Below are 54,165 nucleotides of genomic sequence, written 5' to 3'. Positions count from 1 at the left end.
TCGAGAACGCCTCCTTCATGCCGTGGCTTCTGGCCGCCGCGCTGCTGCACTCGGCCATCGTGGTCGAGAAGCGCGAGGCGCTGAAGTCGTGGACCATCCTTCTGTCGATCATGGCCTTCGGTTTCTCGCTGATCGGCACCTTCATCGTGCGTTCGGGCGTGATCACCTCGGTGCATAGCTTCGCCTCCGACCCGCAGCGCGGCATCTTCATCCTCGGCATTCTCGCGCTCTTCGTGGGCGGGGCGCTGACGCTCTATGCGTTCCGCGCCACCTCGATGCAGGCCAAGGGCGTGTTTTCGATGCTGTCGCGGGAAACCGCGCTGGTGATCAACAACATCCTGCTGGCGGTCGCGGCGCTCGTGGTCTTCGTGGGCACGGTCTGGCCGCTGGTCGCGGAGATGTTCTTCGGCCGCAAGCTGTCGGTCGGCGCGCCGTTCTTCGATCAGGCCTTCACCCCGTTCATGGTGATCCTCGCCCTGATCCTGCCGATCGGCGCGATGATGCCTTGGAAACGCGCGCGTCTCGGTCGCGTGGTGAAGCCGCTGATCCCGGCCTTCGTGCTGGCGCTGGCTCTGGGCGGGCTCGCCTGGGCGGTCGAGAGCGGCAATTCGCTGCTCGCGCTCGTCGCGGTGTTCCTGGGCAGCTGGCTGGTCTTCGGGGCCATGACCGAGCTGTGGCAGCGTTCGGCGCGTAATTTCGGACGCCTGACCCGTCTGCCGCGTGCCGACTGGGGCAAGGCTACGGCCCATGCGGGCCTCGGCATTACCTTCATCGGCATCGGTCTTCTGACCGCGGGCCAGATCGAGGATATCCGCGTCGCCAAGATCGGCGAGCCCTTCACCGTCGACGGTTACCAGATCACCTTGAGCGAAGTGCACAAGGAGAAGGGGCCGAACTATATCACGCAGATGGCGACGATGCTGGTCGAGAAGGACGGCAAGAAGATCGCGACGATGCATCCCGAGAAGCGCACCTACCCGGTGCAGCGGATGCCGACGACCGAGGCTGCGATCCACACTACGCCGATGCGCGACATCTACCTCGTGATCGGCGATCCGCAGGATCAGGGCGGCTACGCGGTGCGCACCTATATCAAGCCCTTCGCGGACTGGATCTGGGCGGGCGCGATCATCATGGCGTTGGGCGGGCTGCTGAGCCTGTCGGATCGCCGCTACCGTGTTGCAGCCGGGGCGCGCAAATCGCGTGCTTCCTCGGCGCAAGCGTCTCCGGCGGAGTAAACGATGCTCAGGAAAACCTTCTTTGCCTTGGCGTTGATGCTTTCGGCGCTCCTCTCGATCGGGCCTGCGCTTGCGGTGCAGCCCGACGAGATCCTGAAGGACCCGGCGCTGGAGGCACGGGCGCGCGAAATCTCCAAGGTGCTGCGCTGCCCGGTTTGTCAGGGCGAGAATATCGACGACTCCAATGCCGAGGTGTCGCGCGATTTGCGGCTGCTGGTGCGCGAGCGTTTGCAGGCGGGTGACACCAATAGCCAGGTGATCGACTACATCACCGCCCGCTACGGCGAATATGTCCTGTTCGAGCCGGAGAAGCGCGGGGCGAACCTGCTGCTGTGGTATCTCGGCCCGGGGGCTTTGATCGTCGCATTGATCGGCGGGTTCTTCTATGTCCGCTCGCGCCGTGCCGCGTCCGAGGGTCCGGCTCAGCCCGATCTCTCCGACGACGAGCGTAAGCGGTTGAATGAGCTGATGGGGGAGTAGGGGGCGGGGCACCGTTCTCTAGGTTCGGCCCGAGGCCACCCGACGATCATGCAGCGCGGCTGCGCCCGGAGCGCGGCGAAGCCGCAGGGCGCGCGCCGGCCCGTCCCGACGGGCTGGCGCATTGGACAGCTATCCGAGACGTTCGAGCGGTGGCAGGGCTTGGCAGGCATAAAGCGCCTGCGTCTCGAGGTCTTGAGGCGCCACCCCACGGTCCGCCGCGCGCCCTGCTACTGTGACCGTAGTGTCGATGACGCAGCCGCTCTTCAGGCCTCTAAAAATGAAAGAAGCGGCGGGAAAGCCCGCCGCTTCTTTATTCTCACCCTGATGTCTCAGGTTCAGCGCTTACTCGATCCCGCCGAGGCACATGTATTTCAGCTCGGTGAAATCCTCGATCCCGTATTTCGAGCCTTCGCGGCCGACACCGGATTGCTTGATGCCGCCGAACGGTGCGACCTCGGTCGAGATCAGGCCGGTGTTCACGCCGACGATCCCGGTCTCCATCGCTTCGGCCACACGCCAGACGCGGGCGAGGTCGTTGGCGTAGAAATAGCCTGCCAGCCCGAATTCGGTCGCGTTGGCCATCTCGATCGCCTCGGCCTCGGTCTCGAAGCGGATCAGCGGGGCGAGCGGCCCGAAGGTCTCCTCGCGCGCGACCCGCATCTGCTGCGTCACGCCGGTCAGGAGCGTCGGCTCGAAGAAGGTGCGCCCGAGGTTCGAGCGATGCCCGCCCGCAGCGACCTGCGCGCCCTTTTCGGTCGCGTCCGAGATATGCGCCTCGACCTTGGCCAGCGCGTCCGCGTTGATCAGCGGCCCGGTGGTCACGCCCGGCTCGAAGCCGTTGCCCGGCTGCAGGGTCGCAAGACGCGCGGCCAGCTTCTCGGCGAAGGCGTCATAGACGCCGGCCTGCACGTAGATCCGGTTCGCGCAGACGCAGGTCTGCCCGTTATTGCGGAACTTCGCGATCATCGCGCCTTCGACTGCCGCGTCGAGATCGGCATCGTCGAAGACGAGGAACGGGGCGTTGCCGCCGAGTTCGAGGCTGATCTTCTTCACCGTCTCCGCCCCTTGGCGCATCAGGATCTTGCCCACGCGGGTCGAGCCCGTGAAGGTGATCTTGGCGACCTTGGGGTTGGCGCAAAGCTCTTCGCCCATGCCCGCCGCATCGACGCCGGGGATGATGTTGAAGACACCCGCCGGGATGCCCGCGCGCTCGGCCAGAACGGCCATCGCGAGGGCCGAGAGCGGCGTCAGCTCGGAGGGGCGTCCGACGAAGGTGCAGCCCGCGGCCAGCGCCGGGGCCAGCTTGCGCGCGATCATCGCGTTGGGGAAGTTCCACGGCGTGATCGAGCCCACCACGCCCACAGGCTGACGGATCACGAGGATGCGCTTGTCGCGCTGGTGGCCGGGGATCACGTCGCCATAGACGCGCTTGGCCTCTTCGGCGAACCATTCGAGGAAGCTTGCGCCATAGGCGATCTCGCCCTTGGCCTCGGCGAGCGGCTTGCCCATCTCGGCGGTCAGGATCGCGGCGAGGTCGTCCTGATTTTCCATCATCAGGTCGTGGAAGCGGCGCAGGTAGCCCGCGCGCTCCTTGCCGGTGAGCGCGGCCCAGTCCGGTTTCGCGGCATGGGCGGCCTCGATCGCGGCGCGCGTGGCGTCCACGTCGAGATCGGCCACCTCGGCGACGGTTTCACCGGTCGCAGGATCCTGCACGGCGAAACGCTTCGCGCCCTCGATCCATTCGCCGTTCACATAGGCGCGGGTCTCCAGCAGGCTCGGGTCGTTCAGCTTGAGCATATCAGCCCTCCTTCGCGGCGGTCATCGCCTCTTCGAGGATGTCGAGCGCCTTGGCCATCTGCTCGTCGGGGATGGTGATCGGCGCGAGGAAGCGGATCACGTTGCCATAGACGCCGCAGGTCAGCAGCAGCAGACCGCGGTTGAGCGCTTCGACACGGATGCGCTGGGTGAGGGCCGCGTCGGGCTTGCCGTCCGACATCAGCTCGACCGCGACCATGAAGCCGGGGCCGCGGATCTCGGCGATCTCCGGCATGTTGGCGCGGATCGCTTCCAGACGCTGCTTGAGACGCGAGCCGAGCTCGTTGGCGCGGGCGCAGAGGTCTTCCTCCTCGATCACGTCGAGCACCGCGTTCCCGGCTGCGATACCCAGCGGGTTGCCGCCATAGGTGCCGCCCAGACCGCCCGGGTTCGCCGCGTCCATGATTTCGGCTTTCCCGGTCACCGCCGCGATCGGAAGACCGCCGCCCAGACCTTTCGCCATCGTGGTGACGTCGGCCGCCACGTCGTAGGCGTCCATGGCGAAGAGCGTGCCGGTGCGCGCGAAGCCGGTCTGCACCTCGTCGGCGATCATCACGATGCCATGCTCGTCACAGAAAGCGCGCAGGCGTTTGACGAAATCATGCGGGGCGGGGTTGAAGCCGCCTTCGCCCTGCACCGGTTCGAAGATCACCGCGGCGAGGCGCGTGGGGTCGAGATCGGTTTTGAACAGGCTCTCCATCGCGGCGAAGCTGTCCTCGGTCGACACGCCATGAAGCGCGTTCGGGAAGGGGACGTGGAACACGTCGGGCATCATCGCACCGAAGCCCGCCTTGTAGGGCGCGACCTTGCCGGTGAGCGTCATCGTCATGAAGGTCCGGCCGTGGAAGCCGCCGCTGAATGCGATGACCGCGTTGCGGCCCGTATAGGCGCGGGCGATCTTGATCGCGTTCTCGACCGACTCGGCACCGGTGGTGACGAAGATCGACTTCTTGTCGAAATTGCCCGGCACCTTTTCGTTGAGCCGCTCGGCGAGGCGCACATAGGGCTCGTAGGGCATCACCTGATGGCAGGTATGGGTGAAGGCGTCGAGCTGGGCTTTCACCGCCTCGATGACTTTCGGGTGGCGGTGGCCGGTGTTCACCACCGCGATCCCGGCGGCGAAATCGATCAGCTCGCGGCCATCGGCATCGGTGACGGTGGCGTTCTCTGCGGAGACGGCGAAGTTCTGGGTCTGCACACCCACGCCCCGGGCAAGGGCGGCGGCGCGGCGGGTCTCGAGGTCGGCATTGCTGGACATGGGCACTCCTCAGGGGCTGGAGAATCACGGAATGATGTGACGCTAGTGTTTAACGGATAACTGTGCAATGTTTAGTTTGTTAAACGCATGGTGAAAGCGCGCGTGCTGGAAATCCGCCCGGCCGCACTCTAGAACAGGCACAGGACAGGAGGCTTGCGGTGAGCGAATTCGACGTGGGCGGACGGCTTCGGGCGATCCGCGAGGACAAGGGATTGTCGCAGCGCGAGCTGGCGCAGCGGTCGGGCGTGACCAACGGGCTGGTTTCGCTGATCGAGCGTAACAAGACCTCTCCCTCGATCACCTCGCTGCGCAAGATCCTCGAAATCCTCGAGACGACGCTGGCGGAGTTCTTCGACAGCGATACGCCCGCCGAGCCCGGCAAGTTCGTCTTCCGGCATTCCGAGCTTACCGAGATCAACCCGGGCCGGATCTACCGCTCGGGCGGTGCGGCACTCGATGCGCTTTCGCTCAAGCGGGCGGGCAAGTCGGGGCAGACCAACATTCTGCTGCTCTACGAGACCTATGAGCCCGGTGCCGATACCGGGGCGGAGGCCTATGCCCACGAGGGCGAGGAGGGCGGTTTCGTCATCGAGGGCGAGTTGCTGCTGACGGTGGGCGAGACCACCGAGCTTCTGCGCGCGGGCGATGCCTACCTGTTCGACAGCCGCCTGCCGCATCGTTTTCGCAACGTGGCCGAGGCGCGCTGCGTGGTGGTCTCGGCGGCGACGCCGCCCACCTTCTGAGGCGCGTGCTCAGTAATAGGTGCGCTCGGCCAGATCGCTCTCGGCCATCATCGCATCGCAGGCCGCAAGAAACGCGGCTTCCGCGCTAGACTGTTTCCGCTGCGGGTTGGTGAGCAGGTAGATATTCACCATCGGCAGCCCGTCATAGGGTGGCAACTGGCGCAGCCGGCCCGACTCGACATCGCGATGCGCGACATGCAGCGGCAGCGCACCGATCCCGACACCGGCCACGATCATCCGGCGCAGCTCGTGCAGGTTCGACGACACCCCACGCCAGCTCGGCGCGAGCTTGGCCCGTGCGCGCAGCAGCGAGACCGGATGCAGCGGGCCGTGCTCGGTCTCGGTCTGGAACGACACCGACTCCTCGCCCTCGAGCTCGGGCAGCGTGATTTCCTCGCGCTCGAAAAGCGGATGGCGCGTGCCGCAGAACAGGCCGAAATATTCGCGGTAGAGCACCTGCGCGCGGAGGTTCTCGGGCGTCTTGTGAAGCAGGCAAATCCCCAGACTCGCCCGATTCTGCTGCACCCGACTCACCACTTCCTCGCTCTCGGCCACCGAGATCGAGAAGGTCACCTTGGAATGCTCGGTCGCGAAATCATGCAGCACCGCGTCGTAGTGATCGGAGATGACATGCGAGGTGGTGGTGATCGCGATATGGCCGCGCAGCTCTTCCGCGCCGGTCTCCAGCAGGGAGGGGATCTGCGACACCGCACCGAAGATCTGGGCGCATTCCTGATAGAGCAGGTTGCCCGCCCTAGTGACCTTGAATTCGTTGGGTTTTCGGATGATAAGCTCGTGGCCGGTGCGTTCCTCCAGCCGCTTGAGGGCAGCCGAAATCGTGGGCTGTTTGAGCCCCAGAAGATAGGCCGCGCGCGAGATGCCCCGCTGCTCCACCACCACCATGAAAGTGCGCAGCAGGTTCCAGTCGAGATGCCAGGGAAACCGTTGTTCGTAGGGCTTGACCATAATTTCAATCTATATTGAAGATTTCCATTATTTATTTGCGCAATACTCTGCGCCATGCAAGCGTTTCGTTCAACGAGGCTCCGGACGGGGCCCTCGCCGTGGCGGGACGTGCCGGTAAACAAGGCAGCCCGCAGTCATGACCAACAGGAGAGATCCATGACCAACCGCAGAACCGTTCTCAAAACCATCCTCGGGGCTGGCTCGCTCGCCGCGACCGGCATCTCGCTGCCCAGCCTTGCCGCGGCTGACGAGCTGGAGAGCCTCAAGGACAAGGGCGTGATCCGGATCGCCATGTCGGGCGCCTACCCGCCCTTCAATTTCATCAACGAAGAAAACCAGGTGGTCGGCTTCGACCCGGCGATCGGCGAAGAGATCGCCAAGCGCATGGGCCTCAAGACCGAGATCATCACCACCGCATGGGACGGGATCATCGGCGGTCTGCTGGCCAACAAATACGACGCGATCGTCGGCTCGATGTCGATCACGCCCGAGCGCGCCAAAGTCGTTGATTTCGTCGGCCCGTACTACCGGATGCGCCGCGGTATCTTCGTCGCGAAGGACAGCAAGATCACCTCGCTCGACGACCTGAAAACGGCGACCGTCGGCGTGACGCTGGGCGAGACGCACGAGCAATGGGCCCGCGATCAGGGCTACAACGTGCGCACCTACAAGGGTCTGCCCGAACTGATGCTGGAGCTCGAGAACAACCGCGTGGACGCGATCGTCAACGACGACATCCCCGTGCTGCTCGCGATCAAGAAGAAAGACTCGGGTATCAAGCAGCTCAAGGTCGACCTCGGCGGCACCGCCGATCAGGCTGGCATCGCGATCCGTCAGGGCAATCCCGAACTGCACAAGGCGATGCAGGACGCGCTCGACTCCATGATGGCGGACGGCACCTACGAGAAGATCGCGATGAAGTGGATCGGCTCGGACATCCGCTGATCCGACCCGCACACTCGCTGCACTCAGGCACGCGCGCCCTGTGACGACGCGCCCCCGCCGCACCTCCCCGCGGCGTGAGGGGCCTCGGCGCGCGTGCCATTTCCGGACCATCGAAGGAAGGGCCCATCTATGGATGTCGCACTGATCCTCAAGATCTACCCGTATTTCCTGCAGGCTGCCTGGGTCACCATCGAGCTGTCGGTGCTGACAACGATCCTCGGGTTGATCTGCGGGGCGCTGGGGGCCTCGGCACGCCTCTCGCGTTTCTCCGTCCTGCGCTTCATCGGGGCGGCCTATGTCAGCTTCTTTCGTGGCACGCCCGCGCTGATTCAGCTGTTCCTGCTCTATTTCGGCGGCCCGCAGATCGGCATCCAGCTCGATGCCTTCCAGGCCGGTGTGATCGGGCTGGGCGTCAATATCGGGGCCTACATGACCGAGACGATGCGCGGGGCTATCATCGCGGTCGACCGAGGCCAGACCGAGGCCGCGCGCACGCTGGGCCTGTCGAAGGCGCAGGCCTTCCGCAAGGTGACGCTGCCGCAGGCGCTGCGCCTGATGATCCGTCCGCTCGGCGTCAACATCAACGCGCAGATCAAGGGCACGGCGCTCGTCTCCGCGATCTCGGTGGTGGAGCTGACCTACACCGCGCAGCGCTACATCGGTTCGACCTACAAGCCGTTCGAGATGTTCCTGCTCGCGGGGGTTCTCTACCTCGTCATCATCACCGCGGTGGGCAAGGGCGTCTCGTTCCTCGACCGCAAGGTGCGTATCCAATGATCCGCGCATCCGCCCCCCTTTCCCGCCCGCATGAGAAGGAGTGAGCCATGGGTCTCGATTTCTCCGTCATCCCGCCTTTCTACGGCACGCTCGCGCTGGGTGTCCTGTGGACCATCGCCATCACCGCCGCCTCGGCTCTGCTGAGCTTCTTCGGGGGTATCCTGCTCGCGGTGATCGCGCTCTACGCGCCTGCCATCATCCGCCTGCCGGTGCGCTTCATCGCCTGGCTCTTCATGGGCACGCCGCTGCTGCTGCAACTCTTCCTGATCTATTTCGGGCTGGTGCAGATCGGCATCGACCTTCCGGCCTTCGTGGCAGGTGTGATCGGCCTTGGCTTCCACTTCGCCGTCTATAACTCCGAGCTGATCCAGACCGCGATGCTCGCGGTGGACAAAGGTCAGATGGAGGCCGCACGGACGCTGGGCCTGTCGCGCAAGCAGGCGCTCATCAAGGTGGTCGTGCCGCAAGCGGTGCGCGACGTGCTGCCGCCCATCGGCAACAACATGATCGCGCTTCTCAAGGACTCGGCGCTGGTCTCGGTGATCGGGGTGTCGGAACTGACGCTCTCGGCGCAGCGCGCCATCGGCCAGACCTACCGCGCCTTCGAGTTCTACGCGGCCGCTGCCGTCCTCTACTACATCATCAATCTCGGCATGGAGGCGGTGATCCGCTGGTTCGAGAACCGCAACCGCCTCTATCGCTGATCCGGGAGATATCGACATGACAGAGACAAAATCCTTCGTCGAAATCCGTCACGCCCAGAAATCCTACGGCACGCTGGAAGTGCTCAAGGACATCTCGCTCAACGTGGAACGCGGCCAGATCGTCGCCATCATCGGCCCCTCGGGCTCGGGGAAATCCACGCTGCTGCGCGCGATCAACGATCTCGATCCGCTCACCGGCGGCGAGGTCTGGCTCGACGGGGTGCAGGTCAACAAGAACCTGCCGCACAATCAATATGAGAAGCACATCAACGCGATGCGTCAGGAAATCGGGATGGTGTTCCAGCACTTCAATCTCTTCCCGCATCTGAGCGTTCGCGACAACGTCACGATGGCGCCGAAGCTGCTCAAGAAGATCTCCGATAAGGAGGCCGACAAGCTTGCCGAAGAGCAGCTCGATCACGTCGGCATGCTGGAGCGCATCGACTATTACCCGGCGCAGCTTTCGGGCGGTCAGAAGCAGCGTGTGGCCATTGCCCGTGCGCTCGCGATGAAGCCGAAACTGATGCTGTTCGACGAAGCCACCTCGGCGCTCGATCCCGAGCTGGTGGAAGAGGTGAACCTGGTCATGAAGAAGCTCGCGCAAGAGCACATGACCATGATCATCGTCACCCACGAGATGGATTTCGCCGCCTCGGTCTGCGATCGCGTGCTGTTCATGGACAAGGGCGTCGTGGTCGAAGAGGGCCCGCCCGAGCAGGTCTTCAAGAACCCGACCCAGGAACGGACTCGGAATTTCCTGCGCAAACATCTCGAAGGTGCAAAATGACGACTGAAAAGTCTCACCTGTTCTACCAGTCGCGCCAGCCGCGGCCTTTCCTCGAACGCTCCGAGGGAATCTACCACTACGACGAGAACGGGAAACGCTACATCGACGGTTCCTCGGGTGCTATGGTCTCCAATATCGGCCATTCCAATCCGCGCGTGCTGGAGAAGATGAAGGCGCAGATGGACCGTTCGACCTTCGGCTACCGGCTGCATTTCCGCACGCACCCGTCCGAGGATCTCGCCGCACGGGTCGCCGCGCGGATGCCCGAAGGGCTCGACAAGGTGTTCTTCGTCTCCGGCGGCTCCGAGGCGGTCGAGACCGCGATCAAGCTCGCACGGCAATATGCGGTCACGCAGGGTGAGGAGAGCCGTTACAAGGTGATCTCGCGGCTGCCCTCCTATCACGGTGCGACGATGGGTTCGCTGAGCGTCACCGGCAGCCCGCTCTTCACCGGGAAATTCGCGCCGATGTTCACGGAGATGCCGAAAGTTCCGGCGCCGACCTGCTACCTCGACCGCGACAATCTCACCGAGGAAGAGCGCGGCATCAAATATGCCGAGATGCTGCGCGAGAAGATCGAGGCGGAGGGCCCCGAGACGGTGCTCGCCTTCCTGATGGAGCCGGTGGGCGGGGCCTCGACCGGCGCGCTCGTGGCGCCCGACAGCTATTACACCCGCGTGGCCGAGATCTGCCGCGAATACGGCATCCTGCTGATTTACGATGAGGTGATGACCGGGGCCGGGCGCACCGGCAAGTTCCTCGCCGCCGAGCATTGGGGGATCACCCCCGACATCGTCGCGCTCTCGAAAGGGTTCGGGGCGGGCTACGCGCCGCTGGGCGCGGTGGTCGCGCGCAACGACATGGTCGAGGCGCTGCTCGACGCGGGCGGCTTCCTGCACGGCTTCACCTATGCGGGCAACCCGCTGGCCTGCGCGGCCGGTCTCGCAGTGCTCGATGAGATGGAAGAGCAGGACCTGATCGGCAATGCTGCGCGGATGGGCGATGTTCTCAAGGCTCGGCTGACCGGGCTGATGGACCGCTATCCCTTCATCGGCGACGTGCGCGGCAAGGGCTTGCTGCTGGCCTTCGAGCTGGTCTCGGATCGCGACACGATGGAGGTCCTGCCGAAAGAGTGGAACGCCCATACCGAGCTGGTCGAACTGGCCTATGAGCGCGGTCTCATCATCTATTCGCGGCGCACGCGGGGCGGCTACGAGGGTGACCATTTCCTCGTCTGCCCGCCGCTGATCGTGACCGAGGCGCAGATCGACGAGATCATGGCGATCCTCACCGACGCGCTCGATGCCTTCGCGGCCAATCACGACCTGCCGGTGGTCGAGGAGGTCAGCGCATGAAGCTGCCCGACAAATCCATCGCGATGGAAGAGGTGGTCGCGCAGATTCCCGATGGCGCCACGGTGCTGGTGGGCGGCTTCGGCGTGCCCGGCACCCCCTTCGCGCTGCTGCGCGAGCTGGCCCGTCAGGGGCAGCGCGATCTCGTGCTGGTCAAGAACGACGCCAACGAGGCGGGCATGGGCATCGACCACCTGATCGCGGGCGGTCAGGTGCGCAAGCTGATCGTCACCCATCTCGGGCTCAACGCCAACGCCATCGCGGCGATGAACGAGGGCCGGATGGAGGTCGAGTTCTGCGCGCAGGGCATCCTCGCCGAGCGTATCCGTGCCGGTGGCGCGGGGCTTGGCGCGATCCTGACCGATATCGGCATCGACACCGAATTGGCGCAGGGCAAGCAGGTGATCGAGATGAATGGCCGCCCGATGCTGGTCGAACCGGCTCTGCGTGGCGATGTGGCGCTGGTCCATGCCGCGCGCGCCGATTGCTTCGGCAACCTCGCCTATGCCGCCACCGCGCGCAATTTCAACCCGCTCATGGCGATGGCCGCGACCCGCGTGATCGCCGAGACCGAAGAGCTTCTGCCGCTCGGCGGGATCGACCCGGACGCTGCCGAGAGCCCCGGCGCCTTCATCGACCACGTCGTGAAACTCGACGAGATTTCCGAGGAGTATGGCATTGTCAGACGCTAGATCCCGCATGGTGGCCCGTGCCGCGCGCGAAATCGCGCCCGGCATGGTCGTGAACCTGGGCATCGGCCTGCCCACCAAGGTGGTCAACCATCTGCCAGCCGACTTCCCCGTCTGCCTGCATTCGGAAAACGGGCTGACCGGGATCGGGCCGACGCTGCCGCTCGAGCGCGCCGACCGCAATCTGATCGACGCGGGCGGGGCCTATGTCTCGACCATCCCCGGCTCGGCCTTTTTCGACAGCGCGGTGAGCTTCGCGCTGGTGCGCTCCGGGCGGCTCGACCTGACGCTGCTGGGCGCCTTCGAGGTCGCGCAGAACGGCGATCTGGCGAACTGGAAGATCCCGGGCAAGTTCTCGCCCGGCGCGGGCGGCGCGATCGAACTGGCGCAGAAGGCGCGCCGCGTCGTCGTGATGACCACCCATTGTGACCGCAAGGGCAACCCGAAGCTGCTCGAGACCTGCTCGCTGCCGCTCACCGCGAAGGCGCGGGTGGCGCGGATCTATACCGACATGGCGGTCGTGGACGTGACCGCGCAGGGCTTCGCGCTGGTCGAACTGGCCGAGGGCATCTCCGAGGCGGAGATCCGCGAGGCGACCGGCGCGCCCCTTGCGCTGCCGCAAGGCGACATTCCCAGATTCTGAGGCACCACATGGATACCGAGCTGAAAACCCGCATCCTCTCGGCGGTCGACGCTGCATTCGACGACGAGACCGCGTTTCTTTCCGAGCTGACCTCGCACCCGTCCACCCGTGGGCAGGAGCAGAGCGCGCAGGACTTCATGGCCGCTGCTCTCGATGAGCGCGGCTACGAGGTGGACCGCTGGCAGATCGACGTCGACAAGATCCGCGACATGCCGGGTTTCTCGCCGGTGATGGGCGATTACGAGGATGCGGTGAATGTGGTGGGCACCCATCGCAGCCAATCGCAAAAGGGCCGCTCGCTCATCCTCAACGGTCACATCGACGTGGTGCCCGCGGGCCCTCTGGACATGTGGGACGCGCCGCCCTTCGAGCCGCATGTCGCCGATGGCTGGCTTTACGGGCGCGGCGCGGGCGACATGAAAGCGGGGCTGGTGTCGAACCTCTTCGCGCTGGATGCGCTGCGCAAGGCAGGCTTCGCCCCCGGCGCGGATGTGTTCTTCCAATCCGTCGTGGAAGAGGAATGCACCGGCAACGGCGCGCTGGCTTGCCTTGAGCGCGGCTACCGCGCCGACGCCGCGCTGATCCCCGAACCGTTCGAGGAAAAGCTGGTGGGCGCGCAGCTCGGCGTGGTCTGGGCGCAGGTCCACCTGAAAGGCCTGCCCACGCATGTGGCCTATGCCGGCACCGGCGCCAATGCGATCGAGGCCGCGATCCCGCTGATCGAGGCGCTGCACGGGCTGGAAGAACGCTGGAACGAACCGGGCTGCCGGCATTCCGACTACGGTCATGTGCATCACCCGATCAACCTCAATATCGGCAAGATCCAGGGTGGCGACTGGGCGTCCTCCGTTCCGGCCTGGTGCATCTTCGACATGCGCATCGCGATCTATCCGGGCCAGGATATCGCCGCCGCGCGCGCCGAGATCACTGAGACCATCATGGATGCCGCACGCTCCAACGCCTTCCTGAAGAACTCGCTGCCCGAGATCGTCTGGCACGGCTTCATGGCCGAGGGCTACGCGCTTTCCGACGACCACTCCGCCACCGCGAAGGCCGCGATCGGTGCCCTCGAAGGGGCGCATCGCAGCGTCAACGAGAGCGATCTCGACCGTGTGGCGATCACCGCGACCACCGATGCCCGCTTCTTCGGGCTCTATGCCGACACGCCCGCGCTGGTCTACGGGCCGCGCGCCGAGGCGATCCACGGCTTCAACGAGCGCGTCGAGCTGGAAAGCATCCGTCGCATCACCCAGAGCACCGCCCTGTTCATCGCGGACTGGTGCGGGCTCGAAACCATCTGAGGATTCCCATGCGCGACGCTGTCATCGTCTCCACCGCCCGCACGCCGATCGGCAAGGCCTATCGCGGGGCGTTCAACAATCTCGAAGGCCCGGCGCTGGCCGCCCATGCCGTGCGCGCGGCCGTTTCCCGTGCCGGACTTGAGGGCGGCGAGATCGCGGATGCGATCTTCGGCTCCGCCCTTACGCAGGGCTCCACCGGCGTCAACGTCGCGCGTCATATCGCGCAGGCGTCGGGCCTGCCCGATAGCGTGGCGGGCGTCACGCTGGACCGGCAATGCGCCTCGGGGCTCAATGCGATCGCGGCGGCGGCCCATGGCGTGATGACGGGCGAGATGGATGTGGCGCTTGCGGGCGGGCTCGACTCGATCTCGCTGGTGCAGAACGAGCATTGGAACGGCTATCGCTATCGCAGCCCCGGTGTGCCCGACGCCTATTACATGTCGATGATCGAGACGGCGGAGGTCGTGGCCGAGCGCTATGGCGTGACCCGCGAGGCGCAGGACATCTACGCGCTGCAAAGTCAGGCCCGCACCGTCGCGGCGCAGGAGGCAGGCCGCTTTGACGCCGAGATCGTGCCGGTCGAGGCGGTGAAGCTGGTGAAGGACAAGGCCACGGGCGACGTCTCGGAGCAGTCGGTGCGGCTCGAGCGCGACGAGTGCAACCGTCCGCAGACCACGCTGGAGGGGCTTCAAGGGCTCAAGCCGGTGCTGGGCCCCGACAAATGCGTGACCGCAGGCAATGCGAGCCAGCTGTCTGACGGCGCCTCCGCTTGCGTGGTGATGTCCGACGAGGAAGCCGCGCGGCGCGGGCTGGAGCCGCTGGGCGCGTTCCGGGGCATGGCGGTTGCGGGCTGTGCGCCCGACGAGATGGGCATCGGCCCGGTCTTCGCGATCCCGCGCCTGCTGGAGCGCGCGGGGCTCTCCATCGAGGATATCGACCTGTGGGAGATCAATGAGGCCTTCGCCTCGCAGCTTCTCTATTGCCGCGACCGGCTGGGCATCCCGGACGACAAGCTCAACGTCAATGGCGGCGCGATCTCGATCGGCCACCCCTATGGTATGTCGGGTACGCGCATGGCGGGCCATATCCTGCTGGAAGGCAAGCGCCGTGGCGCGCGCTACGGCGTCGTGTCGATGTGCATCGGCGGCGGGCAGGGGGCTGCGGGCCTGTTCGAGATCTTCTGAAGAAAACGAGCCGGGCGCCCTTCGTGACGCCCCGTTCCGCTTTCCCTTCGCGTGACCCGCGTTATCGTGGGCGCGCGACAAAGAGGGAGGCGCGTTTTCCAGATGGTGTTCAAGGTTATCCGGTACGAGGTCGAAGAGCAGGTCGCGGTGATCACGCTCAATCGGCCCGATGTGATGAACGCGCTCAACGCGCAGATGCGCGCGGAAATCCTCGAGGCGGTGAAACGCGCCGAGGGTGAGGCACGGGTGATCGTGCTGACCGGCGCGGGGCGGGCCTTCTGCTCGGGGCAGGATCTGGGCGACGGGGTCGCGGCGGCCGGGCTCGATCTGGAGCGGGTGCTGCGCGACGAATACGAGCCGATGCTCAAGGCGATCTACGAGAGCCCGCTGCCGGTGGTCTCCGCGGTGAACGGGCCTGCGGCAGGGGCGGGGGCGAACCTCGCGCTGGCCGCCGATGTGGTCATCGCCTCGGAAGCGGCGAGCTTTATTCAGGCCTTCACGCGGATCGGGCTGATGCCGGATGCGGGCGGCACCTATTGGCTGCCGCGTCAGGTGGGCTTTGCCCGCGCGATGGGCATGGCGCTGTTCGCCGACAAGATCTCGGCCCGGCAGGCGGCTGACTGGGGCATGATCTGGGAAGCGATTGCCGAGGTCGATTTCGACCATCACTGGCGCGCCCGCGCGGCGCATCTGGCCAATGGCCCGACGGCGGCCTATCGCGCCGTGAAGCGCTCGCTGCGCGAGGGCTACAGCAATGATCTGTCGACCCAGCTGGAACTGGAAGCGGAGCTGCAGGGCAGCCTCGGCCAGAGCCATGATTTCCGCGAAGGCGTGACCGCGTTCCTCGAGAAGCGCGCGCCGAAATTCGAGGGGCGCTGAGCGCCTCGCGGCCTTGCCAAGTCGCCGCGCCCGCGCTAGCCAGAGCGCGCTGCGGGCGTGGCGAAATGGTAGACGCACGGGACTTAAAATCCCTTGGGCATTGCCCGTGCCGGTTCGAGTCCGGCCGCCCGTAGCCTTCCTGCGAAAATGTGAGCTATCGTGAGGCTGTCCGGGCATGGGCGTGCCACCGCTTTGCCAATCGAGGCTTGCCCGCTGACCTCCCGCCCCCTAAACCCTTGAACCAAGCAAGGGAGAATTCATGGCTCGCAGACCGACGGGACCGGCCGATGACCGGCCGAAGACGAAGAAGATCGGCGCGCTCAAGGGGCTCGGCCCCTTCATCGCACCTTACAAGGGACTTGCCTTCGGGGCGTTGCTGGCGCTGATCGCCACCGCTTCGATCTCGCTGATCCTGCCGCTCGCGGTGCGCCGCGTGGTGGACGGGTTCCAGCAAGGCGCGGCGCTGCTCGATCAGTATTTCTTCGCCGCTCTGGTCATCGCGGGGCTGCTCGCGCTCGGGACGGGCCTGCGCTACTACCTTGTCACGCGCTTCGGCGAACGGGTCGTGGCCGATATCCGCAAGGCGGTGTTCGACCGGGTGATCTCGATGAGCCCGGCTTTCTTCGAACGGATCCTGACCGGCGAGATCATCTCGCGCATCACGACCGACACGACGCTGATCCTCTCGGTGATCGGCTCGTCTGTCTCGGTGGCGCTGCGCAACGTGCTGATCCTGATCGGCGGCCTGATCATGCTGCTCTTTACCTCGGCCAAGCTGACCGGGCTGGTGCTGCTGGTGGTGCCGGTGGTCGTGGTGCCGATCGTGGTTCTGGGCCGTCGCCTGCGGGTGCTGGGCCGCGAGAACCAGGACTGGATCGCGAACTCGTCGGGCTCGGCCTCGGAGTCGCTTCTGGCCGCGCAGACCGTGCAGGCCTTCACCCATGAGGCGATCACCCGCGAGAAATTCTCCGACGTCACCGAGAAAGCTTACCAGTCCGCCAAGAAGCGGATCGGCACGCGTGCAGTGATGACCGTGATCGTGATCTTCCTCGTCTTCGCAGGCGTCGTGGGCGTGCTGTGGATCGGTGCGCGGGATGTGCGCGGTGGCGAGATGAGCGTGGGCGAGCTGGTGCAGTTCGTGATCTACGCGGTGATGGTAGCGGGTTCTGTCGGCGCGCTGTCGGAAATCTGGTCCGAATTGCAGCGGGCGGCAGGCGCGACCGAGCGTCTGGTGGAACTGCTGCAAAGCGAGGATTCGGTGAAGGACCCCGAGCATCCCGTGCCACTGCCGCTGCCCGCAACCGGCGCGATCCGGTTCGAGGATGTGAGCTTCCATTACCCGTCGCGGCCGCAGGCCTCGGCGCTCGATCATGTCGATCTCGACATTGCGCCGGGCGAGACGGTGGCGCTGGTCGGCCCTTCGGGCGCGGGCAAGACGACCGTCGTGCAGCTGATCCAACGGTTCTGGGACCCCGAGACCGGCAAGGTGACGATCGACGGCTACGACCTGCGCGACATGGCGCGGCACGATTTCCGTCAGGCGATCGCGCTGGTGCCGCAGGACCCGGTCGTCTTCGCGGCCTCGGCGCGCGAAAACATCCGCTTCGGCCGTCCCGATGCGAGCGATCGCGACGTCGAAGAGGCCGCGCGCGCGGCCCATGCCTACGACTTCCTCGAAGCGTTGCCCGAAGGGTTCGACACCTATGTGGGCGAGCGCGGCGTGATGCTGTCGGGCGGTCAGAAGCAGCGTATCGCGATTGCGCGGGCGATCCTGCGCGACGCGCCGATCCTGCTGCTGGACGAGGCGACCTCGGCGCTGGACGCAGCTTCCGAACGCGAAGTTCAGGCGGCCGTCGATCAGCTGGCCAAGACCCGCACCACGGTGATCGTGGCGCACCGTCTGGCCACCGTGAAGAAGGCCGACCGGATCGTCGTCTTCGAGGACGGCAAGATCGTCGCACAGGGCACGCATGACAGCCTCGTCTCCGAGGGCGGTCTTTATGCCGAACTCGCGAGGCTGCAATTCACCGAAGGGGCGTGACGGGGCGTTCGCGCCTTTGCACCTTGAACCCGGACGCTTGTTTCCCCACGTCAGAATTTGCGTGACGTGACGTTTTGGCGGCGGCGTAACTCTTGCCGTGGCGGGCGCTTTTGCCGCATCCTGCGCATGGCCCGTCAGTGGAGGAACGCGGCGGCCCCGGGAGGAGAATAATGCAGAAATTCGCGACAGTTGCCGACCGTGATGCGGTCGAGGCCGAGAAACCCTGGGAGGCGCGCAACCGCCCCGAAACGCTTTACGGCTTTCTGAGCGAGACCGCCAAGGCCCATGGCGATCGTCCGGCCCTGTCATTCCAGATCATGTCCGGCCCGACCGACAAGGCGGAGACGCTGAGCTGGTCGCAATTGCACGGCAAGGTCACGCAGGCTGCGAACCTGCTGCGCCATCTGGGCGTGGGGCCGACCGACACGGTGGCCTATCTGCTGCCGAACTCGCTCGAGACCGCGACGGTGCTTCTGGCGGGCGCGACGGCCGGGATCGTGAACCCGATCAATCCGCTTCTCGACGCCGAGCAGATCGGCGCGATCCTGCGCGAGACGAAGGCGAAGGTTCTGGTGACGCTGAAGGCGTTCCCGAAGACCGACGTGGCGCAGAAGGCGGCTGAAGCCGTGCGGCTTGCGCCCAATGTCGAAGCCGTGCTGGAGGTCGATCTCAATCGCTACCTCTCGCCGCCGAAAAGCTGGATCGTGCCCTTCATTCGCCCCAAGACCGAGGTGAAGCACAACGCGAAGGTGATGAGCTTCAACGGCGAAGCCAGCAAGATGCCCGGCGACCGGCTGATGTTCGACGATCCCAACGAGGATCGCGTCGCGGCCTATTTCCATACCGGTGGCACGACGGGCATGCCCAAGGTCGCGCAGCACAAATATTCCGGCATGATCTATAACGGCTGGCTCGGTGGGCGGCTCTTGTTCAAGCAAGACGACGTGATGATGTGCCCGCTGCCGCTGTTCCACGTCTTCGCGGCCTATCCGATCCTGATGTCGGCCATCGCGAGCGGGGCGCATGTCATCTTCCCGACCCCTGCGGGCTATCGCGGGGAGGGCGTGTTCGACAATTTCTGGAAGCTGATCGAGCGCTGGCAGGTGACCTTCCTGATCACCGTGCCGACGGCTGTTTCCGCGATGGTGCAGCGCAAGGTCGATGCCGATATCTCCTCGCTGCGGATCGCGCTCTCGGGCTCGGCGCCGCTGCCGATCGAGCTTTACAACCGCTTCAAGGCGGCAACCGGGGTCGAGATCGCGGAAGGCTACGGCCTGACCGAGGCGACCTGTCTGGTGTCGGTCAATCCGGTGGACGGGATGAAGAAGGTGGGTTCCGTCGGGATTCCGATGCCCTACACCCATGTGCGCATTCTCAAGAAGCGCAACGGCACGTTCGACGAATGCGCGCGCGACGAGGTCGGCGAAATCTGCGTCGCCAATCCGGGCGTCTTCGAGGGCTCGACCTATACCGAGCCGGACAAAAACCACGACCTGTTCGCCGAGGAGCGCTTCCTGCGCACCGGCGATCTGGGGCGTATCGACGAGGACGGCTATCTCTGGATCACGGGCCGCGCGAAGGACCTGATCATCCGCGGCGGGCACAATCTCGACCCGGCGGAGATCGAGGACGCGCTGCTGAGCCACCCGGCGGTGGCTTTCGCGGGCGCGATCGGCCAGCCTGATAGCTTCGCGGGCGAACTGCCCTGCGCCTATGTCGAACTGGTGGCCGACGCCGAGGTGACCCACGAGGAGCTGATGGAGCATGCGCGCGCCAATATCCACGAGCGCGCCGCGGTTCCGAAACATCTCGAGGTGATGGACGAGCTGCCGAAGACGGCGGTGGGCAAGATCTTCAAGCCCGACCTGCGCAAGAAGGCGATCATCCGGGTGCTCAATGCCGAGCTGGAGACGGCGGGCATCAAGGCGCATGTCATCTCGGTCACCGAGGACAAGAAGCGCGGTCTGGTGGCGCATCTGGCGACCACGGGAGACTGCGATCAGGATGCGCTGACCCATAAGCTGGGCGAGTTTACCGTGCCGTGGGATTGGGCCCGGTAACCTGTCTCTCGCATCGCTTGCAACAATCGCGCCGCCCTCCGGGGCGGCGTTTCGATTGTGGACACATCATGGCGGCCCATCGTGAAATTGCCCCGGTGGAGCCCCAGTGCGTCCCGATTCCGATGGTTAATGAAAGGTAACGAAGTCGCCTCCGCATCAAGAACGGGGCGACGCCATCGAGATCGAGCCTGTCATGTTGTTACCGATTGTCAGTTTTGCGAAGCGCGGTCTCGCCCTTTTGGTGGCGAGCGTCCTTTATGCCTCTGCCGCGCAGGCGGTGACGGTCGATCTGATCACCAACGGGGATTTCGAGACCGGCGATCTGTCGGGCTGGAGCACCAGCGCGAACAGCGGGGGCGAGACCTTCGAGATCGAGCGGGGCAATCGAGGGCATCCGGCGCTTGGCGGCGCCTACGACGTCTCCTTCGATCCGCGATATGCGGGCACGGCCTCGCTGACCCAGTATTTCGACGTGCCCGATCAGGTGCTGGCCGCGACGTTCTCGTTCACGGCGCAGATCGGTAACACGTTCTTTTCGACGAACTCGCCGCTGTTCCAGCTTTCGGTCTTCGATAGCCTGAACAATGTGATCTATGCGGCCTATTCGAACTCTTTCAATACGGTCGCAACGCCCGTCAGCCTGGACCTGTCCAGCTTGCTGCAGTCGAACCAGGGCGCGACGCTGGGTCTGCAATTCTCGTTCGAGCCCGCGAGCGGCTTCGTCGGGTTCAGCAGCGATGTCACGCTCGACGATATCGCGATGTTGGTGGAAACGCCCGCCACGGTGCCGCTGCCGGCCTCGGTCTGGATGATGCTGGCGGGGCTGGGGCTTTTCGTAGCGCTTGGCTGGTCGCGCAAGACCCGCAATGGCGCGGATATCGCAAACTGCGAGGGTCCTATCGCCGCGTAAGAGGCCGTGAAAGCGTCCCGACAACGCCACTGACATATCCACAGTGCGCCACGGAAGCGCCTCAATTGGCCGGAAATCTCGAAGGGTGACGCTAAAACGGCGTCGATACAAAGGAGACACGGAATGCGCTGTCTGACTGCCCTTTTTTGCGTCTTTAAGCGCCGCGAGGATCGGATCGACCTGCGGATGAAAGAACTCGGCTCGTTGCCCGCACCGTGCCGCAGACGCGTATCGCCTTTCGCTGAGATGCCGAAACCTCAGTAAAAGCACGCGCCTTAGTCAGCTACCCGTACCAGTAACGAAACGCCCGAGGGTCACTCCCAGCGGGCGTTTGTTTGTCTCAGGGGCCTGTCGCGCAGTGAGAGAGGCTCAGAAGTCGACCGCGACGCCGGGCAGGTCCAGCTCCTTCATCAGGTCGCGCACTTCCTGACGGGCCGCCACGTTGGAGATGTTGAGGCTCTCGACGCCGAGGTCCTTGAGGTCCAGAAGCGTCAGCCCGCGCGGGAACAGCTCGCGGAAGATCACCCGCTCCGAGAAGCCGGGCGAGACGCGGAAGCCGATGCGCTTCGAGAGCTGCTCCAGTGCCGCGCCCACCTTGCGCTTGTTGTGCATCTGCTGAGCGCCCACGCGGTTGCGCAGCACGATCCAGTCGATCGGCTTCAGCCCCGCCTTCGCGCGCAGCTGCCGCGCCGACCAGACCATTTCGGAATAGATCGAGGGGCCGATCACCTTCGACGTGACCGGGTCGATCCGCGCCAGCAGGTCGAAATCGATGAAGCTGTCATTGAGTGGCGTGACCAGCGTATCGGCCAGCGAATGTGCGACCTGAGACAGCCGCGTATGCGAGCCGGGGCAGTCGATCAGAATGAAGTCGCAGGACGGCTCCATCTCGGCCACGGCGGTCGACAGACGATGGTCATAGGGGTTCTCGCCCGGACCCAGCGTCGAGGCGTCCACCTCGGGCAGTTCGCGATAATCGGGGCAGGGCAGGTCGAGCCCCTCGCGATCCATATAGGCCAGCCGGTTCTCGACATAGCGCCCGAAACTGCGCTGCCGCAGATCGAGATCGAGCGCCCCCACTTTCCATCCCATCCGCGCCAAGGCGGTCGCCACATGCATCGAGGTGGTGGACTTCCCCGACCCACCCTTTTCGTTGCCCATCACGATGATATGCGCCAAGTCCCATCCCCGCTTTGTCTTGTGTCTTGTCCCTTACCAGACACTATAGATGGCAATGGGGAACTGGGGAAGGTGGCGCGCAAGGGGCGAGGTGAGATGAGGCTGGGGTGTGTGGTTTTGGTTGGGGGTTAGGAGAGAGCTTGGTCAATACAATGATTCAGACTATGGACGTCCGCCGAAAGTATCTTTTGTGCATGCTCGCTCACTTGTTTTTCGGAATAATTCTTTCCGATGACAAGGTCCGAAAAAAAGAAGTTCGCGTTTGCCAAAGTCGTGGTCCGAAAGGCTTGCCGCATAATGTAGCAAGCTAATCCACCGTACCGTTGGTTCAGTTGAATGGACTTGTTCAACCAAACGCAATGCACTCTGCGTTCTGAGACCTTCTCAATTTCAAAGAGAGGTACGACGTTGATATTGAAATATGCGCCAGGAGGAGTGAATATTTCTTGGTGGTCGACTGGTCGTATTGATTTGAGACTACCAAACCGCTCTATAAAGTTATCGAAGAGCTGGACGTTGTTTGTTTTTTCGACCTTGTTGGTTGGGCTTTCGACAATTGCACGCGCTTTTTCGACGTCTTTGTCCAATAGATACATACGTACCGCTTTATCAAAGCTCCAGTAGTGGTCGTAACCCGAGCGCGGTTCGAAGCGCCGTTGAATCTCAGAGAGTCTACCGGGTGTTCCATTGAGACAAAATTTAATGAAAGTTTGTAATGCAAAATTTTCCATGCTGCCCTCAATCTAAAAAGGGCAGCATGGGGCAGCGTTTACGGCGAGTAAAGACCCGCCGCTAAATCACCTACTGAACTTCTTATACTTCACCCGCTTCGGCTCGACAGCATCCGGACCGAGACGGCGGATCTTGTCTTCCTCGTAATCCTCGAAGTTGCCCTCGAAGAATTCCACATGGGCGTCGCCCTCGAAGGCGAGGATGTGGGTGCAGAGGCGGTCGAGGAAGAAGCGGTCGTGCGAGATGATGATCGCGTTGCCGGCGAAGTCTTCGATCGCGGCTTCCAGCGCCTGCAGGGTTTCGACGTCCAGATCGTTGGTCGGTTCGTCGAGGAGCAGCACGTTGCCGCCTTCTTTCAGTAGCTTGGCCATGTGGACGCGGTTGCGCTCACCACCCGAGAGGAGACCCACCTTCTTCTGCTGGTCGCCGCCCTTGAAGTTGAAGGCGCCGCAATAGGCACGGCTGTTGACCTGCGCGTCGCCCAGTTCGATCAGCTCGGCCCCGCCGGAGATTTCCTCCCAGACGGTCTTGTTCGCGTCCAGCGCGTCGCGCGACTGGTCGACATAGGCCAGCTTGACCGTGTCGCCGACGGTGATCTCGCCGGTGTCGGGCGTGTCCTGCCCGGTGATCATGCGGAACAGCGTGGATTTACCCGCACCGTTCGGGCCGATCACGCCGACGATGGCGCCCGGCGGGATCGAGAAGGACAGGTTCTCGATCAGTTGCTTGTCGCCGTAATGTTTCGAGATGCCCTCGACCTCGATCACCTTGCCGCCCAGACGCGGGCCGTTCGGGATGATGATCTGGGCCTTGCCGACGCGCTCGCGCTCGGACTGGTCCGCCATCTTCTCATAGGCCGAGATACGCGCTTTGGACTTCGCCTGACGCGCCTTGGCGCCGGCCCGGATCCACTGAAGTTCCTTCTCGAGGACTTTCTGCTTGGCCTTGTCCTCGCGGGCTTCCTGCTCGAGGCGCTTGGCTTTCTGCTCCAGCCATGCGGAGTAGTTGCCCTCATAGGGGATGCCGCGGCCGCGCTCGAGTTCGAGGATCCACGAGGTGATGTCGTCGAGGAAGTAACGGTCGTGCGTGACGCAGAGGATCGTGCCCTTGTATTCGATCAGGTGCTTTTGCAGCCAGGCGATCGTTTCCGCGTCGAGGTGGTTGGTCGGTTCGTCGAGCAGAAGCATGTCGGGCGCTTCCAAGAGCAGCTTGCACAGCGCGACCCGGCGGCGCTCACCGCCCGAAAGGGTTTCGACATCGGCCTCGTCGGGCGGGCAGCGCAGGGCTTCCATCGCGACGTCGACCTGGCTGTCCAGATCCCAGAGGTTTTCCGAGTCGATCTCGTCCTGCAGCTGGGCCATCTCCTCGGCGGTCTCGTCCGAGTAGTTCATCGCCAGCTCGTTGAAACGCTCCAGCTTGGCTTTCTTGGCGGCCACGCCTTCCATGACGTTGCCGCGCACGTTCAGCGCCGGGTCCAGATCGGGCTCCTGCGGGAGGTAGCCGACTTTCGCGCCTTTCGCGGCCCAGGCCTCGCCCGAGAAATCCTTGTCGATTCCCGCCATGATGCGCAGCAGCGTGGATTTACCCGCGCCGTTGACGCCCACGACGCCGATCTTCACGCCGGGCAGGAAGGACAGGCGGATGTTTTCGAAGCATTTCTTGCCACCCGGATAGGTCTTCGAGACACCATCCATGTGATAGACATATTGATAGGACGCCATGGTCGACCTCGTTTGGAATAAGGGGTTTGGGCGCCTTCTATGCGGAAAGCCGGCATAGGGAAAGGGGGCGTGGCGGGGGCCTACGGGCGAGCCTGCCGCTTCTGTCGTTTAACTGTCATTTTTCAACGTGCGCAAATGCGCAGAACTGTGTGTGAAAAGTGTGGTTTTCTGCGAATGCGAACGGTCCTAAATCCCCCTCATCGCCGAGGGCACAGACGCTTCCCCCTGTCGCTTCGCTCTCGGTGAGAAGCACAACACGCGTATTCGTATAGGAGAGTAACAATGAAAACGCTGATCACGACTTCGGTCCTCGCCCTCGCCCTGAGCACCTCGCTGGCCGCCGCTGGCGGTGACGGCTACGGCTCCATCGCACCGTCGATGTCGCAAAGCTCCTCGGCCAGCAAAGGCTCGGCTGTTGGTGAAGTGACCCCCGGCAAAGCGCAGATCGCAGCCCAGCTCGGCCTAAACCCGGCTGAATACACCACCGCCGAACTGTTCCGCATCCAGAACGCGCTGCGCAACGGTAACCGCGAAGAGGCGAAATACGTCATCGACCACACCAACCGTAAGCCGGTTGACGTGGCGCCGCAGCCCGTGATGGGCCGTGACGCGTAAGATCGACGCAGTCTTCTGACCGAAAACGGCCCCCTCGCAGGGGCCGTTTCTATATCCGGCCCATCGTGCCGGTTTCTTTCGAGAAATTCGGTTTCCTTTTGTATTCCAGTCACTTCACGGAATCCGGACTGGATGAGAGTTCCCTGTGTATATGTGTTTGAGTGAACACGGGGCGGGGCCAAAACGGCCTTTTGTGCGACGGGTGAGGTCATATGTCGGGGTCATCGGCGCCAGATGGTGCCGCTGGAAATTAACCTGCTGATGAAAGGACTTCATCATGACCCGCAATCTTCTGACCACTGCTATCGCAGCCCTCGCACTGACCGCTGGCTCCGCCGGGATCGCCTCGGCCGCCACGACCCAAGTCGGGGCCGACAATGGTACGGATCTGGGTGTCATCGCCCCTTCGATGACGCCGCAACCCCAAGCGTCGTCGATGGTCGTCAACGCCACCAATCAGGGCAAGGCCCAGATCGCGGCGCAGCTGCAAACCTTCGCCGGTCTGAACAATGTCGATCCCACGCAATATTCGGTGGGTGAGTTGCAGAAGATGTTGCACGCAGCCCGTAACGGCGATGTCGCCAAGCTCGCCTATTACCGCAGCCATGCGGACCGGCAGCTGGGCGGTCCCGGCCTTGGCGAGACCACGCCGGGCAAGACCCAGATGGCCGAGCAGCTCGGGCTCAACCCCGATGATTACACCGTGGCCCAGCTCCAGCGCATCCAGCATGACGTGCAGCGCGGGCGTTACGGCGACGCCAATTACATCGTGACCCAAGGCGCCTCGTCGCAGCCCGCGATGATGCTGTTCGCGCCCAGTGCCCAATGAGCTGATATGAGCTGTCTCCACGAAAAGGGCGGTCCTCCGGGGCCGCCTTTTTCATGCGCTTTGACAGGGCGTTCAAAGCCTGTATCCCTGAGCGAAGACGATGGGAGAGACGATGCTCAAGACGCTGCACCATTACTACGAGGAGGATTCTCGCCGCGCCCATGCGTTTCGTTATGCGCTTCTGGCCTTCGACCTTGCCACGATCCTCTTCGTCATCGTCACCTCCTTCTTCCCGCACACGGTCACGATCGAAGTCATCGATGCGGTGATCGGCATCGTGATCGTGGCAGATTTCCTCGCCCGCTACGCGATCTCGGACGAGAAGGTCCGCTTCTGGACCCGCGCGGCGACATGGGCGGACATCATCGCGATCGGGTCGTTCCTCGCGCCGATCGCGGGGGAGGGGCTGGGCTTCCTGCGGATCCTGCGGACGTTGCGACTGCTACATACCTATCAGCTCATGGCGCGGCTGCGGCACGACTTCAAATTCTTCCGCCATCATCAGGAAATCATCATCGCCGCCATCAATCTGGGCGTGTTCCTCTTCGTGATGACCGGGCTGATCTATGCCACGCAGGTGCGGATCAATCCGCAGATTTCGAACTATGCCGACGCGCTCTATTTCACCGTGACCACGCTGACCACGACGGGGTTCGGGGACATTACGCCCAAGGGCGAATGGGGGCGGATGATCTCGGTCGCCATCATGATCTTCGGCGTCACGCTGTTCTTGCGGCTCGCGCAGGTGCTGTTCCGGCCCACGAAGGTGCGCCATGAATGCCCGACCTGTGGGCTGAGCCTGCACGATGCCGATGCGATCCACTGCAAACATTGCGGCGAGGTCATCCACATCGACACCGAAGGGCTGACCTGAGCTTCAGCAGGGCTTCGCGAGCACCATCACATACCACGGGCCCTTGCCGTCGCGCTGGGGCACGACCGCCACGCCGATCCGGGTCACGCCGCGCAGCAGGATGTTGCGGCGATGGCCGGGCGAATGCATCCAGGCGTCGAACACCTCACCCGGATCGCGCTGGCCCATCGCGACATTCTCGGCGATCAGGCAGGCGCGGAAGCCAGCCTTCGCCGCCCGCCTGAGCGGGGTCGATCCGTCCGAGCCCTTGTGATCGAAGAAGCCCTTGCGCGCCATGTCGCAGCCTTGCGTTGCTGCGGCCTGCGTCAATTGCAGATCCGTCGCGAGCGCGTTCAGCCCTTGGGCTTGCCGCTGTTGCGAAGTCGCCTGCGCAATCTCGCGCCCTTGGGCGGCATCGATGGCGCATGCGCCAGCCTGCGCCGCGACGGGCAACAGGCCGAGAAGCAATGCGAGCAGAGCGAGAGTGCGGATCAAACGAGCCTTCCCCAGAGATCGTATTCCGAGGCCTCATCGACCTCGACCGTCACGATATCACCGGGGCTGAGATTCTCGAAATCCTCATCGATGAACAGGTTGCCGTCGATCTCGGGCGCGTCCGCCTTGGTGCGGCAGGTGGCGCCTTCCGCATCGACCGCATCGACGATCACCTGCTGGACGCTGCCGACCTTGGCTTGCAGCTTCGCTTCGGAAATCGCCTGCGCCTTTTCCATGAAGCGGTTCCAGCGGTCCTGCTTCACCTCGTCGGGCACGTGATCGGGTAGGGTGTTAGAGCGCGCGCCCTCGACGTTTTCATATTGGAAGCAGCCGACGCGATCGAGCTGCGCCTCGTCCATCCAGTCGAGCAGGTACTGGAACTCCTCCTCGGTCTCGCCGGGATAGCCCACGATGAAGGTCGAGCGCAGCGTGATATCGGGGCAGGCCGCGCGCCACGCCGCGATCTCGTCGAGCGTCTTGGCCGAGGCCGCGGGCCGCGCCATCCGCTTGAGCACATCCGGGTGGGCGTGCTGGAACGGAATGTCGAGGTAGGGCAGCACGCCGCCGCCGTTTTCCTGAGCCTCCGCCATCAGCGGGATCAGGTTGCGCACATGCGGGTAGGGGTAGACGTAATGCAGCCGCACCCACGCGCCGAGCGAGCCCAGATCCCGCGCGAGATCGGTGATATGCGCGCGGTGGCCACGCTCTTCGGCATGTTTGATATCGACGCCATAGGCGGACGTGTCTTGGCTGATCATCAACAATTCGCGCACGCCCGCGCCGACCAGCTTCTCGGCCTCGCGCACGATCGCATGGGCCGGGCGGCTAACGAGGCGGCCGCGCATGTCGGGGATGATGCAGAACTTGCACTTGTGGTTACAGCCTTCGGAAATCTTCAGATAGCTGTAATGGCGCGGCGTCAGCTTCACGCCCGCCGCGGGCAGCAGATCGACGAAGGGATCGGGATCGGGCGGCACGGCGGCATGGACCGCGTCCAGCACCTGCTCGTATTGATGCGGGCCGGTCACGGCGAGCACGGAAGGATGCGTGCCGGTGATGTATTCGGGCTCCGCACCCAGACAGCCGGTCACGATGACCCGGCCGTTTTCATTCAGAGCCTCGCCGATGGCCTCGAGGCTTTCCGCCTTGGCGCTGTCAAGAAACCCGCAGGTATTCACGATCACCGCATCCGCACCCGCGTAATCGGGCGAGATCGCGTAACCCTCGGCGCGCAGCCGCGTCAGGATGCGTTCGCTGTCGACCAGTGCCTTGGGGCAGCCAAGCGAGACCATCCCGATCAGCGGCTGACCGGGGCGGGGGGCATCCGAGATGCGCGCGCGGGGCGCGAGATCGGGACGCAGGTTCGGAGGGTTTGTGCTCATGGCGCGCGATATAGCCCTTGCAGAGCGTTCCGAAAAGCCCCCCGCGTGACGGATGGCATTCCCATGGCGTGGGGGGCGGATTTCGGCCCGACACACGGCAAACGAGAAAACGCTTGCCAGATCAGGTATATTTAAAGTTGAATATTTGAAGCTGTTTTTCGAACGGCACAGCCGAGGCGCAGGGGGGAAGGGAGAGCCTGCCTGCGCGACAACCGGCTCAGAGGGAGGAAACTAATGAAGAAGTTTGAATTACCCCGTTTTGCGGGGGCGGTTTCGCTGTGCCTGGCGTTGAGCGTTCCGGGCGTCGCAAGCGCGACCGAGGGCTACTTCGCCCTTGCCTACGGGCCCGCGCAGCGCGGTGTCGGCGGGGCCGGGGTGGCCTATTCGGTCGACCCGATGTCGGCGGCGATCAACCCCGCGAATATCGCCGATATCGGCCACGCGATGACCTTCGGGCTCGAGGCCTTCTCGCCGCGGCGGGGGTTCGATGCGAACGGGTCCCCCCCTTTGCCCAATGGTGGGGCAGATTCGGGGCATGACTGGTTTGCGATCCCGAATTTCGGTTATAACCGCCCGCTGGAAGGCGGCGGCGCGCTGAACGTCATGGTCTATGGCAATGGCGGGATGAATACGAGCTACCCCGATGTCGCGAACCCGAACTGCGGGGGCGCAACCGGAATTTTCTGCGATGGCAAGGCGGGCGTCGATCTGATGCAGATGTTCGTTTCGGTCGGTTACGGGCGCAAGGACGGCAATCTCAGTTGGGGTGTCGCACCGACCTTTGCCGTACAGCGCTTCGCGGCACGCGGTATTTCGTCACTCTCGGGAAGCTCGGTCGATCCAACGAATTTCTCGGGCAGAGGCTACGACATTTCCACCGGGGGCGGCCTGCGCGCCGGTCTGAAATACGAGATCTCGCCGCAGGTCACGGTTGGCCTCGCGGGGCAGACCCGCTTCAAGATGTCGAAATTCGACAAATATGCCGGGCTCTTCGAAGATGCGGGCAGCTTCGACATTCCCGCCTCGATCAGCGCGGGCGTCACCTTCAAGCCGCGCAGCGATCTGGCGCTGATGCTGGACTACCAGCGGATCTTCTACAGCAATATCGCTGCGGTCGGGAATTCCAATACCAACGGGCTTTTCGGGGCCAAGGGCGGGGCGGGCTTTGGCTGGGATGATGTGGACGTCATCCGGATCGGCGCGGAATGGCAGCAGACGCCGGATATGACCTGGCGCGCGGGCTATGCCTACGCGACGAACCCGATCGGCAAGGAAGACGTGATGCTGGGCGTGCTCGCACCCGGTGTGGTCGAGCATCATTTCAGCTTCGGTGGGGCGAAGAAGCTCAACGAGCGCGACACGTTCGATTTCGCGATCAACTATGTCGCGCCGCATAAGGTCAAAGGGCCGGGCATGTTCGGCGGCGATGTCGAATTGGACATGCACCAGTTCTCGGCCTCGGTGGGTTGGACCCGGCGGTTCTGACCCTCCGACCAAACGACCAAAGAAAAAGGGCGCCTCGCGGGGCGCCCTTCGTCATTCGTATCGCGGTTGCCTCAGCGGCGACGGTCGCGGCGCGAGCTCATCGGCTGGAAGGCGACGCCGACATGGGCCTCGCAATAGGGCTTGCCGGATTGGCTCGGCAGGCCGCAGAACCAGAATTCCTCGGTCGCGGGGTCGCCGATCGGCCATTTGCAGGTGCGCTCGGTCAGTTCCATCAGGCCAAGCTTCTTGGCGTGTTTCTCGACCTCACCGACCTTGGCCAGCGCGGCCGGGTCGATCTCATTGGCGGAGGGCTGCGGCGGCAGCGGCTGACCGGCGGGGATGATCGCCTTGCGCGCGGGCGCGGCCGACGGGGCTGCGGCCTGAGCGGGCGCGGGGCTTGCCGGTTTCGCGGCGGGCTTGGGCTCGGGCGCCTCGGCTGCGGGCTGCGCGGCGGGCTTCTCTGCCTTCGCCTCGACCTTCTCGGGCTTGGCTTTCGGCTCGGGTTTCGCGGGCTCTGCTGCGCCGCCGGTGCGGTTCGACAGGCCGAGGCGATGCACCTTGCCGATCACCGCGTTGCGCGTCACACCGCCCAGCTCTTTCGCGATCTGGCTGGCCGATTGGCCTTCGGTCCACATCTTCTTGAGCAATTCGACGCGTTCATCGGTCCAGGACATGGGCATCCTTCCTTGGTTTCCTGCAAGTCCGTCTTGCAGGCCATTCCAGTTTCTATCCCTATTTTAGCGGGAGAGCGCAGAGATACAATCGCGAGGCCCGCTTTTCAAGGCCCGCGAGGACGTCCGGAGCAGTGCGCAAGCGGGAAACCAGCTGTGCGCGGGCTACGTTGAGCTGCGGGCCGCGAGCGTGTAGGGAGCGGGCAACAACGGGAGTATCAGGATGTACGAGATCGGCGTGCGCCGTTTTGGCGCGGTGAACTGGATGGGCCTGCGGATGCTGGGGTGGCGCGAGATTCGCCGCTTTCTCGCGGTCTGGCAGCAGACGGTGCTGGCGCCGCTGATCACCGCCGGTCTGTTCCTGACCGTCTTCGCGCTGGCTTTCGGGCGCAACCGTGCCGACGTTCTGGGCGTCGATTTCCTGCATTTCATCGCGCCGGGCATCCTGATGATGACGGTGATCCAGAACGCTTTTGCCAACACATCTAGCTCGATCGTGATCGCGAAGGTGCAGGGCAATATCGTCGACACGCTGATGCCGCCGCTTGCGCCGTGGGAAATCCTCGTGGGTTATCTGACCGGCGCGGTGGCACGTGCGCTGATCGTGGCGGTCGTGATCTGGCTCGGGCTGTTTGCCGTGCTGGGGCAGGGGATCGCGCACCCGTTCTGGGCGATTGCGGCGGTCGTGCTCGGCGCGGCCTTCCTTGGCGGTCTGGGTATTCTGGCGGCGGTGTTTGCGGACAAGTTCGACCAGATGGCGGCAATCACCAACTTCATCATCACGCCGCTGTCGTTCCTGTCGGGCACATTCTACTCGGCCAAGGCGCTGCCGCCGGCCTTCCAGATCCTGACCCATTACAACCCGGTCTTCTACCTGATCGACATGGCCCGGTTTGGCTTCCTCGGCGTCTCCGACGCCTCGCCGTGGCACGGGTTGGCCGTGATCTGCGCCGCACTGGTCGTGGTTCTGGGGCTTGGCTGGTACTGGCTGCGCATCGGCTACCGCATGAAACCCTGAGCCACGCTTAAGCGGCGCGTGGCCGTTCAGGCCGAATGCGCGCCGCCCACGAGGCCCTTCACGAAGTCCAGCACCTCCGCCACCGGCTTGCCCTCCGCGATCTCTTTCACGATGGCCGAGCCTACGACGCAGCCATCGGCCACGCCCGCGATGGTCTTCGCGGCTTCGGGCGTCGTGATGCCGAAGCCCACGATCACCGGCAGATCGGTCTTCGCCTTGATCCGGGCGACTTCCGGGCCGACCTCGGTCGCCTGCGCGGCCTGAGAGCCGGTAATCCCCGTCACCGAGACGTAATAGACGAAGCCCGAGGTGTTCTGCAGCACCTTCGGCAGACGCTTGTCGTCGGTCGTCGGCGTCGCGAGACGGATGAAGTTGATCCCGGCGGCCTGCGCGGGGATGCAAAGCTCGACATCTTCCTCGGGGGGCAGGTCGACCACGATCAGCCCGTCGATCCCGGCAGCCTTCGCATCCTCCAAGAAGCGATCGACGCCGCGGTTATAGATCGGGTTGTAATAGCCCATCAGCACGATCGGCGTGGTGTCGTCGGTCTTGCGGAACTCGGCTGCCATGTCGAGCGTCTTCTGAAGCGTCTGCCCACCGTCGAGCGCGCGCTGGCCCGCCAGCTGGATCGTCGGACCGTCGGCCATCGGATCGGTGAAGGGCACGCCCAGCTCGATGATGTCGACGCCTGCCGCCGGCAGGCCCTTCATCACCTCGAGCGAGGTTTCCAGATCCGGGTCGCCCGCCATGATGTAGGAGACGAAGGCTTTCTTGCCCTCTTCCTTGAGGCTGGCGAATTTGGCGTCGATGCGAGTCATGGCGTCCCTCCGGCTGGTCCCGAAGCGGTTTGCGCGAAGAGGGCGAGAAAATCAATGCCTCGCGCGCGGTGTAGTGTTGTAGCGACGTCCCAGACGGCCCGCGCCTACATCTTCGAGGGGCCGTTGATCATCCACGCCGTTCCGAAGCGGTCGCGCAGCATTCCGAACCCGTCGGCCCAGAACGTGTCGTCGAAGGGCATCATCACTTCCTCGGCCCTATCCAACAGCCGCTCGAAGATCGCCTTCGCGGCCTCCCGGTTCTCCGAGACATGCGAGATCGAGACCGAGCTTTGCGGGCGATCGCGCCCCTCGGGCCAGTCCGAGGCCATCAGTGCGCCGTCCCCGAGCTTGATCAGCGCATGCATGATCCGCGCCTTGCCTGCCTCGCTCATGCCTTCGCTGGCCTCGGGCATGTCGCCATAGCGCATGATGAAGGGCGGCTCGGTGCCGAAGAGGTCGGCATAGAAACGCATCGCCTCTTCGCAGTTTCCCTGAAAGTGGATGTAGGGTTCGAAACTCATCGCGGTCGCCTCCCTGAACAAGAAGGTCAGCCTATCACGATTCCGGCCCTCGCGCGCGCTTGCACCGGGGGCGCCCAATGAATAAGAAGCGCGCAGCCACAAACAGGAGGGCGAAATGGGTTTCAAGATGGGTATCGTGGGTCTGCCGAACGTGGGCAAATCCACCCTCTTCAACGCGCTGACCAAAACGGCGGCCGCGCAGGCGGCGAATTTCCCCTTCTGCACGATCGAGCCGAATGTCGGCGAAGTGGCCGTTCCCGATGAGCGGATCGACACGCTGGCGCAGATCGCCGGCTCGAAAGAGGTCATCCCGACCCGCATGACCTTCGTCGATATCGCGGGCCTCGTGAAGGGTGCCTCGAAAGGGGAGGGCCTCGGCAACCAGTTCCTCGCCAATATCCGCGAAGTCGATGCGATCGCCCATGTGCTGCGCTGCTTTGAAGACGGCGATGTGACCCATGTGGAGGGCCGCGTCGATCCGGTGGCCGATGCCGAGACCATCGAGACCGAGCTGATGATCGCCGATCTCGAAAGCCTCGAGAAGCGCATCGCGAACCTCGCCCGCAAGGTGAAATCGGGCGACAAGGAAGCGAAGGAGGCGATGCGTCTTCTCGAGCAGGCGAAGGAAGCACTGGAAGCCGGTCGCCCCGCGCGCACCGTCGAGGTGTCCGAGGACGACCGCAAGGCGTGGAACATGCTGCAGCTGCTTACCGCCAAGCCGGTTCTCTATGTCTGCAATGTCGAGGAAGGTTCCGCCGCGACCGGCAACTCGAAATCCGAAGCGGTCGCCAAGATGGCCGCCGAGCAGGGCGCGGGCACTGTCGTGATCTCGGCCAAGATCGAAGAGGAAATCTCGCAGCTCGACGCCGAGGAAGCCGAGATGTTCCTCAAAGAGATGGGTCTGGAAGAGGCCGGTCTCGATCGTCTGATCCGCGCGGGCTACGATCTGCTGGGCCTGCAGACCTATTTCACCGTCGGCCCGAAAGAGGCCCGCGCTTGGACGATCCGCAAGGGCACGCTGGCCCCGGCGGCGGCGGGCGTCATTCACGGCGATTTCGAGCGCGGCTTCATCCGCGCCGAGACGGTCTCCTACGATGACTACGTCGCCAACAAGGGCGAAGCGGGCGCGAAAGAGGCGGGCAAGTTCCGCGTCGAGGGCAAGACCTACGAAGTGAAAGACGGCGACGTCCTGCACTTCCTGTTCAACGCGTGAGCATCGGCTGGGGGCATTATTTCTTGGCCCCCGCCGTGACCTCCGTGATCGCGTCGGCATCCACCATCTGCCACGCCATTCCCGCATTGCGGTAGAGCCGTTTACCCAAGTCGGGATAGTCGCCCACGTCATGGGAAAGGCGCTGGCCCATCACGAGCAGCCGCAACAACTCCGATCCGGTATTCTCGATCGTATGGGCCGCGCCGCCCGCCCGGTAGCCGATGAAATCGCCCGGCCCGATCGCGTGACGTTCTTCGCCGATCCGCGCGGTCGCCTCGCCGCTGAGCACGAAGATCGCCTCGTCCTCATGGTAGTGGCGGTGAAACTCGGTGGTCTCGCAGCCGGGCTCCACCTCGATGATATGCACCCCGATCCCGGTCAGCCCCGTCGCATCGCCAAGGCTCTTGTTGATCCGCCGCGCATTCGGGTTGAGGAAATGCGTCTTTGCCAGCCCTTCCATAGCCGCGATCTCATCGGCCCGGATCAGATACCGGTCTTCGCTCATCGCGCCCCTCCTTCTCCTTGATCCAAATATCCCCGCCGGAGGCTTCCGTCGTCTCAGCCAGCGATCCGGCCCAGGATAGCAGAGACATCGCTGCCCGCCATCGCCCCTGTGGTCCGGCCCGCCTCGCCCGCAAGCCGCGTCGCGACGAAGGCGTCGCTCACCGCCGCAGGTGCATTTCGGATCAGCAGCGACGCGGTCAGGAGCATTGCCAGCCGTTCCGCGAACCAGCGCGCCTCGGCCTCGGGCGGCAGGGCGGGCCAGCGGGCGAGGTGATCGGCCAGCGCCGCGTCATAGCGCGGATCGGTGCCGCGCGCGGCGTCCAGCTCCGCGCGCAGCATCTCCGCCGCCAGCGGCTCCTTGGCCAAGGTCCGCAGGATGTCGAGGCAGATCACATTGCCCGAGCCTTCCCAGATGCCGTTCAGCGGGGCCTCGCGATAGAGCATCGGCATCGGCGTGTCCTCGACGTAACCGATGCCGCCCAGCACCTCCATCGCCTCGTAGGTCACCACGGGGCAGCGCTTGTTGCCGTAGTATTTCGCGAGCGCCACGCCGATCCGGGCGAAGGCGCGATCCTCGGGGCGGGCGCTGTCGAAGGCCTCCGCCACGCGCATCCCCAGCGTCAGCGCGCCCTCCCAATCCAGCGTCAGATCGGCCAAAACCGCGCGCATCAGCGGCTGGTCGATCAGGCGGCGCTGGAAGGTGGAGCGATGCGTGGCCCAGTGATACGCCTCGGAAATCGCGGCGCGCATCAGGCCCGCAGGGGCCAGCGCCGTGTCGAGCCGGGTGTGATGCACCATCTCGATGATCGTGGCGACGCCCCGGCCTTCCTCGCCCAGAAGATGGGCCACCGCGCCCTCATATTCGATCTCGGAGGACGCGTTGGAGCGATTGCCCAGCTTGTCCTTCAGGCGCTGGATGCGGATTGCGTTGCGCTCGCCTTCCAGCCAGCGCGGAACGAGGAAGCAACTGAGCCCCTTGTCGGTCTGCGCCAGCGTCAGGAAGCCGTCCGACATCGGCGCAGAGCAGAACCATTTATGCCCGGTCAGCCGCCAATGCCCGTCGGCGCGCTCGGCCCGCGTGGTGTTGGCGCGCACGTCCGAGCCGCCCTGCTTCTCGGTCATCGCCATGCCGAGCGTCGCGCCGGTCTTCTCGCCTACCGGCAACACCCGCGGGTCATAGCTGCGCGCCGTCAGTTTCGGGCGCCAGAGCGCGGCGATCTCGGGCGTGGCTTCGAGGGTAGGCACCGCGGCATAGGTCATCGTCATCGGGCAGCAGCTACCGGGTTCGATCTGGCTTGCGAGATAGACCATCGCGGCATGGGTGGCGTGGCCTCCCTTCGCGCCCTCCCACGGCAGCGCGGCATAGCCCGCGCCGATCCCGGCCTCCATGAAGCGATGATAGGCGGGATGAAAGCGCACCTCGTCGAGCCGCCGCCCGCCCATATCGAACAGCCGCAGCTCCGGCAGGTAGCGGTTCGCGTCGCGGCCCGCCTCGCGCATCTCCACGGTGCCGAGCGTCTGGCCGTAATCCGACAGCGCCTCGATTTGACCGCCCGCGCGCGCAACGGCCTCGCGCAGCGGTGCGTCCGTGGCGTAGAGATCGACGTCACCGCGCGCGGGCGGCTGGTTCTCGACGCGGTGGGTGGCCAGATCGGCGCGGGGATCGGGTGTGGTCATGGTCGGCTCCTCCTGATCCGGATGGTAGGCTTGCGCCGTAGAACATGCGAGCGAAACGCGGCGGCAGGGGTTTTCTAAGCCCGCGCGCCGCCTAGATCAGGCGCGAAAGGGAGACCCATCATGAGCAACTGGCAGAAATCCGACGAGGCGATCGCGAAGCTCACCCCCGAGCAATATCGCGTCACTCAGCAAAACGGCACCGAACGGCCCTTCACCGGCGAATATGACAACCACGCCGCCAAGGGCATCTATGTCGACGTGGTCTCGGGCGAGCCGCTTTTCGCCTCCTCGACGAAATACAACGCGGGCTGCGGCTGGCCGTCCTTCACCAAGCCGCTGATCGACGATCATGTCGTAGAGTTGACCGATACCAGCCACGGCATGACCCGGGTCGAGGTGCGCTCGAAACATGGCGACAGCCATCTGGGCCATGTCTTCCCCGACGGGCCGCGCGATCAGGGCGGTCTGCGCTATTGCATCAACTCCGCCTCGCTGCGCTTCGTGCCTTACGAGGAGATGGAGGCCGAGGGCTACGGCGACTACATGGACCGGGTCGAGTAAGCACGACGCCAAGTGAAGCACGCGGGTCAGGGGCCTTTACCTTCCCGCGACCCGGTGGCAGGGTCCGCGCAACATCATATGACAAAGGGGGCGCGGGCATGCGCAAGCTGGAACTTGGTCAAAGCGGGATCATGGTGTCCGAGATTTGTCTCGGGACGATGACCTGGGGCAGCCAGAACACCGAGGCCGAGGGCCATGACCAGATCGATTTCGCGCTCGATCGCGGGGTCAATTTCCTCGACACGGCCGAGATGTACCCGGTGAACCCGGTGAAGGCCGAGACGATGGGCCGGACCGAGCAGATCGTGGGCACCTATCTGGCCAAGCGCGGCAAGCGCGACGATCTGGTGGTGGCCACCAAGATCACCGGCGAGGGCTCGAACGCGGTCGAAGGCGGCCCCGAGATCAGCCCGACCCGGATCCGGCAGGCGGTGACGGATTCGCTGACCCGTCTTCAGACGGATTACATCGATGTTTACCAGTTCCACTGGCCCAATCGCGGCTCGTATCACTTCCGCAAGACGTGGCGCTACGATCCGTCGAAGCAGCCCTCGAAGCAGGAGGTGCTCGACGATATGAGCGCCTGTCTCGAGACGCTCGAAGACCTGCGTAAAGAGGGCAAGATCCGCGAATTCGGCCTGTCGAACGAGACCGCATGGGGCACCGCGCAATGGTTGGCGCTGGCCGAGGCGGGCAAAGGGCCGCGCGTGCAGTCGATCCAGAACGAATATTCGCTGATGTGCCGCTACTACGACCTCGATCTGGGGGAGCTGGGCTATCACGAGAAGGTCACGCTGCTGGCCTATTCGCCGCTGGCCGCGGGTATCCTGACGGGCAAATATTCGGGCGACGTGATCCCCGACAACACCCGGCGGTCGCTGGTGAACAATCTCGGCGGGCGGGCCAATCCGCGCGCTTTCGAGATCGCGGATGGCTATGTCGCGCTCGCCAAGGAGTTCGACCTCGATCCGGTGACGATGGCGATTGCGTGGGTGATGAGCCGTCCGTTCCCGGTGATCCCGATCGTCGGCGCGACCTCGGTCGATCAGCTCAAGCCGAACCTCGACGCCGAAGGGGTGGAACTGCCGAAGGAGCTGCTCGACAAGATCGCTGGACTCCACAAGCATTCCCCGATGCCCTACTGATGCGCGGGGCGTCGATCCTTCTGTGCGCAGCGCTCGCCTTGGCGGGCTGCCAGCCCTTCGGCCCCGCTGACGGGACCGATACGGCAGAGCAACTGCCGCTGGTCGGGCAGGAGAAGATCGATGCCGGGAAATTCGAATGCGTCGCGCGCGGCGGCAAATGGCTCGCGCGCGACGGGGCGTTCATCTGCGTTAAGATGACCTCCGATAGCGGAAAAAGCTGTCAGGTGGGCAGCGAATGCGAGGGCGAATGCCTCGCACGCTCGAAAACCTGCGCGCCGGTGACGCCGCTTCTGGGCTGCAACGAGGTGATGAGCGAGGCGGGCTACCCGATGCAGCTATGCGTGCAATGAGCTGGACGAAGACTGGCGCGCTGGGCGGCATGCTCGCGCTGACCCTCGCGGGCTGTGCGTTGCAACCGCAGACCCAGTCGCTGCGGAAATCAGGCGCGTTGATTTCTTCGGCGTCGCTCTTCGATCCGCAGCGCTTCGGTGGCGAATGGCATGTCGTCGAAAGCGGCATTCCGGGCTGTTCGGGCACGCAGAACTGGGCGTGGGACGGCAAAAACGTCTACCGGCTGCGCGGCACCAGCTGTGCGATCAAGCCTGCGGCCGTCGACGAGACCGTGACGCTGACCGGGCCGGGCGGGCGGCTGCTGGCGAAGGACGCGTTCGGCGGTGAGCCGATCTGGGTGCTCTGGGTCGATTTCGATTATCGGGTGGCGGTGCTCGGCACGCCTTCGGGCCGTTGGGGAATGATCCTGTCGCGGCAGACCCCGCCACGGCCCGATCTGATCAAGGCGGCGCGCGATGTCATGGATTTCAACGGCTATGACATGACGCGGGTCGGTAAGTGAGCGACGCGCCAGTGCATCTCTGGGTCTGGGTGACCCTTTTCGCGGCGGCCGTTCAGACCATCCGCTTCATGCTGCAAAAGCTGCTGGCGGGGGCGCAGCTCTCGGTCGGTGGCGCGACGTTTTCACGGTTCCTGTTCGGCTTCCCGCTCGCGGCGGTGACGGCGCTGGGCTTTCTGGCCGCGACGGACACGCCATGGCCGCATCTGAGCGGCCCCTTCTGGGGTTTCGTCATCGCGGGCGGGGCGGCGCAGGTGGCGGCGACCTTCCTGACGGTGGCCCTGTTCGGTTTGCGCAATTTCGCGGTGGGCGTGGCCTTCACCAAGACCGAGACGGTGCAGGTCGCGCTGTTCTCCGCGATCATCCTTGGCGAATTCGTGGGGCCCATCGGCTGGATCGGGATCGCGATCGGGCTGGCGGGGGTGCTGTTCCTGACCAAACCGCCCGAAGGCGGTTTCAACCCGCGCGCGGCGCTTTACGGCGTCGGGGCGGGGGCGCTGTTCGGCCTGTCCTCGATCTTCTATCGCGGCGCGACGCTGGAGCTGGAGCCGCTCGACTTCTTCGCCCGCGCCATCGTCGCGCTGGCCTGTGCGACCTTCGCGCAATCGCTCGGCATGGGGCTGTATCTGCGACTGCGCGAGCCGGGCGAATTGACCCGCGTGTTCGGCGCGTGGCGGCGCACGGTGCTGGTGGGGATCACCGGCGTTCTGGGCTCGGCGGGCTGGTTCACCGCCTTCTCGCTGCAAAACGCGGCCTTCGTGCGTGCGCTGGGCCAGGTGGAGATCGTGTTCACGCTGCTCGCCTCGGCGCTGGTCTTCCACGAGCGGCTGCACAAGCGCGAAGGGGCGGGCATCGCGCTCGTCGTGGTGTCGCTGATCGTGATCGTGCTGGCGGGACGCTAAAGCCCGATCCGCCGGAACTCCGATCGCGGCCCGCGATTGTCGAAGAACGGCACCGAATGCGGCGTGCCAAGCGCGTGTTTGGTGGTGATGAGGGCGGCGATTTCGGCCAGCACCACCTCGGTGATGAAGGGCAGGTTCAGCGCTCGCGCCTCGGGCAGGGGCACCCAATGCAGATGCGAAAGCTCGTCGCAGGCGCGCGAGAAATCGTCGAGATCGCCCTGGATCGCACCCGCATCGATCAGGAAAAACCGCGCATCGAAGCGGCGCGGGCGGCCGGACGGCGTGATCGCGCGGAACACGAAATGCAGATTGGCCGCCGAGGGCAGAAAGCCCAGATCGGCAAAGCCCTGCCAATCGGTGGGCACCGCGCCGGGCCAGATGGATTTCTCGCCCAGCACCAGCCCGGTCTCTTCCCACAATTCTCGCAGAGCGGCAGCGGCCAGCGCCGCGCCGATCCCCTCGGGCGCATCGGCCTCGAGCCGCGCGTGATCGGGCGCGGGCAGGGGAGAGGCGAAGGGCACCTCCCAATCCGTGGCGTCGAGCGCGCCGCCCGGGAAGACGTATTTCGACGGCATGAAGGCCGCCCCCGCACCGCGCTGACCCATCAGCACGCTCGGCGTCGTATTCGCGTCACGGCGCAGAACGATCACGCTGGCCGCGTCGCGTAGCGCGGTTTTGTCGACCGGGGGGCTCGTGTCAGTCATGGACGATTTCGCCTTCGCCAAAACCATGCATCCGGCGCGACCATTGGATGCCCACCAGCATTCCCTTCATCAGCGGCAAAAGCACCGCCGAGAGCACCATCGAGCCGATGCCGAAAATCCAGATCATCTCCCACGGGCCGGGGCGGAAGGCGATGAAATAGGCCGCCATCATCGGAATCGCGAGATGGCCCACGATCAGGATCGTCAGATAAGCCGGGCCGTCATCGGCGCGCTGATGCGAGAGGTCCTCGCCGCAGGACGGGCAGGTATCGCGCACCTTGAGATAACTGTGCAAAATCCGTCCCTTACCGCAAGCCGGGCAGCGGCAGCGCAGGCCCCGCCCGATCGAGCGGCCCAGCGGGCGGTCATCGTGATACTCGTCATGCGACTGCATTGCGCTCTCCCTTGTGGCGGTCTCTCTCCGCCCGTTCGCGGGGCAGTATGGCGGCAGCCGGGGCGGATGAAAAGTCCGGCGGGTCTATCACGGATGCGTGAGTTTGGCGACGGAATGCTGCGCATGCGCCGTTTGGACAAACATCGACGGCGCGAGACGTGCCGTGGCAGCGAGAACAGGAGTTTCGAATGAAAGTCATGAACAGGCAGACCCTCGTCGCGGCAATCCTCGCAGGCAGCGCGATCACCCTCGCAATGCCGGTGGTGGCGCAGAACCAGAACGGCAGCCAGATGCAGGGACAGCAGGTCATGCCCGGGAATGGGCCGGGCAACGGACCGGGCAACGGTGCTGGCAATGGCCCCGCCAATGGTATGGGGCAGAACATGCAGCCCGGCGCGATGCGCGATCAAGACGGGCGCGGCTTCGGCTTCGACATCAGCCGCTTCGACACCAATGGCGACGGTCAGGTGACGATGGAGGAAATCCAGGCCAAGCGAACCGCCGACGCTGAGGCGCTCGACGCCAATGGCGATGGGATGATCTCGCAGGAGGAACTCGTCAATTCCGAGATGGCCAAGGTGAAAGCCCGCATCGAGGCCCGCGTGAAAGCGCGCTTCGCCGCGCAGGACAGCAATGGCGATGGCGAGCTGTCGGCGGCCGAGCTGATGGCGCATCCGATGCCGACGCGCATGTTCGACCGGATGGATCGCAACAATGACGGGGCGATCAGTGCCGACGAGATGCAGATGGCCAAACGGTTCATGCAGCGGATGAGCGACCGCCGCGACCATGGCCGGAAGGGCGATTACCACGGCCATGACCGCATGGGCAAAGGGGATCGCCATGGCCATGACCGTATGGGGTGGAAAGGCGACCGCGACGGCTACGGGCGGATGATGCAAGGTGACGGCCCGATGGGTCAGGGTCCGATGGGTCAGGGTCCGATGGGGCAGGGCCCGCAGGGCACGCCGCCGATGCAGCCGGGCGCCGGGGCTGGCCAAGGTCAAGGTCCGGGCAACGGTCCGGCGGATGGCTCGGGCCGATCCACGAACTGAGTTTCGAGCAGTGAAAAGAGCCGGGGCGCGGCAAAGCGCCCCGGCTGCGTGTCAAATTGCATGCGCAGGGAAAGCAGGCTAGGCCTTTGACGGAATGACGATGGCACTGGATGCGATGAACGAGGCTTCGGACGAGGCTCTGCTGGAGCTTTACGCGCAGGGCGACCCGGCGGCGGCGCGGGCGTTGACGCTGCGCTTCGGGCCCTTGGCCTACCGGCTCGCCTACCGCTATCTGCGCGATGCGGCCGAGGCCGAGGACGTCGCGCAAGAGGGGCTTTTGCGGCTCTGGAAGATTGCGCCGGAGTGGCGCGCCGGCGAGGCGAAGGTCTCGACATGGCTTTACCGGGTGGTGGCCAACCTCGCGACGGACCGGCTGCGCAAGCGCCGTGGCGTGGGGCTGGATGAGGCGCCCGAGGTGGCCGATGACCGCGCGAGCGCGCTGGACGAGTTGATCGCGCGCGACCGTGTGGCCGCGCTGGAAGCGGCGCTGGAGCAATTGCCGGAACGGCAGCGGATCGCGGTGACCCTGCGACATATCGACGGTTTGTCCAATCCCGAGATCGCTGCCGCGATGGAAACTGGCGTCGAGGCCGTGGAAAGTCTGACAGCGCGTGGAAAACGCGCTTTGAGCAAGCTGCTTCGGGGGCAGCGAGAGAAATTGGGGTTTGGCGATGACTGACAAACGCATGGATCGCGAGACGGACGCGTTGGAAGACGCGGCGCTGGAGACGCTTTTCGGCGAGGCGCGCGCGGCGGGCGGGCCCGAGCCCGAGGCGGGGTTCCTCGCCCGGGTTCTTGCCGATGCGGAGGCGGAGCAAGCGGAATTTGCGCGCCCCGGCCCGGCTGCAGCGCCCGACAGGCCTGACGTCTTGGCCGGTATCTGGGACGCGCTTCGCGGCGCGTTCGGCGGCTGGGCTCCGATGGGCGGTCTGGTCACGGCCGCTCTGGCCGGTGTCTGGATCGGCTTCGTGGGGGCCGACGAGATCGGCGCGCTCAGCCCGTTTTACGCCAGCAGCACGACCGAAAGCCTCGGCACGGTCAACCTGCTACCCGAGGGCGACACCTTCGCCTTCGCCGATGAAGGAGGGTTCTGATGGCGGCTGCCGAGACGCGAAATGGCCGAGGGTTGCGCTGGGCGCTGATAGGGTCGGCGGTGCTGAACCTGCTTTTGCTGGGGTTCTTCATCGGCGGCTGGCTGGCGCATGAGCGGCATCCGCCGCGCCCGGTCGTGGGCGATGTCAGCCTCGGCGCGTTCACCGGGGCGTTGAGCCCGGAAGATCGCGATGCGCTGCGCAAGGCGGCGCAGGCGCGCGGCTCGGAGTTCCGCGATATGCGGCGGCAGGCGCGCAGCGACATGACGGCGCTGATCGCTGCGATCGATGCGGAGCCTTGGGATCGTGCGCAGGTGGCCGAGCTGCTCGAGCGGCACAAGGCGCGGACGGTGCAGCGGGTCGATATCGGCGAGCAACTGATCCTCGACCGGCTCGACGCGATGAGCGCCGAGTCGCGGCACAGCTTTGCCGAGCGTCTGCGCGAGGGGGCTGCGCGGTTCGACAAGCGCAAGAAGGACCGCGAGGACACCCCAAAGCCCAAGCCGTGAGGTCAGGCGGGCGGGCGCCCCCAAGAGGGCGCGACCGTTTACCGTTTGGAAATTCGCCAACCCTCAGTGTCATCACCTGCCCATGCGCGGCGTGACCCTTCTATTTCGGGTCAGGCCGCGTTTGTGTGCTGGGCGAGGGAGACCTGGTTTCGACCGCTTCCCTTGGCGCAGAGAAGCGCTGCATCGGCCTCGTCGATAAGATGCTGCGGATCGTCATGGCGTGTGCCGCCGAAGGCGAGGCCGATCGAAATGGTGACCTGCGTCATTTGTCCGTCGGGCAGCGTGATCTTGCTCTGTGCGATTTCGTGCCGGAGCCGTTCCGAGATCCGGCAGCTCTCGACCAGAGAGCTGTCGGGCAGCGCCACGAGAAACTCCTCGCCGCCGATGCGGCCGATGAGATCGACGTCGCGCAGGCTTTGGCGCAGATGGCGGGCGATACTGGCCAGCACTTCGTCACCCGCGCCGTGGCCATAGGTGTCGTTCACTGATTTGAAACGGTCGAGGTCGAGCAGCATCACCGCATAGCCGTGGCCCGTGCGGCGCGCGCGGTCGGACATGCGCGACAGATGCGCGTTCACGTAGCGACGATTGTGCAGCCCGGTCAGCGGATCGACCAGCGCAAGACGCAGACCTTCATCGACCGAGAGACGCAACTGATCCGAGAGGCGCTTGCGGCGAAGCTGCGCGCCGATCCGGAGTGCGGCTTCCTTTGCGGCGAGCGGCGTCGACATCTCGGCGGGCAACAGATCATCCGCGTCCAGATCGAGCGCGCTGGCTTGCGTCTCGCGCGCGTCGGGCGGGCTGGCGATCAGGATCGCCGCATGACGTGTTTCGGGATGCGAGCGCAACTCCGACATCAGCCGCAGCCCATCGCCGCGATGCGCAAGGTCTGCGCCGATCACGAATAGATCGGGGGCGCGACGCGTGGGTTCGTCGCCGCAGGGCTGGTCGCAACTGGTCAGCAGAATCCGATTTGTTGTCAGCAGGGGCGCGAGCGCGGATTTCCAGCGCAGTCCCTCGGACGGGTTGGGCGCGATCAGAGCGATCCGTGCGAGAGGGACGAAGTCGCTCGCCGCCTCTGCGAAGCCGAGTTCCCGGCAGGTCTGCTCGCGCAGCGCCGAATCCTCGTCGCCGACATGGGCGCGGATCAGGCTGCGCAGTCGGGCGAGCAGCACAAGTTCGTCGAAGGGTTTGGCCAGCACCTCATTCGCCCCGGCCTGCAGCAGCGCCACGCGCAGGTCCGGCGTATCGCGCCCCGTCATCGCGATGATCGGGATGCGCCGGGTCCGCGGGTCCGCCCGCAGCCGGGCGATAAGGCCCTCTCCGGTCATGTCGGGCAAGGTGACGTCGAGCAAGATCAGCCCGGGCCGTTGCGCCGCGGCGAGGGCGAGCGCCTCCGCCGCGCTTGCGGCTTGCAGCGTATTGTAGCGCGCGCCGGTCAGCTTCGCCTTAAGCACAATGCGATTGGTCGCCACATCATCCACGATGAGGATCGATCCCGGCATATAACGCTACTCCTTCAACCTCCGACGCGGTGCGGCTTGCATCGGGCGGTTCCCGACTGCGCCAGCTTCTCATCGCGCCTTTTCTTGACCTTAGCGGTCTATAGGTTAACAAAGCGTTTCCCCCCGACAGAGAAGGACCCGTCATGCGGCAAGAAAACGCTCATACGCTCGCGTTGCAGACCCTCGGCTGGCTTGCCGGTCGTGAAGATCTGATCGGCGCGTTCCTCGCCAATTCCGGGGCGAGCGTGGACGATTTGCGGGCGCAGGCGAGCGATCCGGACTTCCTCGCAGGGGTTCTCGACCATGTTCTGCAGGACGATCAGGTGGTGCTCGATTGCGCGCAGGACCTTGGTGTGCAGCCCGAGGCGCTGATGCAGGCGCGCGCGGTTCTCGGGCGCGGCGATCTGCGCCACTGGACCTGACGCGCAGCTTTAGGCAATCTGCCCGCAAAGGGAGGCAGATCGCAGATGGCAGGCGGCAAGATACGGGCGGTGCTGTTCGACAAGGACGGTACGCTTTTCGACTTCGACGCGACATGGGGCGCGTGGGCGAAGCTGCAGATCGAGGCGTTGGCGAAGGATGCCGAGCAGGCCAGCAGGCTTGCCGCGGCGATCGGGTTCGACCTCGACCGGATAGAATTCGAGCCGCACTCGCCGGTGATCGCGGGTACGGTTCGGGAGGCGGCGGAACTGCTGTTGCCGCATCTTCCGGGGCGGTCGCTCGATGATCTGGTGCTCGAACTGGAGCGGGCGGCGCATGACGTGCCACTGGTGGAGCCGGTACCACTCAGCGCGCTTCTGTCCGATCTGCGCGGACGCGGATTGCAGTTGGGCATTTGCACGAACGATGCCGAGTCCTCGGCGCGGGCACATGCCGCGCAGGCGGGCATCACCGATCTCTTCGACCGGATTATCGGTTATGACAGCGGGCACGGGGCGAAACCCACGGCGCGCCCGCTTCTGGCCTTCGCGGACTCGCTGGGGCTGGACCCGGCCGAGGTCGTGATGGTCGGCGACAGCCAGCATGATCTGCATGCGGCGCGCGCGGCGGGGATGATTGCGATCGGCGTGCTGAGCGGACCGGCGGAGCGGGCCGATCTGGCCCCGCTCGCCGATGCGGTGCTCGATCATATCGGGGGGCTTCCCGACTGGCTCGCACAGCGCGCGGGCTAGCAAGGCGCGTCAGACGCGCGAGGAGCCTCGCGCAAGACAGGAGAGGGACGCATGCAACTACGTTTGCAACATATTCTGCTTGGGCTGCTGGCGGGCATGTTCTTCTGGGCGCTCGATAACCAGTTGCAGCAACGGCTTCCGATTGACGCGCACGGACAATTCGGCGTGTCGGTTCTGGGCACGGTGTTCTTCGCGACCGCGCTTGCGATGCTGGGCGAGATCGGTTGGCGCAGGGCCTTCGGCGCGGCGGCGCTGATTGCGGTTCCGGTCGCGTTGCTCGGATGGTGGGCGTCGCTTGGCTATGCCCCGAGCGAGACGTTGGCGGGATACATGCCTTACGAGCTGCTCGCGCTCTCGGTTCTGGCGATGCTGCCGATGCCCTTCGCGATGGCCGTGGCGCAGGGCGGGACGCGCGCCTGGAAGGACTATCCGGCGCTGTTCCTGCATGCGTGGAATATCGTGGTGCGCTATGCGGCTGCGTTTATTTTCCTCGGGATGGTCTGGCTCGTGCTGTACCTCTCGGCGCGCCTGCTCGAGAGCGTGGACCTCGATTTCCTGCGCCAGCTTCTGCGGGAGAAGCTGTTCGCCTTTGCCTTGTCGGGCGGCATTCTCGGGCTGGGACTGGCGGTGGTGACCGAGCTGGAGGAGATGATCTCTCCGACCCTGATCCTGCGGCTTCTCAGGCTGTTGCTGCCGCCCGTTCTGCTGGTGGCGGTGATCTTCGTGGCCGGGTTCATTGCGCGCCGGGGGGAGGTCTCGCTGATCGGTTTCTCGCAGATCGAGACGCTGCTGGCGATGGCCGCGGCGGCGGTGACGCTGATCTCGATCGGCATTGAGCGCGACGATGAGAGTGCCGTCCGGGCGCGGGTCTTGCGCCTGTCGGCTCAAGGCTTGGCGCTGGTGCTGCCCGTGCTGGTCGGGGCGGCAGCCTGGACCGGATGGCAAAGCGTCACCGCGCAAGGCTGGACCCCGGGACGCGTGGCGCAGGCGGTGCTGATCGTGCTTCTGGCGGGCTATGCGCTGGGATATGCCGGGTCGGTGCTGCTGGGGCGCGGCTGGATGGCGCGGCTGCGGCGGATCAATGTCGCCATGGCGGGAGGCCTGCTTCTTGCCGCGCTGGCATGGCTGACGCCGGTGCTGGACGCGAACGGGGTGGCTGCGCGCTCGCAGCTGGCGCTGTATCGCGAGGGGCGCATCACGGCGGGCGCCTTGCCGCTTTACGCTTTGAAGAACCACTGGGGGCTTTCCGGGCAGGCGGCCTTCGCGGAGTTGGAGGCGCAAGCCGGTGATGACCGCGCGCTCGCAACGGCCTTGGCGCGTCTGAGCCCGTCTGCGGATGGGGCGGAAGGTGCCAGCGCCGCGCGCGCCCAACTGCGCCGGGATCTCGTGCTGCCGCCCGGTGCGAAAGCGCCCGAGGATGCGCTGCTCGATGCGATCCGTTCGCGCGCGCCCGAGGTTGCGGCGGGGCTTTGCGCCTCCGCCGAGGGGGCGGCGGCGAATTGTGCCTTGATCGAGGCCGATTTCCTGTCGGATGTGCCCGGCGACGAGGCGATGGTGCTGCTGCATCTGCCCGACCGCGACGCGATCTATGTGCTGCGGCAGTCGAACGGCGCGTGGGATTCGATCGGTTGGGGCAGCGTCGTCGATTCGCAGGGCGAGCCGCGCTTCCGCGTCGATCTGGCCCCCGTGATCGCCGCGATCAAACGTGGTGAGATGCAGCTGGCTCCGAGCGGGATCATGGCGCTTGAGGCCGGTGGGCTGCGTCTTTTGCCGCTGTCGCGCTGAGCCGGGCGAATTTGGAGCTTTGTTAACTTCTGACCGCTAGCGTGGCGGTCAGGAGGACACATGCTCGGCTTGATCAACCGCTCTATCGAGACGTTTCTGACCGACACCCACGGGGCGGTGCTCTGTGCGCGTGTGCGGCGGCGCGCGGATTTGCCGGGCGAGAGCTATGAGCCCCTGCTGCAATATGACGATGCGCAGACCTTGCGGCTGATCGATGCCGCCTGCGACGAGTTGGGGCGGGCACGATCCGAGTTTCTGGAAGACCTTGGGGCGCATCTGTGCAGCCGCGAAGCGGTGCGGCGCCTGTTGCGTTATGGCGGCTGCGACTATCGCGGTTTTCTGAACTCGCTCAACGAGTTGAATGACCGCGCGCGCATGGCTGTTCCCGATCTCAAGCTGCCAGACCTGCATCTGGTCGCAACCCAGCCGGGTCAGTTCCATCTGCGTGTCGCCGCGGATCTGCCGGGCTGGGGGGCGGTGCTGGCGGGGATCTTGCGTGCAATGGCGGATGACTATGGCAGCCTCGCGCTGATCGACGTGCCGCCGCGTGTCGCCGAGGGCGATCTGCGCGCCCCCGACCCGATGGTGGAGACCGTGACGATCCAGCTGCTCGACGCCACCCACGCCGAGGCGCGCCAGTTCGCCCTCGCGCGCATGATTGGTGAGGTGTGATGAGCGTGCCGGGCGAGAACACTGTCACGCGATTGGCCGCACAGCCTCCCCCTGATCGGGGTGCGCAAGCCTATTGGCTGACGTTGCTGACCGGGCTTTTGCCTATGTTTCTCTGGCTCGACGAGCGGGCCTGCATCCTCGGGGTCGGGCGCACGTTGCGCAAGGTTCTGGGGGTGCCGGAAGCCCAAATCGTCGGCGCGCCGTTCTCGCGGTTTTTCTCGGTCGCACGGCGCGGCGGGGCGGTGCGGATGTGCCCGAAAGAGCTGCGCTCAAGTTGCGGTGCTGTTGATTGCGATAGCCAGTTCGGGCGCTGCGGGCGCTCCCTCGGGGCCATGACGGCGGAGGAGATGCTGCATGTCACCCTTCGCATGCGCCCGCAGGTGAGCCTGCGCGGCGCGCTGGTGAGACACGCGGGTCAGCCAGTTCAGGGGGGCGCGCCGACGCTGGCGGGGGGCGATATGCTCCTCAATTTCAGCTTCGGTATTCACCTGCGCGAACTCGTGGCGGAATTCGACCTGACCGAACATGATTTTTCCGCCGCCGATCTCGCGATGGAAATGCTCTATCTTCAGGAAGCGAAATCGCTCGTGCTGGAAGAGTTGCGGGCTCTGACCGGGCGGCTCGATCAGGCGCGCAAAGCGGCGGAAGATCAGGCGTTGAGCGATCCGCTGACGAAACTCGCCAACCGCCGGGCCATGGCACAGGCGCTCGCGCGGGCCGTCGACCACGCGACGAACGGGCTGGCGAATTTCGCTTTGCTGCAGATCGACCTCGATCACTTCAAGTCGATCAATGATACGCAAGGCCATGCGGCGGGCGATTACGTGTTGCAACTGGTGGCCCGCAATCTGTGCGAGAGCGTGCGCGGCGGTGATCTGGTTGCGCGCATAGGTGGCGACGAGTTCCTCGTTCTCTTGCGTGGCGACCCGAGCCGCGCGGAGATCGGCGCGCTCGCGGCACGCATCATCGAACAGTTCGAAGCGCCGAAATGGTATCGGGGGCAGGAATGTCTGGTCTCGGGATCGCTCGGCGCCGTGTCGTCGCGCGACTACGAGAACCTCGAAATCGAGACGCTTCAGAATGATGTCGACCGGGCGACCTATGCCGCGAAGACCGCAGGGCGCGGATGCCTTCGTTTCGGGTCCGGGCCTGTCGAAAACGTCGAGGATGGGCCGGGGACGTCACCCGGCGCCGCGCCTTAGCCGCATAAACGCTCTTTTCCTGACCGGTCGCCTTCGGGTAAGGGCAGCGCATGAGACAAGGATTTCCCTATGCCCGCGCCGGACAGCGCATCGGTCTTCTGGGCGGATCGTTCGATCCGGCGCATGAAGGTCACGTACTGATCACGCGCGAGGCGCTGCGCCGTTTCAATCTCGATCGGGTCTGGTGGATCGTGAGCCCCGGCAACCCGCTCAAGGCGCATGGCCCGGCGCCGCTCGATCAGCGGATCGCGAGTGCGCGGGCGAGCCTTGGGGGCGATCCGCGCGTGGTGGTGACGGACCTCGAAGCGCGGCTCGGTACACGTTACACCGCCGACACGATAACGCGTCTGCGCGCGCTCTATCCCGGCGTGGATTTCGCGTGGCTGATGGGGGCCGATAACCTCGTGCAATTCGACCGCTGGGATCATTGGCGCACGATCATGGAGAGCGTGCCGGTCGGTGTGCTGGCGCGTCCGGGCTGGCGGATGCCGGGGCGCTGGGCGCGTGCGGCGCGCATTTATGCGGGCGCCGAATTGCCCGCGGTCGCCTCGCAGCGCCTCCTCGACGGACCGGCGCCGCGTTGGTGCTTCGTCAACATTCCGATGTCCTCTCTTTCCTCCACGGAAATTCGCGAGAAAGGTGACTGGCGAGCATCGACACCCGTTTGAAGACGGTGCGGGGCGCGCTACGCTCGGGGTGACGCCGAGGGAGGAATCGCCATGCCGCTATCGATATCGCGCCGCTTCGCATTGCTGGGTGGCGCCGCGCTTTTCGCCACTCCGAAAACGGGCTTCGGCCAGACGGTTGCGGCAGCCGAATTGGTCCGGATGGCCGGGCTCAGCGGCGATGTGGGCTATGTCGTCGCGGACCTGAAGAGCGGCCAGATCCTCGAACAGCGCAATGCGGGCAAAGCGATGCCGCCCGCCTCTGCGCTCAAATCGATCACCTCGCTCTATGCGATGGAGCAGCTGGGCGGCGATTTCCGCTTCGGTACGAGGCTGATCGCGACTGGCCCGATCTCGGGCGGGCGCATTCAGGGCGATTTGATCCTCGCGGGCGGGGGCGATCCGACGCTGACGACCGATGATCTGAACGCGATGGCGAAGTCGCTGGCGGCGAAGGGCGTGCAGGGTATCACGGGGCGTTTCCTGACTTGGGCCGGGGCGCTGCCTTACAAGAACGAGATTGCAAATGATCAGCCGATCTTCGCGGGCTACAACCCTTCGATTTCGGGGCTGATGCTCAATTTCAATCGCGTGCATTTCCAATGGCGCCGCTCCGGGGGCGGTTGGGCGCTGAGCATGGATGCGCGCGGGCGCGACGTGCAGCCGCGCGCCTACACCGCGAAGGCGTCGATTGCGAAACGCTCCTCGCCGACGTTTACCTATTCCGATCGCGGTGGGGTCGAGCATTGGACGGTCGCCTCGGCGGCTTTGGGGCGGGGCGGAAGCCGGTGGTTGCCGGTGCGCCACCCGGCGGCCTATGCAGGCGACGTGTTCCAGACACTCGCCCGCGCACAGGGCACGCCACTGCCCGCGCCGGAAGATGTGCGCAACCTGCCCGGCGGCACGGTTCTGGTAAGCCATGGCAGCGATCCGCTTGTGCCTGTTCTGCGCGCGATGATGAAATATTCGACGAATATCACCGCCGAGGCGGTGGGTATGACGGTCAGCAAGCGGTTGGGTGCGGGGAACTCCCTGAAGCAGTCGGGGCAGACGATGACCCAGTGGTTGCAGCAGCGCACGGGTGCGCGCTCGGCCCGGTTCACCGACCATTCCGGGCTGCGGGCCGATGCCGAGCTTTCGCCGCAGGACATGGTGGCGGCGCTGCGCAATCTTGGCGCGCCGATGGGGCTGCGCAGTTTGATGAAGCCTTTCAAGCTGCGGGATGCGACGGGCAAGCACATGCAAGCCCAGCCATTCCGCGTCGATGCCAAGACCGGGACGCTGAATTTCGTCTCAACTCTGGCGGGCTACATGACCGCGCCGGATGGCACCGAGCTTGTCTTCGCGATCTTCACCGCCGATCTAAACCGGCGTCGTCGTGCGGGCTCTGCGCCGCGCCCGCCGGGGCAAGTCCAATGGGTGCGGGCGTCGAAAATCCTGCAGAGCCAACTGTTGGAGCGTTGGGCCGGGATTTACGGCTGAGTGGTCGCTCCGCCCGGACGGCGGGGCAGTCGTCAGGTTTTCTCGCCGGGACTCTCGCGTCCGATCAGAGCGTGGCGTGGCGCACTTTCGCGCCCCATTCGATGGCGACGGCGTGCAGCCGGTCGATCGCCAACTCGCCGCGGATCTCTTCCAAGAGGCGCAGTTCGGTCTGGCGGATCGTACCGTCGGCGGAGGCCACGTCGCAGGCCAGCGCATAGGCGGTTTCGAAAAGATGTTCGGGCAGCGCGTCGCGGATCAGGCCGAACAGCGCCTCGAGCCCGTCTTCCTCTTCGAACAAAGTGAAGACCGAGCGGGAGACCCGCGAGACGCGGTCGAAATCGTAGCCCGCGAAGATCGGCATGTGGTTCACTATCCGCTCGATTGCGACGAGTTCGGAGGTCGGCACGTCCTCATCGGCGGCGGAAATCGCGACCATCACGGCGACGAGCGCGTCTTGGGGCGAAAGCGAGGCGAGAACGTCGGGCAAGTCGGAGCTCCTTGATAGTGTTCGAGTGCTAATTATTGACTGTCCCCCTCCGCTTCAATAGGTCAGGCGCGACTGGGCGCACGGGGCGCCTTCATGAGGTATGCAATGACGAGCTTGCGTGACGCTGCGATGAAATCCAAGGCCTGGCCCTTCGAGGAAGCCCGCCGGGTGCTCAAGCGTTACGAGAAACGGGACCCGGAGAAGGGTTACGTCCTGTTCGAGACGGGCTATGGGCCGTCGGGTCTGCCGCATATCGGCACGTTTGGCGAAGTTGCGCGCACGACGATGATCCGTCGCGCTTTCGAGGTGATCTCGGATATCCCGACGAAGCTTCTGTGCTTCTCGGACGATATGGACGGGATGCGGAAAGTGCCGAGCAATGTCCCCAATCAGGACATGCTGCGCCAACATGAGCAGAAGCCGCTGACCTCGGTGCCCGATCCGTTCGGCGAGTTCGACAGCTTCGGCAACCACAACAACGCGATGCTGCGCCGTTTCCTCGACACGTTCGGGTTCGAGTATGAATTCGCGAGCGCGACCGATTACTACAAGTCGGGTCGGTTCGACGAGATGCTGATCAAATCGGCTTACGAATACGATCAGATCATGGAAATCATGCTGAAGTCGCTGCGCGAAGAGCGTCAGCAGACCTATTCGTGCTTCCTGCCGATCCATCCCGAGACGGGCCGCGTGCTGTATGTTCCGATGAAGGAGGTCAATGCGCGCGACGGCACCGTGACCTTCGACGACGAGGACGGGCGCGAATGGACGCTACCGGTCACCGGCGGCAACGTGAAGCTGCAGTGGAAACCCGATTTCGGGATGCGTTGGGCCGCGCTCGGCGTCGATTTCGAGATGTATGGCAAGGACCATTCGACCAACACGCCGATCTATGACGGTATCTGCCGCGTCCTCGGTGGGCGTGCGCCGGAGCACTTCACTTACGAGCTGTTCCTCGATGCGAATGGCGAGAAGATCTCGAAGTCGAAGGGCAACGGGCTGTCGATCGACGAGTGGCTGACCTATGCGGCGACGGAATCCTTGAGCTACTTCATGTATCTCAAGCCGAAGACCGCGAAGCGGATGCATTTCGACGTGATCCCGAAGGCGGTGGACGAGTATCACCAGCAGCTGCGCGCCTATCCCGATCAGCCGATCGAGCAGCAGGTGAACAACCCGGTCTGGCACATCCATGGTGGCAATCCGCCCGAGAGCCGGATGGTGGTGCCTTTCGCGATGCTGCTCAATCTCGCGAGCGTCGCGGGCGCGACCGAGAAGGAAGGGCTGTGGGGCTTCATCAAGCGCTACGCGCCCGAGGCGAGCCCGGAAGGCAATCCTGATCTGGATCAGGCGGCAGGCTTCGCGCTGAAGTATTTCGAGGATTTCGTGAAGCCCACGCTGGTCTTCCGCGCGCCCGACGCGTCCGAACGTGCCGCGCTGGAAGATCTGGCCAAGGCGCTGAAATCGGAAGAGGCGGCGCTCGATCAGATCGCGCGCAA

The 54,165-nt window shown here is 64.9% G+C and carries 56 protein-coding genes and 1 tRNA gene (2 of these 57 running past the window's edge); 40 read left to right on the top strand and 17 right to left on the bottom strand.

Annotation, left to right across the window (positions count from 1 at the left end; translation table 11 throughout):
* Together AC2TZ7_RS19340 and AC2TZ7_RS19335 are read left to right on the top strand one after the other, a co-directional pair.
* Nucleotides 1-1,238, top strand: partial view of a heme lyase CcmF/NrfE family subunit gene (locus AC2TZ7_RS19340; RefSeq protein ID WP_098411951.1) — the 3' portion only. Its footprint begins 730 nt before the window's first position; only the last 1,238 of its 1,968 coding nucleotides appear in the window; its start codon lies off the left edge, out of view; its stop codon occupies nucleotides 1,236-1,238.
* Between the two features lie 3 nt (nucleotides 1,239-1,241).
* Nucleotides 1,242-1,718, top strand: a complete 477-nt coding sequence (locus AC2TZ7_RS19335) for a cytochrome c-type biogenesis protein (RefSeq protein ID WP_078600480.1) — start codon at nucleotides 1,242-1,244, stop codon at nucleotides 1,716-1,718.
* Nucleotides 1,719-2,060: 342 nt separating this feature from the next.
* Here AC2TZ7_RS19335 and AC2TZ7_RS19330 read toward each other — a convergent pair whose 3' ends face one another.
* Both AC2TZ7_RS19330 and AC2TZ7_RS19325 read right to left on the bottom strand, forming a co-directional pair.
* Nucleotides 2,061-3,515, bottom strand: coding sequence for an NAD-dependent succinate-semialdehyde dehydrogenase (locus AC2TZ7_RS19330; RefSeq protein WP_489865428.1), 1,455 nt, complete (start codon nucleotides 3,513-3,515; stop codon nucleotides 2,061-2,063).
* Between the two features lies 1 nt (nucleotide 3,516).
* Nucleotides 3,517-4,791, bottom strand: a complete 1,275-nt coding sequence (locus tag AC2TZ7_RS19325; RefSeq protein ID WP_489865427.1) for a 4-aminobutyrate--2-oxoglutarate transaminase — start codon at nucleotides 4,789-4,791, stop codon at nucleotides 3,517-3,519.
* Between the two features lie 158 nt (nucleotides 4,792-4,949).
* Here AC2TZ7_RS19325 and AC2TZ7_RS19320 point away from each other — a divergent pair, with 158 nt between their 5' ends.
* Nucleotides 4,950-5,534: a cupin domain-containing protein gene (locus AC2TZ7_RS19320; protein WP_489865426.1), complete on the top strand. Its 585-nt coding sequence runs from the start codon at nucleotides 4,950-4,952 to the stop codon at nucleotides 5,532-5,534.
* Nucleotides 5,535-5,543: 9 nt separating this feature from the next.
* Here AC2TZ7_RS19320 and AC2TZ7_RS19315 read toward each other — a convergent pair whose 3' ends face one another.
* Entirely contained in the window at nucleotides 5,544-6,500 is a 957-nt protein-coding gene (locus tag AC2TZ7_RS19315; RefSeq protein ID WP_098411948.1) for a LysR family transcriptional regulator, read from the bottom strand.
* A gap of 156 nt (nucleotides 6,501-6,656) precedes the next feature.
* On the opposite strand from AC2TZ7_RS19315, the gene AC2TZ7_RS19310 reads away from it, so the two are divergent.
* The 14 genes from AC2TZ7_RS19310 to AC2TZ7_RS19245 all read left to right on the top strand — a co-directional run bounded on the left by AC2TZ7_RS19310 (nucleotide 6,657) and on the right by AC2TZ7_RS19245 (nucleotide 20,772).
* A complete protein-coding gene (locus AC2TZ7_RS19310) occupies nucleotides 6,657-7,445 on the top strand; it encodes a transporter substrate-binding domain-containing protein (protein ID WP_489865425.1) in 789 nt (262 codons plus the stop codon).
* Between the two features lie 129 nt (nucleotides 7,446-7,574).
* Nucleotides 7,575-8,222, top strand: coding sequence for an amino acid ABC transporter permease (locus AC2TZ7_RS19305; RefSeq protein WP_098411946.1), 648 nt, complete (start codon nucleotides 7,575-7,577; stop codon nucleotides 8,220-8,222).
* Nucleotides 8,223-8,269: 47 nt separating this feature from the next.
* Complete coding sequence (locus tag AC2TZ7_RS19300; protein WP_098411945.1) at nucleotides 8,270-8,926, top strand: amino acid ABC transporter permease; 657 nt, start codon at nucleotides 8,270-8,272, stop codon at nucleotides 8,924-8,926.
* Between the two features lie 16 nt (nucleotides 8,927-8,942).
* Complete coding sequence (locus tag AC2TZ7_RS19295) at nucleotides 8,943-9,713, top strand: amino acid ABC transporter ATP-binding protein (protein ID WP_098411944.1); 771 nt, start codon at nucleotides 8,943-8,945, stop codon at nucleotides 9,711-9,713.
* Entirely contained in the window at nucleotides 9,710-11,068 is a 1,359-nt protein-coding gene (locus AC2TZ7_RS19290) for an aminotransferase family protein (protein WP_489865424.1), read from the top strand. The genes AC2TZ7_RS19295 and AC2TZ7_RS19290 overlap by 4 nt, the downstream gene beginning before the upstream one ends.
* Nucleotides 11,065-11,757: a CoA transferase subunit A gene (locus AC2TZ7_RS19285; RefSeq protein WP_489865423.1), complete on the top strand. Its 693-nt coding sequence runs from the start codon at nucleotides 11,065-11,067 to the stop codon at nucleotides 11,755-11,757. Before AC2TZ7_RS19290 ends, AC2TZ7_RS19285 begins: the two co-directional genes overlap by 4 nt.
* Nucleotides 11,744-12,397 carry a 3-oxoacid CoA-transferase subunit B gene (locus AC2TZ7_RS19280; RefSeq protein ID WP_489865422.1) on the top strand — a complete coding sequence of 218 codons (654 nt, stop codon included), beginning with the start codon at nucleotides 11,744-11,746 and terminating at the stop codon, nucleotides 12,395-12,397. The genes AC2TZ7_RS19285 and AC2TZ7_RS19280 overlap by 14 nt, the downstream gene beginning before the upstream one ends.
* 8 nt (nucleotides 12,398-12,405) lie before the next feature.
* The gene (locus AC2TZ7_RS19275) at nucleotides 12,406-13,698 is read left to right on the top strand and encodes an ArgE/DapE family deacylase (protein ID WP_489865421.1); all 1,293 of its coding nucleotides are present in this window, start codon (nucleotides 12,406-12,408) and stop codon (nucleotides 13,696-13,698) included.
* A gap of 8 nt (nucleotides 13,699-13,706) precedes the next feature.
* Nucleotides 13,707-14,882, top strand: a complete 1,176-nt coding sequence (locus tag AC2TZ7_RS19270; RefSeq protein ID WP_489865420.1) for an acetyl-CoA C-acyltransferase — start codon at nucleotides 13,707-13,709, stop codon at nucleotides 14,880-14,882.
* 102 nt (nucleotides 14,883-14,984) lie between these two features.
* Nucleotides 14,985-15,761, top strand: a complete 777-nt coding sequence (locus AC2TZ7_RS19265) for an enoyl-CoA hydratase-related protein (RefSeq protein ID WP_489865419.1) — start codon at nucleotides 14,985-14,987, stop codon at nucleotides 15,759-15,761.
* 51 nt (nucleotides 15,762-15,812) lie between these two features.
* Nucleotides 15,813-15,894 (top strand) — tRNA-Leu (locus tag AC2TZ7_RS19260).
* 126 nt (nucleotides 15,895-16,020) lie between these two features.
* Nucleotides 16,021-17,802, top strand: coding sequence for an ABC transporter transmembrane domain-containing protein (locus tag AC2TZ7_RS19255; RefSeq protein WP_489865418.1), 1,782 nt, complete (start codon nucleotides 16,021-16,023; stop codon nucleotides 17,800-17,802).
* 170 nt (nucleotides 17,803-17,972) lie between these two features.
* Nucleotides 17,973-19,862, top strand: coding sequence for an acyl-CoA synthetase (locus AC2TZ7_RS19250; RefSeq protein ID WP_489865417.1), 1,890 nt, complete (start codon nucleotides 17,973-17,975; stop codon nucleotides 19,860-19,862).
* A 193-nt stretch (nucleotides 19,863-20,055) separates the two neighbouring features.
* Nucleotides 20,056-20,772 (top strand): PEP-CTERM sorting domain-containing protein, encoded by a 717-nt coding sequence (locus AC2TZ7_RS19245; RefSeq protein ID WP_489865416.1) that lies wholly within the window; start codon nucleotides 20,056-20,058, stop codon nucleotides 20,770-20,772.
* 369 nt (nucleotides 20,773-21,141) lie between these two features.
* Here AC2TZ7_RS19245 and AC2TZ7_RS19240 read toward each other — a convergent pair whose 3' ends face one another.
* The 3 genes from AC2TZ7_RS19240 to ettA form a co-directional block, all read right to left on the bottom strand.
* Entirely contained in the window at nucleotides 21,142-21,951 is an 810-nt protein-coding gene (locus AC2TZ7_RS19240; protein ID WP_078522580.1) for a division plane positioning ATPase MipZ, read from the bottom strand.
* Between the two features lie 128 nt (nucleotides 21,952-22,079).
* The gene (locus AC2TZ7_RS19235) at nucleotides 22,080-22,682 is read right to left on the bottom strand and encodes a hypothetical protein (protein ID WP_489865415.1); all 603 of its coding nucleotides are present in this window, start codon (nucleotides 22,680-22,682) and stop codon (nucleotides 22,080-22,082) included.
* Between the two features lie 66 nt (nucleotides 22,683-22,748).
* Nucleotides 22,749-24,404 carry an energy-dependent translational throttle protein EttA gene (ettA, locus tag AC2TZ7_RS19230; protein WP_134331419.1) on the bottom strand — a complete coding sequence of 552 codons (1,656 nt, stop codon included), beginning with the start codon at nucleotides 24,402-24,404 and terminating at the stop codon, nucleotides 22,749-22,751.
* 282 nt (nucleotides 24,405-24,686) lie between these two features.
* On the opposite strand from ettA, the gene AC2TZ7_RS19225 reads away from it, so the two are divergent.
* The 3 genes from AC2TZ7_RS19225 (at nucleotide 24,687) to AC2TZ7_RS19215 (ending at nucleotide 26,722) form a co-directional block, all read left to right on the top strand.
* A complete protein-coding gene (locus tag AC2TZ7_RS19225; protein WP_489865414.1) occupies nucleotides 24,687-25,019 on the top strand; it encodes a hypothetical protein in 333 nt (110 codons plus the stop codon).
* Nucleotides 25,020-25,296: 277 nt separating this feature from the next.
* On the top strand, nucleotides 25,297-25,848 hold the full coding sequence (locus AC2TZ7_RS19220) for a hypothetical protein (RefSeq protein WP_489865413.1): 552 nt from the start codon (nucleotides 25,297-25,299) through the stop codon (nucleotides 25,846-25,848).
* A gap of 112 nt (nucleotides 25,849-25,960) precedes the next feature.
* Complete coding sequence (locus tag AC2TZ7_RS19215; RefSeq protein ID WP_489865412.1) at nucleotides 25,961-26,722, top strand: ion channel; 762 nt, start codon at nucleotides 25,961-25,963, stop codon at nucleotides 26,720-26,722.
* A gap of 3 nt (nucleotides 26,723-26,725) precedes the next feature.
* Here the strand turns inward: AC2TZ7_RS19215 and AC2TZ7_RS19210 are convergent, their stop codons facing one another.
* Both AC2TZ7_RS19210 and rimO read right to left on the bottom strand, forming a co-directional pair.
* Nucleotides 26,726-27,196, bottom strand: a complete 471-nt coding sequence (locus AC2TZ7_RS19210; protein ID WP_489865411.1) for a CAP domain-containing protein — start codon at nucleotides 27,194-27,196, stop codon at nucleotides 26,726-26,728.
* Nucleotides 27,193-28,578 carry a 30S ribosomal protein S12 methylthiotransferase RimO gene (gene rimO, locus AC2TZ7_RS19205; RefSeq protein ID WP_489865410.1) on the bottom strand — a complete coding sequence of 462 codons (1,386 nt, stop codon included), beginning with the start codon at nucleotides 28,576-28,578 and terminating at the stop codon, nucleotides 27,193-27,195. Before rimO ends, AC2TZ7_RS19210 begins: the two co-directional genes overlap by 4 nt.
* Nucleotides 28,579-28,812: 234 nt before the next feature.
* Here rimO and AC2TZ7_RS19200 point away from each other — a divergent pair, with 234 nt between their 5' ends.
* A complete protein-coding gene (locus AC2TZ7_RS19200; RefSeq protein WP_489865409.1) occupies nucleotides 28,813-30,063 on the top strand; it encodes an OmpP1/FadL family transporter in 1,251 nt (416 codons plus the stop codon).
* 71 nt (nucleotides 30,064-30,134) lie between these two features.
* Here the strand turns inward: AC2TZ7_RS19200 and AC2TZ7_RS19195 are convergent, their stop codons facing one another.
* Nucleotides 30,135-30,737: a GcrA family cell cycle regulator gene (locus AC2TZ7_RS19195; RefSeq protein WP_078542153.1), complete on the bottom strand. Its 603-nt coding sequence runs from the start codon at nucleotides 30,735-30,737 to the stop codon at nucleotides 30,135-30,137.
* A gap of 220 nt (nucleotides 30,738-30,957) precedes the next feature.
* Between AC2TZ7_RS19195 and AC2TZ7_RS19190 the strand changes: the two genes are divergently transcribed.
* Nucleotides 30,958-31,752 carry an ABC transporter permease gene (locus AC2TZ7_RS19190; protein WP_078548792.1) on the top strand — a complete coding sequence of 265 codons (795 nt, stop codon included), beginning with the start codon at nucleotides 30,958-30,960 and terminating at the stop codon, nucleotides 31,750-31,752.
* A gap of 26 nt (nucleotides 31,753-31,778) precedes the next feature.
* Here AC2TZ7_RS19190 and trpA read toward each other — a convergent pair whose 3' ends face one another.
* A complete protein-coding gene (gene trpA / locus AC2TZ7_RS19185) occupies nucleotides 31,779-32,570 on the bottom strand; it encodes a tryptophan synthase subunit alpha (RefSeq protein WP_489865408.1) in 792 nt (263 codons plus the stop codon).
* 104 nt (nucleotides 32,571-32,674) lie between these two features.
* Nucleotides 32,675-33,091, bottom strand: coding sequence for a VOC family protein (locus tag AC2TZ7_RS19180; RefSeq protein ID WP_489865407.1), 417 nt, complete (start codon nucleotides 33,089-33,091; stop codon nucleotides 32,675-32,677).
* A 115-nt stretch (nucleotides 33,092-33,206) separates the two neighbouring features.
* On the opposite strand from AC2TZ7_RS19180, the gene ychF reads away from it, so the two are divergent.
* Nucleotides 33,207-34,304, top strand: a complete 1,098-nt coding sequence (gene ychF, locus AC2TZ7_RS19175; RefSeq protein ID WP_489865406.1) for a redox-regulated ATPase YchF — start codon at nucleotides 33,207-33,209, stop codon at nucleotides 34,302-34,304.
* A 16-nt stretch (nucleotides 34,305-34,320) separates the two neighbouring features.
* Here ychF and AC2TZ7_RS19170 read toward each other — a convergent pair whose 3' ends face one another.
* A complete protein-coding gene (locus AC2TZ7_RS19170; RefSeq protein ID WP_489865405.1) occupies nucleotides 34,321-34,809 on the bottom strand; it encodes a cupin domain-containing protein in 489 nt (162 codons plus the stop codon).
* A 53-nt stretch (nucleotides 34,810-34,862) separates the two neighbouring features.
* On the bottom strand, nucleotides 34,863-36,485 hold the full coding sequence (locus tag AC2TZ7_RS19165) for an acyl-CoA dehydrogenase family protein (RefSeq protein ID WP_489865404.1): 1,623 nt from the start codon (nucleotides 36,483-36,485) through the stop codon (nucleotides 34,863-34,865).
* 120 nt (nucleotides 36,486-36,605) lie between these two features.
* Between AC2TZ7_RS19165 and msrB the strand changes: the two genes are divergently transcribed.
* The 5 genes from msrB (at nucleotide 36,606) to AC2TZ7_RS19140 (ending at nucleotide 39,943) form a co-directional block, all read left to right on the top strand.
* Nucleotides 36,606-37,046, top strand: a complete 441-nt coding sequence (gene msrB, locus AC2TZ7_RS19160; RefSeq protein WP_489865403.1) for a peptide-methionine (R)-S-oxide reductase MsrB — start codon at nucleotides 36,606-36,608, stop codon at nucleotides 37,044-37,046.
* Between the two features lie 98 nt (nucleotides 37,047-37,144).
* Nucleotides 37,145-38,191: an aldo/keto reductase gene (locus tag AC2TZ7_RS19155; RefSeq protein WP_489865402.1), complete on the top strand. Its 1,047-nt coding sequence runs from the start codon at nucleotides 37,145-37,147 to the stop codon at nucleotides 38,189-38,191.
* Entirely contained in the window at nucleotides 38,191-38,541 is a 351-nt protein-coding gene (locus tag AC2TZ7_RS19150) for a hypothetical protein (protein ID WP_489865401.1), read from the top strand. The genes AC2TZ7_RS19155 and AC2TZ7_RS19150 overlap by 1 nt, the downstream gene beginning before the upstream one ends.
* Nucleotides 38,538-39,044 carry a lipocalin family protein gene (locus AC2TZ7_RS19145; protein WP_489865400.1) on the top strand — a complete coding sequence of 169 codons (507 nt, stop codon included), beginning with the start codon at nucleotides 38,538-38,540 and terminating at the stop codon, nucleotides 39,042-39,044. Before AC2TZ7_RS19150 ends, AC2TZ7_RS19145 begins: the two co-directional genes overlap by 4 nt.
* Nucleotides 39,041-39,943, top strand: a complete 903-nt coding sequence (locus tag AC2TZ7_RS19140; protein ID WP_489865399.1) for a DMT family transporter — start codon at nucleotides 39,041-39,043, stop codon at nucleotides 39,941-39,943. Before AC2TZ7_RS19145 ends, AC2TZ7_RS19140 begins: the two co-directional genes overlap by 4 nt.
* Here the strand turns inward: AC2TZ7_RS19140 and AC2TZ7_RS19135 are convergent.
* Together AC2TZ7_RS19135 and AC2TZ7_RS19130 are read right to left on the bottom strand one after the other, a co-directional pair.
* Nucleotides 39,940-40,647 carry an NUDIX hydrolase gene (locus AC2TZ7_RS19135; RefSeq protein WP_489865398.1) on the bottom strand — a complete coding sequence of 236 codons (708 nt, stop codon included), beginning with the start codon at nucleotides 40,645-40,647 and terminating at the stop codon, nucleotides 39,940-39,942. The two genes, AC2TZ7_RS19140 and AC2TZ7_RS19135, sit on opposite strands and share 4 nt — an antisense overlap.
* The gene (locus AC2TZ7_RS19130) at nucleotides 40,640-41,041 is read right to left on the bottom strand and encodes a DUF983 domain-containing protein (protein ID WP_347429844.1); all 402 of its coding nucleotides are present in this window, start codon (nucleotides 41,039-41,041) and stop codon (nucleotides 40,640-40,642) included. Before AC2TZ7_RS19130 ends, AC2TZ7_RS19135 begins: the two co-directional genes overlap by 8 nt.
* Nucleotides 41,042-41,229: 188 nt before the next feature.
* On the opposite strand from AC2TZ7_RS19130, the gene AC2TZ7_RS19125 reads away from it, so the two are divergent.
* The 4 genes from AC2TZ7_RS19125 (at nucleotide 41,230) to AC2TZ7_RS19110 (ending at nucleotide 43,696) form a co-directional block, all read left to right on the top strand.
* Nucleotides 41,230-42,096, top strand: coding sequence for an EF-hand domain-containing protein (locus tag AC2TZ7_RS19125; RefSeq protein WP_489865397.1), 867 nt, complete (start codon nucleotides 41,230-41,232; stop codon nucleotides 42,094-42,096).
* 94 nt (nucleotides 42,097-42,190) lie between these two features.
* Complete coding sequence (locus AC2TZ7_RS19120) at nucleotides 42,191-42,775, top strand: RNA polymerase sigma factor (protein ID WP_075774043.1); 585 nt, start codon at nucleotides 42,191-42,193, stop codon at nucleotides 42,773-42,775.
* Nucleotides 42,768-43,190: a dihydroorotate dehydrogenase gene (locus AC2TZ7_RS19115; RefSeq protein WP_489865396.1), complete on the top strand. Its 423-nt coding sequence runs from the start codon at nucleotides 42,768-42,770 to the stop codon at nucleotides 43,188-43,190. Before AC2TZ7_RS19120 ends, AC2TZ7_RS19115 begins: the two co-directional genes overlap by 8 nt.
* Nucleotides 43,190-43,696, top strand: a complete 507-nt coding sequence (locus AC2TZ7_RS19110) for a periplasmic heavy metal sensor (protein ID WP_489865395.1) — start codon at nucleotides 43,190-43,192, stop codon at nucleotides 43,694-43,696. Before AC2TZ7_RS19115 ends, AC2TZ7_RS19110 begins: the two co-directional genes overlap by 1 nt.
* A 110-nt stretch (nucleotides 43,697-43,806) precedes the next feature.
* Here AC2TZ7_RS19110 and AC2TZ7_RS19105 read toward each other — a convergent pair whose 3' ends face one another.
* Nucleotides 43,807-45,201, bottom strand: a complete 1,395-nt coding sequence (locus AC2TZ7_RS19105; RefSeq protein ID WP_489865394.1) for a diguanylate cyclase — start codon at nucleotides 45,199-45,201, stop codon at nucleotides 43,807-43,809.
* 143 nt (nucleotides 45,202-45,344) lie between these two features.
* On the opposite strand from AC2TZ7_RS19105, the gene AC2TZ7_RS19100 reads away from it, so the two are divergent.
* From AC2TZ7_RS19100 to dacB, 7 genes are read left to right on the top strand one after another with little or no spacing between them, the layout of a single operon-like run.
* Entirely contained in the window at nucleotides 45,345-45,623 is a 279-nt protein-coding gene (locus AC2TZ7_RS19100; protein WP_078542139.1) for a DUF3572 domain-containing protein, read from the top strand.
* A gap of 45 nt (nucleotides 45,624-45,668) precedes the next feature.
* On the top strand, nucleotides 45,669-46,373 hold the full coding sequence (locus tag AC2TZ7_RS19095; RefSeq protein ID WP_489865393.1) for an HAD family hydrolase: 705 nt from the start codon (nucleotides 45,669-45,671) through the stop codon (nucleotides 46,371-46,373).
* A gap of 51 nt (nucleotides 46,374-46,424) precedes the next feature.
* On the top strand, nucleotides 46,425-48,158 hold the full coding sequence (locus AC2TZ7_RS19090; RefSeq protein WP_489865392.1) for a hypothetical protein: 1,734 nt from the start codon (nucleotides 46,425-46,427) through the stop codon (nucleotides 48,156-48,158).
* Nucleotides 48,159-48,218: 60 nt separating this feature from the next.
* Nucleotides 48,219-48,830, top strand: coding sequence for a heme NO-binding domain-containing protein (locus tag AC2TZ7_RS19085; RefSeq protein WP_489865391.1), 612 nt, complete (start codon nucleotides 48,219-48,221; stop codon nucleotides 48,828-48,830).
* Nucleotides 48,830-50,032: a GGDEF domain-containing protein gene (locus tag AC2TZ7_RS19080; protein WP_489865390.1), complete on the top strand. Its 1,203-nt coding sequence runs from the start codon at nucleotides 48,830-48,832 to the stop codon at nucleotides 50,030-50,032. The genes AC2TZ7_RS19085 and AC2TZ7_RS19080 overlap by 1 nt, the downstream gene beginning before the upstream one ends.
* A gap of 50 nt (nucleotides 50,033-50,082) precedes the next feature.
* A complete protein-coding gene (locus AC2TZ7_RS19075; RefSeq protein ID WP_489865389.1) occupies nucleotides 50,083-50,700 on the top strand; it encodes a nicotinate-nucleotide adenylyltransferase in 618 nt (205 codons plus the stop codon).
* A gap of 51 nt (nucleotides 50,701-50,751) precedes the next feature.
* The gene (gene dacB, locus AC2TZ7_RS19070; RefSeq protein WP_489865388.1) at nucleotides 50,752-52,179 is read left to right on the top strand and encodes a D-alanyl-D-alanine carboxypeptidase/D-alanyl-D-alanine endopeptidase; all 1,428 of its coding nucleotides are present in this window, start codon (nucleotides 50,752-50,754) and stop codon (nucleotides 52,177-52,179) included.
* Between the two features lie 64 nt (nucleotides 52,180-52,243).
* Here dacB and AC2TZ7_RS19065 read toward each other — a convergent pair whose 3' ends face one another.
* Nucleotides 52,244-52,666, bottom strand: coding sequence for a tellurite resistance TerB family protein (locus AC2TZ7_RS19065; protein WP_098411909.1), 423 nt, complete (start codon nucleotides 52,664-52,666; stop codon nucleotides 52,244-52,246).
* A 105-nt stretch (nucleotides 52,667-52,771) separates the two neighbouring features.
* Here AC2TZ7_RS19065 and AC2TZ7_RS19060 point away from each other — a divergent pair, with 105 nt between their 5' ends.
* Nucleotides 52,772-54,165, top strand: the 5' portion of a protein-coding gene (locus tag AC2TZ7_RS19060) for a lysine--tRNA ligase (protein ID WP_489865387.1). Its footprint extends 253 nt past the window's final position; the window shows 1,394 of its 1,647 coding nt (coding positions 1-1,394); the start codon lies at nucleotides 52,772-52,774; the stop codon falls past the right edge of the window.

The organism is Thioclava sp. ISO4 (assembly GCF_058105145.1).
This window is presented reverse-complemented; position numbering and strand designations above follow the sequence as displayed.

Excerpts from the sequence above, each read along its gene's own strand:
- AC2TZ7_RS19335 (WP_078600480.1), top strand. The coding sequence starts at position 1,242 with ATGCTCAGGAAAACCTTCTTTGCCTTGGCGTTGATGCTTTCGGCGCTC.
- AC2TZ7_RS19330 (WP_489865428.1), bottom strand. The coding sequence starts at position 3,515 with ATGCTCAAGCTGAACGACCCGAGCCTGCTGGAGACCCGCGCCTATGTG.
- AC2TZ7_RS19325 (WP_489865427.1), bottom strand. The coding sequence starts at position 4,791 with ATGTCCAGCAATGCCGACCTCGAGACCCGCCGCGCCGCCGCCCTTGCC.
- AC2TZ7_RS19315 (WP_098411948.1), bottom strand. The coding sequence starts at position 6,500 with ATGGTCAAGCCCTACGAACAACGGTTTCCCTGGCATCTCGACTGGAAC.
- AC2TZ7_RS19310 (WP_489865425.1), top strand. The coding sequence starts at position 6,657 with ATGACCAACCGCAGAACCGTTCTCAAAACCATCCTCGGGGCTGGCTCG.
- AC2TZ7_RS19305 (WP_098411946.1), top strand. The coding sequence starts at position 7,575 with ATGGATGTCGCACTGATCCTCAAGATCTACCCGTATTTCCTGCAGGCT.
- AC2TZ7_RS19300 (WP_098411945.1), top strand. The coding sequence starts at position 8,270 with ATGGGTCTCGATTTCTCCGTCATCCCGCCTTTCTACGGCACGCTCGCG.
- AC2TZ7_RS19295 (WP_098411944.1), top strand. The coding sequence starts at position 8,943 with ATGACAGAGACAAAATCCTTCGTCGAAATCCGTCACGCCCAGAAATCC.
- AC2TZ7_RS19290 (WP_489865424.1), top strand. The coding sequence starts at position 9,710 with ATGACGACTGAAAAGTCTCACCTGTTCTACCAGTCGCGCCAGCCGCGG.
- AC2TZ7_RS19285 (WP_489865423.1), top strand. The coding sequence starts at position 11,065 with ATGAAGCTGCCCGACAAATCCATCGCGATGGAAGAGGTGGTCGCGCAG.
- AC2TZ7_RS19275 (WP_489865421.1), top strand. The coding sequence starts at position 12,406 with ATGGATACCGAGCTGAAAACCCGCATCCTCTCGGCGGTCGACGCTGCA.
- AC2TZ7_RS19270 (WP_489865420.1), top strand. The coding sequence starts at position 13,707 with ATGCGCGACGCTGTCATCGTCTCCACCGCCCGCACGCCGATCGGCAAG.
- AC2TZ7_RS19265 (WP_489865419.1), top strand. The coding sequence starts at position 14,985 with ATGGTGTTCAAGGTTATCCGGTACGAGGTCGAAGAGCAGGTCGCGGTG.
- AC2TZ7_RS19255 (WP_489865418.1), top strand. The coding sequence starts at position 16,021 with ATGGCTCGCAGACCGACGGGACCGGCCGATGACCGGCCGAAGACGAAG.
- AC2TZ7_RS19250 (WP_489865417.1), top strand. The coding sequence starts at position 17,973 with ATGCAGAAATTCGCGACAGTTGCCGACCGTGATGCGGTCGAGGCCGAG.
- AC2TZ7_RS19245 (WP_489865416.1), top strand. The coding sequence starts at position 20,056 with ATGTTGTTACCGATTGTCAGTTTTGCGAAGCGCGGTCTCGCCCTTTTG.
- AC2TZ7_RS19235 (WP_489865415.1), bottom strand. The coding sequence starts at position 22,682 with ATGGAAAATTTTGCATTACAAACTTTCATTAAATTTTGTCTCAATGGA.
- ettA (WP_134331419.1), bottom strand. The coding sequence starts at position 24,404 with ATGGCGTCCTATCAATATGTCTATCACATGGATGGTGTCTCGAAGACC.
- AC2TZ7_RS19225 (WP_489865414.1), top strand. The coding sequence starts at position 24,687 with ATGAAAACGCTGATCACGACTTCGGTCCTCGCCCTCGCCCTGAGCACC.
- AC2TZ7_RS19220 (WP_489865413.1), top strand. The coding sequence starts at position 25,297 with ATGACCCGCAATCTTCTGACCACTGCTATCGCAGCCCTCGCACTGACC.
- AC2TZ7_RS19215 (WP_489865412.1), top strand. The coding sequence starts at position 25,961 with ATGCTCAAGACGCTGCACCATTACTACGAGGAGGATTCTCGCCGCGCC.
- rimO (WP_489865410.1), bottom strand. The coding sequence starts at position 28,578 with ATGAGCACAAACCCTCCGAACCTGCGTCCCGATCTCGCGCCCCGCGCG.
- AC2TZ7_RS19200 (WP_489865409.1), top strand. The coding sequence starts at position 28,813 with ATGAAGAAGTTTGAATTACCCCGTTTTGCGGGGGCGGTTTCGCTGTGC.
- AC2TZ7_RS19195 (WP_078542153.1), bottom strand. The coding sequence starts at position 30,737 with ATGTCCTGGACCGATGAACGCGTCGAATTGCTCAAGAAGATGTGGACC.
- AC2TZ7_RS19190 (WP_078548792.1), top strand. The coding sequence starts at position 30,958 with ATGTACGAGATCGGCGTGCGCCGTTTTGGCGCGGTGAACTGGATGGGC.
- trpA (WP_489865408.1), bottom strand. The coding sequence starts at position 32,570 with ATGACTCGCATCGACGCCAAATTCGCCAGCCTCAAGGAAGAGGGCAAG.
- AC2TZ7_RS19180 (WP_489865407.1), bottom strand. The coding sequence starts at position 33,091 with ATGAGTTTCGAACCCTACATCCACTTTCAGGGAAACTGCGAAGAGGCG.
- ychF (WP_489865406.1), top strand. The coding sequence starts at position 33,207 with ATGGGTTTCAAGATGGGTATCGTGGGTCTGCCGAACGTGGGCAAATCC.
- AC2TZ7_RS19170 (WP_489865405.1), bottom strand. The coding sequence starts at position 34,809 with ATGAGCGAAGACCGGTATCTGATCCGGGCCGATGAGATCGCGGCTATG.
- AC2TZ7_RS19165 (WP_489865404.1), bottom strand. The coding sequence starts at position 36,485 with ATGACCACACCCGATCCCCGCGCCGATCTGGCCACCCACCGCGTCGAG.
- msrB (WP_489865403.1), top strand. The coding sequence starts at position 36,606 with ATGAGCAACTGGCAGAAATCCGACGAGGCGATCGCGAAGCTCACCCCC.
- AC2TZ7_RS19155 (WP_489865402.1), top strand. The coding sequence starts at position 37,145 with ATGCGCAAGCTGGAACTTGGTCAAAGCGGGATCATGGTGTCCGAGATT.
- AC2TZ7_RS19150 (WP_489865401.1), top strand. The coding sequence starts at position 38,191 with ATGCGCGGGGCGTCGATCCTTCTGTGCGCAGCGCTCGCCTTGGCGGGC.
- AC2TZ7_RS19145 (WP_489865400.1), top strand. The coding sequence starts at position 38,538 with ATGAGCTGGACGAAGACTGGCGCGCTGGGCGGCATGCTCGCGCTGACC.
- AC2TZ7_RS19135 (WP_489865398.1), bottom strand. The coding sequence starts at position 40,647 with ATGACTGACACGAGCCCCCCGGTCGACAAAACCGCGCTACGCGACGCG.
- AC2TZ7_RS19130 (WP_347429844.1), bottom strand. The coding sequence starts at position 41,041 with ATGCAGTCGCATGACGAGTATCACGATGACCGCCCGCTGGGCCGCTCG.
- AC2TZ7_RS19125 (WP_489865397.1), top strand. The coding sequence starts at position 41,230 with ATGAAAGTCATGAACAGGCAGACCCTCGTCGCGGCAATCCTCGCAGGC.
- AC2TZ7_RS19120 (WP_075774043.1), top strand. The coding sequence starts at position 42,191 with ATGACGATGGCACTGGATGCGATGAACGAGGCTTCGGACGAGGCTCTG.
- AC2TZ7_RS19115 (WP_489865396.1), top strand. The coding sequence starts at position 42,768 with ATGACTGACAAACGCATGGATCGCGAGACGGACGCGTTGGAAGACGCG.
- AC2TZ7_RS19110 (WP_489865395.1), top strand. The coding sequence starts at position 43,190 with ATGGCGGCTGCCGAGACGCGAAATGGCCGAGGGTTGCGCTGGGCGCTG.
- AC2TZ7_RS19105 (WP_489865394.1), bottom strand. The coding sequence starts at position 45,201 with ATGCCGGGATCGATCCTCATCGTGGATGATGTGGCGACCAATCGCATT.
- AC2TZ7_RS19100 (WP_078542139.1), top strand. The coding sequence starts at position 45,345 with ATGCGGCAAGAAAACGCTCATACGCTCGCGTTGCAGACCCTCGGCTGG.
- AC2TZ7_RS19095 (WP_489865393.1), top strand. The coding sequence starts at position 45,669 with ATGGCAGGCGGCAAGATACGGGCGGTGCTGTTCGACAAGGACGGTACG.
- AC2TZ7_RS19090 (WP_489865392.1), top strand. The coding sequence starts at position 46,425 with ATGCAACTACGTTTGCAACATATTCTGCTTGGGCTGCTGGCGGGCATG.
- AC2TZ7_RS19085 (WP_489865391.1), top strand. The coding sequence starts at position 48,219 with ATGCTCGGCTTGATCAACCGCTCTATCGAGACGTTTCTGACCGACACC.
- AC2TZ7_RS19080 (WP_489865390.1), top strand. The coding sequence starts at position 48,830 with ATGAGCGTGCCGGGCGAGAACACTGTCACGCGATTGGCCGCACAGCCT.
- AC2TZ7_RS19075 (WP_489865389.1), top strand. The coding sequence starts at position 50,083 with ATGAGACAAGGATTTCCCTATGCCCGCGCCGGACAGCGCATCGGTCTT.
- dacB (WP_489865388.1), top strand. The coding sequence starts at position 50,752 with ATGCCGCTATCGATATCGCGCCGCTTCGCATTGCTGGGTGGCGCCGCG.